The sequence below is a fragment of the Dysgonomonas termitidis genome (genome assembly GCF_042654545.1).
Lineage (GTDB): Bacteria > Bacteroidota > Bacteroidia > Bacteroidales > Dysgonomonadaceae > Dysgonomonas > Dysgonomonas termitidis.
Window position 1 is genome coordinate 1 of record NZ_JBHSGN010000156.1, and the last position, 57671, is coordinate 57671.

Annotated in this window: 46 protein-coding genes (1 of these 46 running past the window's edge); 24 read left to right on the forward strand and 22 right to left on the reverse strand. The window is 40.7% G+C overall.

Annotation, left to right across the window (positions count from 1 at the left end; translation table 11 throughout):
• Window positions 1-582: 582 nt before the first annotated feature.
• Together ACFO6W_RS23635 and ACFO6W_RS23640 are read right to left on the reverse strand one after the other, a co-directional pair.
• Complete coding sequence (locus ACFO6W_RS23635) at window positions 583-1674, reverse strand: Gfo/Idh/MocA family protein (RefSeq protein WP_380001154.1); 1092 nt, start codon at window positions 1672-1674, stop codon at window positions 583-585.
• 74 nt (window positions 1675-1748) lie between these two features.
• Window positions 1749-2213, reverse strand: coding sequence for a hypothetical protein (locus tag ACFO6W_RS23640; protein ID WP_380001156.1), 465 nt, complete (start codon window positions 2211-2213; stop codon window positions 1749-1751).
• Window positions 2214-2691: 478 nt separating this feature from the next.
• On the opposite strand from ACFO6W_RS23640, the gene ACFO6W_RS23645 reads away from it, so the two are divergent.
• Both ACFO6W_RS23645 and ACFO6W_RS23650 read left to right on the forward strand, forming a co-directional pair.
• Entirely contained in the window at window positions 2692-3831 is a 1140-nt protein-coding gene (locus ACFO6W_RS23645) for an ATP-binding protein (protein ID WP_380001158.1), read from the forward strand.
• Window positions 3831-4544: a DUF4276 family protein gene (locus tag ACFO6W_RS23650; RefSeq protein ID WP_380001159.1), complete on the forward strand. Its 714-nt coding sequence runs from the start codon at window positions 3831-3833 to the stop codon at window positions 4542-4544. The genes ACFO6W_RS23645 and ACFO6W_RS23650 overlap by 1 nt, the downstream gene beginning before the upstream one ends.
• 6 nt (window positions 4545-4550) lie before the next feature.
• On the opposite strand, the gene ACFO6W_RS23655 is transcribed toward ACFO6W_RS23650, so the two are convergent.
• From ACFO6W_RS23655 to ACFO6W_RS23685, 7 genes are all read right to left on the reverse strand, one after another.
• Window positions 4551-6938: an FtsX-like permease family protein gene (locus ACFO6W_RS23655; protein WP_380001160.1), complete on the reverse strand. Its 2388-nt coding sequence runs from the start codon at window positions 6936-6938 to the stop codon at window positions 4551-4553.
• A gap of 135 nt (window positions 6939-7073) precedes the next feature.
• A complete protein-coding gene (locus tag ACFO6W_RS23660; protein WP_380001161.1) occupies window positions 7074-9437 on the reverse strand; it encodes an ABC transporter permease in 2364 nt (787 codons plus the stop codon).
• A gap of 49 nt (window positions 9438-9486) precedes the next feature.
• A complete protein-coding gene (locus ACFO6W_RS23665) occupies window positions 9487-10167 on the reverse strand; it encodes an ABC transporter ATP-binding protein (protein ID WP_380001163.1) in 681 nt (226 codons plus the stop codon).
• Window positions 10168-10195: 28 nt separating this feature from the next.
• Window positions 10196-12589: an ABC transporter permease gene (locus ACFO6W_RS23670; protein WP_380001165.1), complete on the reverse strand. Its 2394-nt coding sequence runs from the start codon at window positions 12587-12589 to the stop codon at window positions 10196-10198.
• Between the two features lie 4 nt (window positions 12590-12593).
• On the reverse strand, window positions 12594-14924 hold the full coding sequence (locus ACFO6W_RS23675; RefSeq protein WP_380001167.1) for an ABC transporter permease: 2331 nt from the start codon (window positions 14922-14924) through the stop codon (window positions 12594-12596).
• A gap of 7 nt (window positions 14925-14931) precedes the next feature.
• Window positions 14932-16182: an efflux RND transporter periplasmic adaptor subunit gene (locus tag ACFO6W_RS23680; RefSeq protein ID WP_380001169.1), complete on the reverse strand. Its 1251-nt coding sequence runs from the start codon at window positions 16180-16182 to the stop codon at window positions 14932-14934.
• 78 nt (window positions 16183-16260) lie between these two features.
• Window positions 16261-17586 (reverse strand): TolC family protein, encoded by a 1326-nt coding sequence (locus ACFO6W_RS23685; protein ID WP_380001171.1) that lies wholly within the window; start codon window positions 17584-17586, stop codon window positions 16261-16263.
• A 405-nt stretch (window positions 17587-17991) separates the two neighbouring features.
• Here ACFO6W_RS23685 and trhO point away from each other — a divergent pair, with 405 nt between their 5' ends.
• Together trhO and ACFO6W_RS23695 are read left to right on the forward strand one after the other, a co-directional pair.
• Window positions 17992-19023 (forward strand): oxygen-dependent tRNA uridine(34) hydroxylase TrhO, encoded by a 1032-nt coding sequence (trhO, locus tag ACFO6W_RS23690; protein ID WP_380001173.1) that lies wholly within the window; start codon window positions 17992-17994, stop codon window positions 19021-19023.
• A gap of 7 nt (window positions 19024-19030) precedes the next feature.
• Window positions 19031-19552, forward strand: coding sequence for an NUDIX hydrolase (locus ACFO6W_RS23695; protein WP_380001175.1), 522 nt, complete (start codon window positions 19031-19033; stop codon window positions 19550-19552).
• On the opposite strand, the gene ACFO6W_RS23700 is transcribed toward ACFO6W_RS23695, so the two are convergent.
• The 5 genes from ACFO6W_RS23700 to ACFO6W_RS23720 form a co-directional block, all read right to left on the reverse strand.
• Window positions 19536-20174, reverse strand: a complete 639-nt coding sequence (locus tag ACFO6W_RS23700) for an HAD family hydrolase (RefSeq protein WP_380001177.1) — start codon at window positions 20172-20174, stop codon at window positions 19536-19538. The two genes, ACFO6W_RS23695 and ACFO6W_RS23700, sit on opposite strands and share 17 nt — an antisense overlap.
• A gap of 144 nt (window positions 20175-20318) precedes the next feature.
• A complete protein-coding gene (locus ACFO6W_RS23705; RefSeq protein WP_380001179.1) occupies window positions 20319-21083 on the reverse strand; it encodes a porin family protein in 765 nt (254 codons plus the stop codon).
• 11 nt (window positions 21084-21094) lie between these two features.
• On the reverse strand, window positions 21095-22198 hold the full coding sequence (locus ACFO6W_RS23710) for a PCMD domain-containing protein (RefSeq protein WP_380001181.1): 1104 nt from the start codon (window positions 22196-22198) through the stop codon (window positions 21095-21097).
• Window positions 22199-22363: 165 nt separating this feature from the next.
• Window positions 22364-22801: a hypothetical protein gene (locus ACFO6W_RS23715; RefSeq protein WP_380001183.1), complete on the reverse strand. Its 438-nt coding sequence runs from the start codon at window positions 22799-22801 to the stop codon at window positions 22364-22366.
• A 325-nt stretch (window positions 22802-23126) separates the two neighbouring features.
• Window positions 23127-23474: a DUF3836 domain-containing protein gene (locus ACFO6W_RS23720; RefSeq protein WP_380001185.1), complete on the reverse strand. Its 348-nt coding sequence runs from the start codon at window positions 23472-23474 to the stop codon at window positions 23127-23129.
• 366 nt (window positions 23475-23840) lie between these two features.
• On the opposite strand from ACFO6W_RS23720, the gene ACFO6W_RS23725 reads away from it, so the two are divergent.
• From ACFO6W_RS23725 to ACFO6W_RS23735, 3 genes are all read left to right on the forward strand, one after another.
• Window positions 23841-25487, forward strand: a complete 1647-nt coding sequence (locus tag ACFO6W_RS23725) for a diphosphate--fructose-6-phosphate 1-phosphotransferase (protein ID WP_380001187.1) — start codon at window positions 23841-23843, stop codon at window positions 25485-25487.
• 683 nt (window positions 25488-26170) lie between these two features.
• On the forward strand, window positions 26171-27535 hold the full coding sequence (locus tag ACFO6W_RS23730) for a sigma-54-dependent transcriptional regulator (RefSeq protein WP_380001189.1): 1365 nt from the start codon (window positions 26171-26173) through the stop codon (window positions 27533-27535).
• A gap of 240 nt (window positions 27536-27775) precedes the next feature.
• Complete coding sequence (locus tag ACFO6W_RS23735) at window positions 27776-29104, forward strand: sensor histidine kinase (RefSeq protein WP_380001191.1); 1329 nt, start codon at window positions 27776-27778, stop codon at window positions 29102-29104.
• Window positions 29105-29448: 344 nt separating this feature from the next.
• On the opposite strand, the gene ACFO6W_RS23740 is transcribed toward ACFO6W_RS23735, so the two are convergent.
• Window positions 29449-30507 carry a class I fructose-bisphosphate aldolase gene (locus ACFO6W_RS23740; protein ID WP_380001193.1) on the reverse strand — a complete coding sequence of 353 codons (1059 nt, stop codon included), beginning with the start codon at window positions 30505-30507 and terminating at the stop codon, window positions 29449-29451.
• A 255-nt stretch (window positions 30508-30762) separates the two neighbouring features.
• Between ACFO6W_RS23740 and ACFO6W_RS23745 the strand changes: the two genes are divergently transcribed.
• From ACFO6W_RS23745 to ACFO6W_RS23810, 14 genes are all read left to right on the forward strand, one after another.
• Window positions 30763-32496, forward strand: coding sequence for a phosphoenolpyruvate carboxykinase (locus tag ACFO6W_RS23745; RefSeq protein WP_380001195.1), 1734 nt, complete (start codon window positions 30763-30765; stop codon window positions 32494-32496).
• Between the two features lie 472 nt (window positions 32497-32968).
• Window positions 32969-33232, forward strand: coding sequence for a DUF2089 family protein (locus tag ACFO6W_RS23750; RefSeq protein WP_380001419.1), 264 nt, complete (start codon window positions 32969-32971; stop codon window positions 33230-33232).
• Window positions 33222-33830 (forward strand): hypothetical protein, encoded by a 609-nt coding sequence (locus ACFO6W_RS23755; RefSeq protein WP_380001197.1) that lies wholly within the window; start codon window positions 33222-33224, stop codon window positions 33828-33830. Before ACFO6W_RS23750 ends, ACFO6W_RS23755 begins: the two co-directional genes overlap by 11 nt.
• A gap of 13 nt (window positions 33831-33843) precedes the next feature.
• Window positions 33844-34806: an alpha/beta hydrolase family protein gene (locus tag ACFO6W_RS23760; RefSeq protein WP_380001199.1), complete on the forward strand. Its 963-nt coding sequence runs from the start codon at window positions 33844-33846 to the stop codon at window positions 34804-34806.
• Between the two features lie 184 nt (window positions 34807-34990).
• Window positions 34991-35506 carry an SWIM zinc finger family protein gene (locus ACFO6W_RS23765; RefSeq protein WP_380001201.1) on the forward strand — a complete coding sequence of 172 codons (516 nt, stop codon included), beginning with the start codon at window positions 34991-34993 and terminating at the stop codon, window positions 35504-35506.
• Window positions 35507-35525: 19 nt separating this feature from the next.
• Window positions 35526-36437: a hypothetical protein gene (locus tag ACFO6W_RS23770; protein ID WP_380001203.1), complete on the forward strand. Its 912-nt coding sequence runs from the start codon at window positions 35526-35528 to the stop codon at window positions 36435-36437.
• A 21-nt stretch (window positions 36438-36458) separates the two neighbouring features.
• Window positions 36459-38303 (forward strand): HEAT repeat domain-containing protein, encoded by a 1845-nt coding sequence (locus ACFO6W_RS23775; RefSeq protein ID WP_380001205.1) that lies wholly within the window; start codon window positions 36459-36461, stop codon window positions 38301-38303.
• A gap of 26 nt (window positions 38304-38329) precedes the next feature.
• Entirely contained in the window at window positions 38330-39427 is a 1098-nt protein-coding gene (locus ACFO6W_RS23780) for an ATP-binding protein (RefSeq protein ID WP_380001207.1), read from the forward strand.
• Window positions 39428-39469: 42 nt separating this feature from the next.
• Window positions 39470-39754, forward strand: coding sequence for a hypothetical protein (locus tag ACFO6W_RS23785; protein ID WP_380001209.1), 285 nt, complete (start codon window positions 39470-39472; stop codon window positions 39752-39754).
• Window positions 39738-42029, forward strand: coding sequence for a DUF5682 family protein (locus tag ACFO6W_RS23790; protein ID WP_380001211.1), 2292 nt, complete (start codon window positions 39738-39740; stop codon window positions 42027-42029). The genes ACFO6W_RS23785 and ACFO6W_RS23790 overlap by 17 nt, the downstream gene beginning before the upstream one ends.
• A gap of 12 nt (window positions 42030-42041) precedes the next feature.
• Window positions 42042-42227 (forward strand): hypothetical protein, encoded by a 186-nt coding sequence (locus tag ACFO6W_RS23795; RefSeq protein ID WP_380001213.1) that lies wholly within the window; start codon window positions 42042-42044, stop codon window positions 42225-42227.
• Entirely contained in the window at window positions 42224-43387 is a 1164-nt protein-coding gene (locus tag ACFO6W_RS23800; RefSeq protein ID WP_380001215.1) for a VWA domain-containing protein, read from the forward strand. The genes ACFO6W_RS23795 and ACFO6W_RS23800 overlap by 4 nt, the downstream gene beginning before the upstream one ends.
• A gap of 15 nt (window positions 43388-43402) precedes the next feature.
• Window positions 43403-44512, forward strand: a complete 1110-nt coding sequence (locus ACFO6W_RS23805; protein WP_194224535.1) for a metallophosphoesterase — start codon at window positions 43403-43405, stop codon at window positions 44510-44512.
• 22 nt (window positions 44513-44534) lie between these two features.
• On the forward strand, window positions 44535-44903 hold the full coding sequence (locus ACFO6W_RS23810) for a hypothetical protein (RefSeq protein WP_006798208.1): 369 nt from the start codon (window positions 44535-44537) through the stop codon (window positions 44901-44903).
• A 1-nt stretch (window position 44904) separates the two neighbouring features.
• Here ACFO6W_RS23810 and hemN read toward each other — a convergent pair whose 3' ends face one another.
• From hemN to ACFO6W_RS23825, 3 genes are read right to left on the reverse strand one after another with little or no spacing between them, the layout of a single operon-like run.
• Window positions 44905-46272, reverse strand: a complete 1368-nt coding sequence (hemN, locus tag ACFO6W_RS23815) for an oxygen-independent coproporphyrinogen III oxidase (protein ID WP_380001217.1) — start codon at window positions 46270-46272, stop codon at window positions 44905-44907.
• Window positions 46250-47494: an MFS transporter gene (locus tag ACFO6W_RS23820; protein ID WP_380001219.1), complete on the reverse strand. Its 1245-nt coding sequence runs from the start codon at window positions 47492-47494 to the stop codon at window positions 46250-46252. Before ACFO6W_RS23820 ends, hemN begins: the two co-directional genes overlap by 23 nt.
• A gap of 9 nt (window positions 47495-47503) precedes the next feature.
• Window positions 47504-49612 carry a TonB-dependent receptor gene (locus tag ACFO6W_RS23825; protein ID WP_380001221.1) on the reverse strand — a complete coding sequence of 703 codons (2109 nt, stop codon included), beginning with the start codon at window positions 49610-49612 and terminating at the stop codon, window positions 47504-47506.
• 612 nt (window positions 49613-50224) lie between these two features.
• On the opposite strand from ACFO6W_RS23825, the gene sucC reads away from it, so the two are divergent.
• From sucC to ACFO6W_RS23840, 3 genes are all read left to right on the forward strand, one after another.
• Complete coding sequence (sucC, locus tag ACFO6W_RS23830; protein ID WP_380001223.1) at window positions 50225-51352, forward strand: ADP-forming succinate--CoA ligase subunit beta; 1128 nt, start codon at window positions 50225-50227, stop codon at window positions 51350-51352.
• 63 nt (window positions 51353-51415) lie between these two features.
• The gene (gene sucD / locus ACFO6W_RS23835) at window positions 51416-52288 is read left to right on the forward strand and encodes a succinate--CoA ligase subunit alpha (RefSeq protein ID WP_380001225.1); all 873 of its coding nucleotides are present in this window, start codon (window positions 51416-51418) and stop codon (window positions 52286-52288) included.
• A 274-nt stretch (window positions 52289-52562) separates the two neighbouring features.
• On the forward strand, window positions 52563-53114 hold the full coding sequence (locus tag ACFO6W_RS23840; RefSeq protein WP_380001227.1) for a cysteine hydrolase family protein: 552 nt from the start codon (window positions 52563-52565) through the stop codon (window positions 53112-53114).
• A gap of 135 nt (window positions 53115-53249) precedes the next feature.
• Here the strand turns inward: ACFO6W_RS23840 and ACFO6W_RS23845 are convergent, their stop codons facing one another.
• The 4 genes in view from ACFO6W_RS23845 to ACFO6W_RS23860 are tightly spaced (at most 34 nt apart) and all read right to left on the reverse strand, a layout consistent with a single transcriptional unit that may run on beyond the window.
• On the reverse strand, window positions 53250-54404 hold the full coding sequence (locus ACFO6W_RS23845) for a DUF1735 and LamG domain-containing protein (protein WP_380001229.1): 1155 nt from the start codon (window positions 54402-54404) through the stop codon (window positions 53250-53252).
• Between the two features lie 16 nt (window positions 54405-54420).
• Window positions 54421-55428, reverse strand: coding sequence for a BT_3987 domain-containing protein (locus ACFO6W_RS23850; protein WP_380001231.1), 1008 nt, complete (start codon window positions 55426-55428; stop codon window positions 54421-54423).
• A gap of 34 nt (window positions 55429-55462) precedes the next feature.
• On the reverse strand, window positions 55463-56464 hold the full coding sequence (locus tag ACFO6W_RS23855; protein ID WP_380001233.1) for a glycoside hydrolase family 18: 1002 nt from the start codon (window positions 56462-56464) through the stop codon (window positions 55463-55465).
• A gap of 25 nt (window positions 56465-56489) precedes the next feature.
• A protein-coding gene (locus ACFO6W_RS23860) for a RagB/SusD family nutrient uptake outer membrane protein (protein WP_380001235.1) crosses the window boundary here: on the reverse strand, window positions 56490-57671 show its 3' portion. It continues 435 nt past the right edge of the window; the window shows 1182 of its 1617 coding nt (coding positions 436-1617); its start codon lies off the right edge, out of view; the stop codon is at window positions 56490-56492.

The window sequence follows — 57671 nt, forward strand, 5'->3', positions numbered from 1 at the left end:
GATATAAAACTGAAATTAATTAAAAATAATCATCCAATTTGTTTGGATTTTAACTGGAATATACAATTATGAAAGAATATCTATTATTAGAGATAAGTGGTGTGGTTATTTTTGCAATCTATGTTCTTGTTGTTATTTGGTTGATAAAAAGGATACTTAATAATAAATATATATCTTCTAACAGGAAAATAGTGTATATAGTCCTTACATGCATTAATCTTTTTCTGGGACTTCTATTTTACTACTTGGAAGCGAATAAAAGGTTGAGAGAAAGATATTCCGCCAAAGAGTAGAGAGTAGTTTTATATATACCGTACCCAAAAATGCTGTTTATAAAATCTAAGGATGATAAAAATATATCGCCGAAAAGAAAAAAAATCTATAAAATCCTTTTCTGCGTATTTCCTTTTTGCAGTGTTTTAATCTATGATATAGAAAAGAGAAAGAATGAAAATACTCCCGCTATTGCGCGATTTTAAAATTTAGATACAGGAAATTTAAAATTACCAACTGTAATAATATAAATGGAGTTATCTCTCCGGCTTTTGAGACAACTCCATTTTATTATTTTGGTTGGATGATCTACAATTTCACACTCCTGCCTGTCTTACTGCTTTCTATGGCCGCATTGAGTATCTCTACGACTATAAGGTTATTTTCCAGCGATGACAAATCGGTAGGCTTCACCTCTATTTCGCCACGTACGGCAGCTTTGAGGTAATAGAAAGAATCGTTGTACGGTGCAGCCAGTTTCTCGGCTACCATCTTATTTTCTTTCTTATCCGAATATACACGCATATCATTCGCGTTATCCTGGTATATATAGCCTTTATCGCCATAAATATGCATATCCTTGCGGCTCATCGGCCAGTTCCACGAAGCCATGATAACGACTGTGGCATCAGGATACTCAAGCATAATAGTGGCATCATCGTCCACTTTGGGATAAACCTGCGGTTTCAGATGCTGCAAGGTAGCGGATACGCTGACAGGCTTCCGGCCTCCCATCAACCATGTGCTCAGGTTTGCCCCATAGCAGCCGAAGTCAACAACAGCCCCGCCTCCATTGAGCACAGGATCGGTAAGCCAGCGGAGAAATTCAGGACCGCAACCTATTTCTACGGGTCCCTGATGTCCGTCATATACATTTATACGCGATATCCGGCCAATCAAATTTTCATTCTTAATCAGGTAGTAAGCTTTATGATTGGCGGCATACCATGTCGTTTCATAATTGGTCAGCACCATTATATTATGCCTGCGGGCCAGTTCGGCTATGCGTTTAGCCTGTTTAGTCGTGGTAGCGAGCGGTTTCTCTACCATTACATGTATGCCGCGCGGAGCACAGGCTTCTATTACACGCAGGTGGTCGTATATGCTTTCATATACGATAACGGCTTCGGGCTTGGTTTTATCCAGCATTTCGTCCAGATTCTCAAAGAATTTGCTTTTATCTACTTTTGCCCGTAATGTCTTATTGTTCCATAGGGAGGTGTCTTTTTCGGCAATGCCTACCACTTCGAAGTCACCCCTGTCGAGGCGGGAAAGGACTTCCCATAGGTGTCCGTGCGAAAGGCCTGCCACAGCAAGCCGGAGAGGTTTGTCATTTTGTGCCGATGCAACGGCAGATATAGCTGACAGAGCCATTATCAGAAGGATTTTAATTTTTCTCATGTGTATTTCCTTGTTAAATTAACGTTGTTCAAAGGTAAAAAAAATAATAAGTTCCGATCCTTCTCCCGTAGCTTTTATTCCGAAGAAAATGCATCTTTTTCACCGTTCATATACCTTTCATACCTCTTCTGCCACTCACTTAATGGATAATCCTGCCCGGACGGCTGATGCAGAACCGATATATCTCCCGATCTCTTATCCACATAGAAGATATAAACCGTATCGAAACGACCTTCACTGCTAAGACCTACGTTTACCGTATAGCGCTGTTCCGTATTATTTGCGGGGTCTATGAATGCCGTCGCACCCTGTTTGCCGGACGTTTCTTTTTCCAGATATTCCGAATATTTCTTCACTTCCGGAATATCGAGTATCCTGCTCAACAGCGAATCTCTCAGCTCTACAGGAACAGAGTCTGTTTTCACTTTGAGACTATCATGGGTATAGTCGAATACAGCACTTCTTTCAGGCTGTTTATTTGTGCAGGAAGATGCAAGCAGGAAGGAAACGATAAATGACAAGGCGATAATATTTTTCATTTTATTGTTTTGAAAAAAATATAATAAATATTATGAAGTGTTCAGTGTTCATCCCGACACTCAATTATATCTGTTTTTCTGTAGAATGAATGTAAAAGCAAACCCTTCTTGTTCTTATAAAACAAAGCAGGTATGTATCTTGTTTTGTACCTGCCTGTTATTTATGTCAGTCAGTAGTTTCCTGCCATGCGCGATCAAATGTTGCTTGTAATTCTCCAAAGGAACCAAAAACGCTTCAGTACCCCCGTTTCAAAGACCGGCCCTTAACGGACAAAAAGACAAAACGCAGGCAGGGAAAAAGCTCTCTCCACAGATTGTGTAAGCCGGATCACCGGCTAAGTTAAAACTCCTTCCTGTTTTTTTTCGTCTTTTCATCCTACGTCGTAATAAGATTTACCGATTACTGAAAAAAAGCGTATATTTGAGTCTGTAACAGCAAATATATACTTATTCGTAATACCCTAAACTTATTACTTGAATGATACTAAGTGCTTTAAAATATACCCGCTATGTAGGAGAACCCCGCGAATGGAGCATTGTGGGGAATGACGGCGATTATGCTTATTTCAACAATATAAACTTACTGGTAGGCAAAAATGCTTCGGGCAAGAGCCGCACATTGAATGTCATTCGTGAAATTGCGGACTTACTATCGGGCAGGATAGATTTGAAATATGCAATCAGTCCGTCCGAATTGTTCGAACTGGTATTTACCAATGGCAATAATGATAAATACAAATATTCTTTGACCTTTAAGGACAGAATAGTTTCGGATGAGGTATTGACAATCAATAATAAAGTATTACTGAACAGGTCAAAAAAGATACTGTTAAACCCTCAGGGAGAAAATATTCCGTTCGAAGTTGCCGGTTTCGAAATCGCCATAGCGCAGTGCGATGCCGAAGGCAAACCCTATTTCGCGAACCTTGTATCATGGGGTGAATCATTAAAGAATTATCTGTTTGCCAATCAGTTGGAAAAGAATCGCCTGGTAAAAGATTATACCCAAATAGACGGGGACGACCATGACATAGACGACCCGGATGTACTCATATACACATTCTACAAGGGGCGGGAGCTTTTTGGTGAAACGTTTATATCGGAAGTTAAAGCCGGTATGCAGGAATTGGGTTATTCAATCACAAATATAGATATAAAGGAAACCCGTGGCGGCTTTGGTATCTTTATTGAAGAAGACGGGGAATATACCATCTCGCAGCGCGAGATGTCGCAGGGAATGTTCCGTGCCTTATCTTTATTTATTATGTTGAGTTATGCCCGGCTGAGCGATATTTCCCTTTGCCTGCTTATCGATGATATGGGCGAAGGCCTTGACTTCGAAAGTTCGAAGAAGATGATGGATCTGGTTATAAAGAAAGTCAACAAATCGAATATGCAGTTCTTTATGACATCCAACGACAGGCAGGTTATGAACCAGATACCCCTTCGCTACTGGTCTGTGATAGGGCGGGAGAGTAGTAAATCTATATTTTACGATTATACCAATTCGAAAGATACGTTCGACGATTTTAAATACACAGGACTGAATAACTTTGATTTTCTTGCCACGGACTTTTTCAAAAAAGGCTTTGGTGTTATAGATGAAGATAACGATTGATGAAACGGATTGCTTTTTTTGTTGAAGGACAGACCGAGCAGATTTTCGTGAATCGCTTGATAAAGGAAATTCTGGGAACTCAACAGATAAATATTATACAGAAACAGTTTCGCGGAGGAGTGAATATACCGAAAGTAGAGATTGTGCGGAACTCTTCATTTTCGCGTAATCCGAAATATGAAGTACTCATTTTCGACTGTGGCTCGGACAACCGTGTGAAATCTGAAATACTGGACAATATAGAGACTTTACGAAAAAACGGTTATGAAATGATCATTGGCCTACGCGACCTGTACCCGTTGCCGATAGACGATCTGGAAAAACTGGAAAAAGGGTTGCGGTTTCTTCCCAATAAATTGAAAAATGATGCTCAGTATTTTGACGTCATTATAGCCGTACACGAAATAGAAGCGTGGTTCCTGGCCGAGACGAACCATTTCAGGAAAATAGACAAACGGCTGACAGGGCGCTTTATAAAAGATAAGCTGGGATTCGATCCCTATGCTTCCGATCCGCAAGCAAGGGAGCATCCGGCCAAAGACCTTGATAATATCTATCGCCTTGTAGGCAAGTCGTATACCAAGAAATACAATGCTACTACACGTGTGGTCAACAAGCTGGATTTTAATAATATACGATTCAATCTCCGCTATGATGTCAGTCCTTTGGACCGCCTGTTGAAAGCGATAGAGAATTTCAAAGGGAAGAAGTGATTATTATTAATCCCCTTTTAATGATTTTGCAGGATTGATACGGGCTGCCCTAAGGCTTTGCCAGCTGATAGCGAGGAAAGAAACCAGAAAAACCGATACTCCCGCAAGGACAAACATCCACCAGTAGATGGTTGTCTTATATGCGAAGTTTTCGAGCCACTTGTCCATGACATACCATGCAACGGGCATCGCTATGATAAAGGATAAAAATATCCAGCGCAACAGTCCCAAATTGAGCATAAAGACGATCTCGCTGTTGGTAGCGCCATTTACTTTGCGGATACTGATTTCCTTCATACGGTTCTTTATCATAAAGGCCATGAATATAATCAGTCCGAGGATAGTGATAATGAAAGATAGTATGGAGAAGAACAGAACGACCTTCTCAGCGTTCAGTTCGTTCTCATATAGGGATTTGTAAGAGTCGGACAAGAATTTGTAGTTGATCGGATAATCAGGATTTAATGTGGCCCATACAGAGTTCAGGGTAGATAAAGCCTGTTCGTTCCTGCCGGGAGCAATGCGGATGATGAAGCAATTCATAAACATATTGCGTTGGAGTATAACCATAGGGATGGCATCTTCATAGACATTGGTATATGTGAAGTCTTCAACTACTCCGCAGATTATTCCTGTAGGGAAATAGTCGAGAGAGTTGTGGACTATGCCGACCTCTTTTCCGATAGCTTCTTCAAAAGATGAGAAACCTAATTGGCCAAGTGCTTTTCTGTTGACGATAATATTGTCTTTGTGGGATGATTTAAAGCCTTCTTCATACATCTTCCTTTGCTGAAGGTTTTCTTCTTCCGCATATGATAACCGGAGAGGAGGAAACAGTGTTCCGGCCGCAGGTTTTATATCGAGAGTCTGCATAAAGTCTTCACCGACTACCAGTACGGGTATATATACCGGTTCTTTCCCTTGTGTGGTTATGGCAATCATATCGCGGACAGCGATTCCCGGTAGTTGCATAGCGGCTGTAACCGATTCTATTTCGCTATGTTTGAGGAGCTCGTCCCGAAAGGCTGTATAGTTTTTTATGACCTCGTACGGTTGTTCTTCAAATACAAGTATACTGTCATTGTTGCCTGCAACCTGAGTGTTGCGGATAAGGGCCATCTGGTTATTGATACCGATACCTACAATGATAATGAACAGGACGATACTATACTGCACTATAAGCATGTATTTTACATTGGATATAGAAAAACGGGATTGCTGCAAGTCTGTCTGTTCATTCAGAAAGATGGTTGCCGACATATTGATAAGTATAGGCAATAGAGATACAAAGATGGTGAAAAGGATAAAAAGAAGGGCTATGATGATTGTTTCGCTCAAAGATAATGCGGAGAATGAGATGGAAAAATAGCTGCCGATGAATACCGACAGTAATTTCCCTGCTAATATGGAGATAACGCCTAAGAGTAGCGAAACCCATATCTCGTCTTTTATTACAGCCGAAGAGGAGGCTCCGTTCATTCTCAGCAACTGGTAATACCGCTTATTGTAAGAGAAGATTACACTGGAATTGAGCCACAGATTGAACAGGACGATTATAAGAAGAAGAAGGTTTACGCCTGCTATCAGGTAAACATAGTATATGTTGCCGTTGGTTTCCATTTCGCGCAGTAAATGGCTATGCAAATGGATGTCGGTCATCGGCATCAGACTGATTACGGCATTCTCGTTATCCGGGTTTTGTGATTTGAAATTGGCAGTCAGCCTGCTTTGAATGTCAGTGAGGTCATAACCGTCTTTCAACAACAGGTATGTATAGTAGAAAGAATTGTCGAAATCGTCTTTATGGATAATAATATCACTATGGAAGTGGGTATTTTCGGGCATGTTCTTAAATACTCCACTTATAAAGCGGACAGTAGATTCGATTCGTCTGCTGCTCAATTCTATTTTTTCGCCGATTACATCCGTCCTGCCAAAGAGTTGGTGTGCGAGGCATTCGCTGATGATGACACTTTCGGGGGAACTGAATGCTTCTTTGCTGTTGCCCTCTATTAACGGGATGTCGAGGATATTCAATAAGTTCTCACTGGCGAAGAAGAGGTTGTTTAATACTTGTTTGTTGCCATTATGGTTTAGTATTGCCGTGTTTACCAGCTCCAATTTGAACTCGTCTTCTATCTCGGGTATGTTTTGCCATATTTGTTTTGCAGAAATACCATAAATACGCCCGTCGGCTGTATTGTTGTCATATGAAAGAGTCATGCGGGCTATCCGGTGAGCATTGCTGTAAAACTTATCGTAGCTAAGTTCGCGCTTGATGTATGTATAGGAAACCAGTATACAGGCAAATATGAGGGTTAGTCCCAGCAGATTTATAATACGGAGACTTTTACTTTTCAGGAAGCGGCGGAGTATAAACGGTATATGGTACATAAAGAGTTCTTTAACTTATTGATTTAACATGAATTGCAGAAGGAGCAAAAGGCTAAAAACATGGAAAGAAAGAAAAAGAGTGTGCCTGCTTCTAAATCCTTAATACTCCTCCACAATTATTTATGGAAACTAATGCTATTCATTTTGTATGGCGTCTACAGGGTTCATATTGGCTGCTTTCCATGTCTGATAACAGACTGTAAGCATTGCGATGATGAAAGACAAAGCTCCGGCTCCCAGAAATACCCATATGCTCAATGATGTTTTTACTACAAAGCCATCCAGCCAACGGGCTACAAAGTAATACGAGACAGGGCAGGCTATCAGGAACGAGATGATTATCCATATTATAGTGTCCTTGTTTAATAATGCAAGAAGGTCGAGAACCGTAGCCCCGTTTATTTTGCGGATGCCTATTTCCTTTATCCTTCTCTGTGTAGAGTAGAATATCATCGCGTATAGCCCCATGACTGTAATTATCAGCGTGATAACCAAAGCATAGCTTAATACATTACGGGCGCTCATCTCAGAAGCATACTGAGCCTCATATGTTGTGTCCAGATAATGATATTCGAAAGGTACATTCGGTAACATTTGCTTCCATTTCTTTTCTATGGTTCTTATTGCTCTTTGAGGGTCTCCGGCGATCTTGAAGAATATCGGGTTGTGGTCGTCCCTCGATAAATTGAGATACATCTGAGCATCAGGTTCCTGATATAACGATTTTACATATGAATCGCGTATTACACCTTTCACAACATACTCCTTCCCTTCGTTTTCACTAAGTTTTCCTCCTATGGATATTATCTGGAACGATTTACCGACAGGATCTTTAAGCCCCAGTAACTGAACAGCCCGTTCATTTAGCACACAGAACCGCGAACTCGCCGCACTTTCCTGATATAAAGGATTTTCACCGGCTATAAATTCCATCCTGAAGAAGTCGAAATAATTGGGCGATACTTCCGACAGGTCAAGTAATATCTGTTCTCCGTTCTCTACATTCTTACCACCGATTCCGTTGCCCATTTCGAGAGGCAGATCATATTGTTTCATCGCCACATCCATGATAGACGGGTCTTGTACCAGTTCTTCACGCAGGGCTTTATAATCGCGGCCAAAGTCTCTCCAGCCATTCATGTAAACGATGTTTTTGTTGTCGAAGCCCAAGTCCTGATCCAGTATCTGATCTATTTGCTTAGCAAAGAAAAGGACTATGATGAGCAGACAGATAGATGTGGTGAACTGGATGATTATAAGTATCTTTTGGAACACAGACATCCTCTTGCCACGGAATTTTCCTCTGAGGGTTTCTATAACTCCGAATTTAGTCATTTGGAATGCGGGAAATGAACCGGCCATAAGGATTGTTATAATGAACAGGGAAACAGTAAAGATATATAATCCGGGTGAGAAGAAATCCAGAACCACATTGGACCGTGTATAATTATTGAAAACGGGAAGAGCCACCGTTGTAAGTAATATACCCAAAAAGATGGCAATCAGGATATATATGGCAGTCTCTTTATAAAAATCCACTATAAGAAGCTTTTTGCCGGCGCCAAGGGATTTTTTGATTCCAATGGTTTTTGCCCTGATAAAAGAAGTGGAGATGAAAAGGTTTGTAAAATTGATGCAGGCTATAATAAGGATTGCTATCGCCACGCCTATAAAAGTATTTAACAGCCCCTTATTCCCTTTTACTGCACTGTCGAAGCCTGCACTCGTTTTGCTGAAATGTATTTCTTTGAGAGGCTCCAGGTCTACCGAAAAATTTGCATCACGAATGAATGTTGATATTCCGCGCTTATTAATCTGCGTCACCTTATTCTCGATTGAGTGAATATCTGTACCGGGCAAAAGGATAAAATAGGTATCGTAATTGAAACTGCTCTCCCATTGCCAATCCTTGAAAAAGGAGAATAACGGAAAAACAACATCTGCCTGTATATGCGAATTCTTAGGCATATCGTACATGATTGCCGATACTGTAAACGTCCATCCGTGAAACCGTACCGTTTTACCCATAGGATTTTCGTTCGGAAAATATTTCCTTGCTGCAGATTCTGTGAAAATAACATTGTCCGGAGCTGAAAAGGCAGTCTTTATATCCCCTTCTTTCAACGGAAAGGTAAAGAATGAAAAGAAGTTGTGGTCGGTAATAATATTTCTTACATTAAAATATGTAATTTGATCTATCTCTATTCCGTTATTTTCGATCACCACACGGCACATCTGTTCTATTTCAGGAATTTCAGCTGCCGCCAGTTCCCCGAGTGGCTTAAATGCTGTAGCTGCTCTGACCGGCTTACTGCTATACCGAAAGTTTTGCACTACCCGGTACATTCTTTCTCCGTTCTTATGGAAATTGTCGAAGGACAATTCATTGATAGCCCAAAGACCGACTGTGACGGAAACCATGATGCCGAGGCTTAATCCGCAAATATTAAGTGTACCCACGGTTTTCTGTTTCCTGAAATTCCTGAAAAATTGTTTCATAAGTATATTACTTCATTAATTCATAGGGGAGCAAGTCCATATGGGGATATTACATTATGCTTTCCACCTCGGTGACGATCTGCCCGTCAAAGAGGTTCACTATACGGTGAGCAAATGACGCATCGTGCTGGGAGTGAGTTACCATGACGATAGTTGCACCTTCCCTGTTAAGTTCTGTGAGCAGGTCCATCACATCCTTTCCGTTTTTAGAATCCAGATTTCCGGTCGGCTCATCGGCCAGTATCAGCTTAGGATTAGCTATTACGGCACGTGCTATGGCAACACGTTGTTGCTGACCTCCTGATAGCTGGTTGGGGAAATGGCCTGCCCTGTGGCTGATGCTCATCCTGCGGAGAGTGTCTTCTACCCGTTTTTTGCGTTCCGATGCTTTTACTTTCAGATAGGTGAGGGGGAGCTCCACATTTTCGAAGACGGTCATTTCTTCAATCAGGTTGAAACTCTGGAATACAAACCCGATATTTCCTTTGCGGGTCTGTGTGCGTTCTTTTTCTTTCAGGTTACCGACTTCGTTGGTGTCGAGCAGGTAATGACCGGATGTAGGATTATCCAGCAGTCCCAGAATATTCAGCAGGGTAGATTTACCGCAGCCCGAAGGTCCCATAATAGCAATAAACTCGCCTTTGTTGACATGCATGGATATACCGTTCAGAGCGATTGTCTCCACTTCTTCGGTACGGAATACTTTCTTTAAATCATTGATCTGTATCATAACTTTAAATATTAAATTATTTTTTATTTTATTCGTTTTTTAATGAATCGACAGGATTAACCGTTGCTGCCCGCCAGCTTTGCCAGCTGACTGTCAGTATAATGATAAGTAGTATAGGGATACCGGCTAAAACAAATCCCCACCATTCTAAAGGAGTTTTGTAAGTGAAATTTTCCAGCCAGCGATTTAAAATGCAATGACTGACAGGAATGGATATGATAAAGCATATAATGAAAATCAAAAGGTAATTCTTATTGAAAAGAATCAGTATCTCGAATTCATCGGAGCCCAGGATCTTTCGCACACCTATTTCCTTACGCTTGTATTCACATTCAAACATGGCTATACCAAATACCCCGACAATGGATATGATAACAGCCAGCATGCTGAATATGCTTATGGTGGCTTCCGTACTTATTTCCTGTTTATACAAATTATTGAATACCTGGTCATAAAATTCTATTTTGACCGGGTATGCCGGATCGAATTCCGAAATGGTTTTCTCAATATATGATACAGCCTGCCTTATATCCGCGCCGGCTTTTATACGTATATACGAATATGGTTGTAAATTGCCGTCATTGAAAACAAAAGCCATATCTTCCGACCGGTTGCGCAGCGACCTGAATTTTACGTCGTCTATCACACCCAGTACCCGTCCGTCGTTATTTTGTCTGTGAGTCCTGCTCCATTCCACATCTATAATTTCACCCGGTTTTATATCATATTTTTTTTGCAGGTTGCTGTTTATAATATACGACACAACAGAATCATTTTTCACTGATTCATCCGGCATACGTCCTTCTTTGACTTTTATATTCATTACATCAAGGAAATTCCATGATACGGACAGTGAATAAAAACCAATACTTTCATCTTTATATTTCGCGCCCCATGAACGGTAATTATCCGAAGCTCCGAACTTCTGATGGGAGAAAGCCACGTCTATTATAACGGGATTGTCTTTCAACGCGGCCGTAAAAGAGTTTTTATCTTTCCATGCAATGCTTTGTGGCAGTTCGACAACAGCTATATTTTCTGTGTTATAACCGAGTGCATATTTTTGCATAAATAGATTTTGTTTATAGACAAAGAATGAAGTTATGATGAGTACAATAGATGCCAGGAACTGAAATCCGATCAATATAGTCCGCAGTTTCCTGCCCGAAGGCGATAGACCGAAATTTCCTTTCAGGGCTAATGCCGGGGAATAGGATGTCATATAATAAGCGGGACGTATGCCCGCAATGATTCCGGCTACAACAGCAATCAGTCCTGTCATAACAGTCGGAAAAATATTCTTTGCGGGATTTATACCGGCATGAATAAAAGGTAACGCATTGCTTTTATCCAGGATGACAATAACAACTATAGCCAGAAGAAATGAGATGAAACTCATGATGATACCCTCCGAAATAATACCCAACCGGAGGTATGTATTGGTACTTCCCAGTATTTTCCTCGTGTTTATACTACGCATACGCATCGGGGACAACGCCATATTGAAGTTCGTATAATTAATAATGGCTATGACTATAATGATGATGCCAATAGTAATCAGCAACAGGGGTGTGGTTTCACTCCCGCTTTTCACGAACTTGCCTGAAGGATCACTGTTTTGAAAATAAACAGCCGGGAGTGGAGTCAGCTTTATCCCTGTTTCATTATCTTCATTGAAAGTCTTGGTAAAATCGAAATTCTTATTGAAATTATCAGCTATTTCCTGCGGGGATACATTATTGTCGAGCAGGATGTAGCAGAAATAGTTAGAACTGCCCCAGTCGCTTATTGCATAATTTTCTGCTATTGCTGTATAAATACAATTTTTCAGTTGAGTATTATCGGGGAAATCTTCGAATACACCGCCTATAATCAGGAATCCTTTATCCTGTTTCGACCATAAACTTCCGGTCAGGTTGAGTTGTTTACCTACCGCCTGTTTATCACCAAACATTTTACGGGCTATGCTCTTCGGAATCATTACATTTTCGGGGTTTTTCAGGCAATCGGCCTGCCCTTCGAGCATCTTGAAGTCGAACATCTTTACTATACCTGTATTGCAGGTAGTAAAAGCTTCTTTAAATCCTCTCTGTATATTCCCTTCATCGACAGTAACGTAGAATTCGTCTATATAAGGATTAATAAGCGTACCGGCGATAATATGCGGTGAAGACGCTATTACGGCAGCCGTAAATGGGCGTGAATGAATCGGCCAGTCTTCGCCTGTCCTGAAGTTGGTACCTTCCACCCTGTATATCCTGCCCGCATTGGAATGGCACTTCTCGAAACTATACTCGAAATCTACCTGAATGGCAATGATAAGGAATGCGGCAAAGGCGGCGGTCAGTCCGAGTATATTAAGGATACCCGACACTCTGAATTTCTTGATTGTGTAAATAAAATTACTGAATATGGCTTTCATCTTTTCATTCTGTCTTTAATGCTTCTATGGGATTCCTGGATAATACCCTGATACTAACCAACGATGTGACTGAAATAGCTATAATATATTGAATCAGTATGGGAAATAGAAAAATACTCCAACCGAGAGTTGTACGGTTCGTGTAATTATTGAGCCACTCGGTAGTGAAATAGTACACTATAGGCATAGCTATCGCTCCGGCGATACAAATCCATATTATAATATCACGTGTAAGCAGTGTGAAAATGTTTTCTACACTGGCTCCGTTCACTCTCCTTATACCGATCTCTTTTATACGGCGCATAGTGCTGTAGAGATGCATGGCCACCAATCCCAACATAGCAATAAATATAGATAAGAATGAGCTTATCATTATAACTTTTCCCTGAGTCTTGATGGTATCGAATTTAGCCTTATATATATCTTCGCTCCACATCGGGTTAAGATAAAAATCGGGATCAAATTTTCTGAGAGTATTTACTGTTACTTCCTGAGCAGTTCTTCTGCTCACATGCTCATCATACTTTATATAAAGAAGTCCTGCTCCTCTTACACGGGTCAGCACTATAGGTGCTATACTATTGGCCGGACTGTCATAATAAAAATCTTTCACGACACCTATAATTTCACTGGTACCTTTGTAGTAAACTTGTTTTCCAACAACGGGATAAGTAAGTCCCAGCATTTTTATAGCGGCTTCGTTTAATACGATCTGGCGGATGCTGTCAGGGGTTTCTTCTTTATAAAACTCCCCTTCCTGCAGCTTAAATTCCATTAATTCGCACAATCCGCTCATAATTCTGTATTCGTTTATTGAAAGCCCTTTTTCTTTGCTTTCCAATAATGCGATCAGTTGCCCGCTACATCCTTCGCCAATGATATGATGGCCTCCGCTTACCATTTTTATTTCAGGTAAACTGAGTAATTCCTGTTTTACTGCATCATAACTCTTGGATATATCCTTTGTAACCAGTGCGCACATTACGCCATCCGGATTATAGCCTAACGGTATATTTTGGAGGTAAGCAGTCTGTTTATTGATAATCAGAATGAACGAAATAAGTACAATTGTTATAACAGACTGGAAGATTACAACAATAGTATTCAATCTGCGTTTCGAAAATTTAATACGTTTACCCAGAATGTCCAGTGGATTGTAACGGCTCAAATAAAATGCAGGATAAAATGCAGACAGTACGACAGTAATAATAAAGAGAGCTATAATACATACTATAAATGCAGGATTCAGCAACTGCATCAGGTCTATATCCTTTTTTATCAGATCGGCAAAGTAAGGCGTGCAGACGACAGCCAGAATGAATCCGGCGGCAAACGCAACGAAGACAATAAGCGATACTTCCCTGAAAAATTGCCCGATAATATCCTGTACACGTGCACCATTCGTCTTGCGTATTCCGATTTCATTCATACGTGTTTCTCCTTGTGCCATAAACAGGTTTATAAAGTTTGTTATAGCCAAAACCAGTATAAAGAGGGTCAATCCCGATAACAACCACATAAAAGTCGTACTGCTGCGTTTCCAAAGACGGCTATCGGCCAGAGAATGCATGTATATATCAGTGACATTCTGTGTCATGCCATAGGCTTTTGCTCCGAAGTTAGCAGCCCAGGGTTTCATCAGGGTAGCATATTCCTTTTCAATGGATGCCGTAACATTTGCCATCGGAATATCAGCTTTTATAAGATAATATGTATTGAATTCCAGTCCTTTATAATAATCTTCCATGTATTGAGGAATTTTTCCCATTACATCAAAGGTGAAATGAGTGTTTTTTGGAAATTCTTCGACTACTGCCGAAATGGTAACATCTTCTCCGTCGATCTTCAAGGTTTTCCCCATGGCATTGCTTGCGCTCCCAAATATAACTTCGGCTTTTTGACGGGTGATGACAAATGAGTTCATATCGTTTAGGGCAGTCTGAGGCGTACCTTCTACAAACTTTAAAGAAAATACCTTGAAAAAATCAGGATCAGCAAAAATAAGCCTTAAATTCTGGAAATGTTCGAGGTTATTTATAGCTTCAGTATTCCCGGCATCATATATTTGAGTGGCGGCTTCTATTCCCGGAACTTTTGCCGGAAGTTCAGTATAAGCAGTGCGTAGTGTTATGCCGTTTTTACGTATATTGCCATTATCGTCTACTATGGTTACCAGATTCACTATCCGCTCATTATTTACAAGATGTTTATCATAACTCCATTCATTTATAATAAAAAGAATCAGCATGATGGAAGTAGCCAGCCCGATAGCCAGTCCTGTTATATTCACCCACAGAAAAAGCCGGGTACGCTTGTAAGACCTTAATATATTCATAGTATTTCTATTTTAGTATCAGTTCCTGTATATCTCCATAGCTATCGTATGCAGACGTAATCACTTTTTCGCCCGGCTCCAGTCCGCTGGTTACCTCGTAATAGTTCGGGTTCTGGCGGCCTATCGTTATTTTACGCCTTACGGCCTTGCTTCCGTCCGGTACAACAACGAATATCCATTGCCCACCGGTAGTCTGATAAAACGGGCCGCGCGGTATTAATATAGCTTCGGCAGGTTGCCCCAATTGGAGATTTATATAGTATGTCTGTCCGGCGCGGATATTATCGGGGCGCTCTCCTTCGAATACAAAATCGGTTTTAAATTGTTTATCCCGTACTTCCGGATATACTTTCCTTACACGCAGGGCAAAGTCTTTATTCTGACGTTCGAATGTGGCGTCCAATCCGGCTTTTACCCTATCTATATAGTGCTCGTCGATCATCGCTTCTACCTTATAATCGGATAATACGCTGATTTGGCCTATACGTTCACCGGAAGCGACTGTTTGTCCTATCTCGACATCCAGTACACCCAATTGTCCGTCGACAGGGGCTTTCACATTCAGATTATCCACCCGTTGACGTACCAGTACCAGATTCTTACGGATATTGTGCAAACTTTCTTCCATCTGGTCTACCTGGATACCCCGGTATAAGGAATCCTGTTTCTGGCGCTCAACAACCAATACCCGTCCGTCTACTGCAAATTCGTAATCTTCTTTGGCCTGCAGGTATTCTTCTTTAGAAGTCAGCTTTTCAGAATATAGTTGCTTATACTGTTCATATTTTCTCTTCTTGCGTTCCACGTCCACATCCAGTTGCAGTTTCTCTTTTTTCAGGCTGAGTCTTTCCTGCTCCATAGACACCTGCGTATTACGAAGAAAGTTTTGCTTTTCGGCCAGTTGTGCTTCGCTATCGAGTATGTTGAGGCTTAACATCGGGTTCGTCAGCCGGATTATAATATCTCCTTTGCGTACTTCCGAACCCTCTTCTATCAGCTTCTCTGCTACCATACCGCCTTCTATTGCGCTGAGGAAGATTGTATTGATGGGCTGTACCTGTCCGGGAATGCGGACATAATCGTTGAACATGCCTTTCGTCGATTCCTGTATGGTAACCTTGTCTTTTTCGATATTCAGCTTTGAGGCATGATTACCGAATATATACCAACCGGTAAGCCCAAGTAAAAAGATACCTCCGGCAATGAAAGGGATATGCTTTTTCTGTATTCCTTTTTTCTTTTCTATTTTAATATCCATATGATTTATTATTTCAAGATTTCAAGATTTGGCTCCGTTTATAATTTAATTCAAAATACACATATTCAATTATTTACATTATTCTGTGATGAATGGAGCGCCTTTGTAATAATCTACCAAACGATGCTTTATTTCGTATTTCAGACGTGCGTTCAGTTCATCTACTTTTGCCTGTAGCAGACGATTGGAACTGGTATGCAGTTCTATTGCATTTATCAATCCTTCGGTAAATTTCCGTTGATTTACATTGTGTGCGACAGTCATGGCATCAGTTTGTTTTTTTGCCTGATAAAACTCGTCGGCCAGCCCGTTCATATCGGCAACCGCCTGCTCTACCTCGCTATATAGTGTACGCAACGTTTCGTCCCGTTCGTTACGTGCTATGACGGTTTGAGCCTTGCTTCTTTTTACTTGTGCAGAACGTGAGAATCCTGAGAATATAGGGATAGAAAGGGAAAATCCTATGTAATGCCCGCGCTTGTCTCTTATCTGGTCTTTGAATGAAGAGTATTCACTGCCGTCCATATAACGGGAAAAGTTAGTAGAAATGCCGGCTTCCATAGACAGAGTGGGAGAGAAGCTCCCTTTCGCCGACTTGTATGCCAGTTGCTGTGCCTGAAACGCGGATTCGGCCGCCATCGCTTTCGGATTGACTGACTTTGCATTTTCAAAAATGGAGACTGCTGTTTCCTGAGTCTTCGTTATCAATTCGTCCGAGACGATATTGCTTATCTCGATATCGTCTTCGATGGGGAAATTCATTTTTTCCTTTAATACGATAATGCCTATTACCAAAAGATTTTTCTGGCGTGTAAGGTTATAATTATCGGCTGCTTCTTTGGCTACAAGTTCGGCTACATCTGCCGCGCCTTTCATTCCCAGTTCTTCCATCCGTTTGATTTGCCCCACATTAGCAGCACTTTCTTCAAGCTGTTGTTCAGCCAGTTTTACCATATCCATATAATATGCTACATTGATAAATGCTTCCATGGTTTCGTAAGCTATTACATCTTTAGTCTGCTGTAATTGCTGTTTACCCATCAGTTTGTTCACCTTCTGCATTTTCATCTTATTAATATTCGAAAAACCATCGAATAAAACAAGTGACGAGTAAAGACTATAATTGTTACTGAAAGAGTTGATATCGGTGTATGTGTTTGTTTCAGAATCCAGCCCACGTCCGAAATTGAATGAAGCATTGGTATTTGCGCTCAGAGATGGTATAAGTTTGCCTACAGCTTCCAGGAAGTTCTGGTGGTAGATGCTGTTTTGAGCGTCTTGCTTATTTTTCTTCGGGCTGTTCTCTATTGCATAGCGCATACACTCTTCCAGTGTCCACTTTTTTTTCTGGGCATTGGCTGTAAAGCCGATCAGGAATGCGATAATAAAGATTATATATTTCATAGTTTTATTTACATTTTTAATATTTAAAGAGCGAAAGTCGTGCCAGAATGTATAATAAACTGTTGTATAGGTGTTTATGTATTTTGGTGAATGGTAAAAGTGTAAAATAATTTTACAGTGTTTGTCAAATTTTATTACAATAGATCAATATTCCTTCATCTATGTTGTATAAATACTATTGATATAGAAAATTGGTACTGTTAGCTGTATCCTGTATATCTTTGTCTTTTTATTTGTAATTATTCTAAATTAAGTAAATGATGATAATTGTTGTCGCCTTTGTCATTTTGAACGAAGTGAAAAATCTCTTGTATAAAAGGAATGAGATGCTTCGTTACCTCAGCATGACAAACGAGAATATATGACATTATATTCTTTTATTATTTACTCAATACTTTATATAAAATGCAATTATATAATACATTAAGCGCAGAAGAAAGAGCCAGACTTATTGATGATGCCGGACTTCAACGATTGACTTTGTCTTTCTATGCATACGCGCATATACAAAATCCGCAAGAGTTCAGAGACGAATTGTTTGTCCGTTGGAATGAATTAGATGTCCTCGGGCGTATCTATGTGGCTAAGGAAGGTATCAATGCCCAGTTGTCATTACCGGCAGCTAATATGGAAGCCTTTAAAGATTTTCTGGATACATATCCATTTATGAAAGGAATACGGCTGAATGTAGCTGTGGAACATGATAACAAATCTTTTCTGAAACTCAAGATAAAAGTAAGGGATAAAATTGTGGCCGACGGATTGAATGATGAGACTTTCGACCCCACTGATATAGGCATACACTTAAAGGCAAAAGATTTTAACAGCATGATGGATGATCCGGATACTATAGTAATAGATATGCGAAACCATTATGAAAGCGAAATAGGACATTTCACGGGAGCCATAACTCCGGATGTGGATACGTTCCGCGATTCACTGCCCATTATACACGAGCAGTTGAAAGACTATAAAGACAATAAAAAGCTGTTGATGTATTGTACAGGCGGTATTCGTTGCGAGAAAGCCAGTGCGTACTTCAAACATCAGGGATTCAGGAACGTTTATCAGCTCGAAGGCGGTATTATCGAATATACCCGTCAGATAAAAGCAGAAGGGCTGGAATCTAAGTTTACAGGCAAGAACTTTGTATTCGATAACCGTCTGGGGGAACGTATCACAGAAGATATAATCGCTCATTGCCATCAGTGTGGAAGACCGTGCGATACACATACCAACTGTAAGAATGACGGATGCCATCTGCTGTTCATACAATGTGATGAATGTGCGGAAAAAATGAAAGGCTGCTGCTCTGATGATTGTAAGGATATTGTATCTTTGCCAGATGAACAGCAAAAGGTGATACGAAAGGGTGTCAGGAACGGCACAATGATTTTCAAGAAAGGACGTTCGGAAAGCCTTTTGTTTAAAGACTGATATGATTATGCCGGAAGAAATTTTTCCGCTTGTTGACGAAACAGGCAATATAATCGGACAGGCGCCACGCAGTGTTTGTCACGATGGTTCGAAACTTTTACACCCTGTTATTCATTTGCATATATTCAATTCGGAAGGGGATTTGTATCTGCAAAAGCGTTCCGCGACAAAAGACGTACAGCCCGACAAGTGGGATTCGTCCGTTGCCGGACATATCGATCTGGATGAAATGCCGGAGCTGGCAGCCTGCCGCGAAGCCGGAGAAGAATTAGGCCTTTCGGGTATAGAGCCGCATTTTATCACAAAATATATTATAGAAACAGATCGGGAGCGCGAATTAAGTTATTGTTTCTATGCGGTATATAATGGTGGCTTTGTATTAAACAGGGATGAACTGGCGGACGGACGCTTCTGGAAGATAGAAGAAATCCAGTCCAATCTGGGTAAAGATGTTTTTACGACAAATTTTGAACTGGATTTTATTAAGTTTCTGAACAAGGGGCTGGCCGGAATCAGTTCAGATATTTGATAATTTGCTGCATATCAGTAAAATCCGGTATCACATTCTCGGTTCTTTCTACCAGGACTTCGCGCGGTATGGTGGTCGACAGGCCGATTACTTTCATTCCCGCATCCTGACCTGCCCGTATGCCATGCAGTGAGTCCTCAAAGACAATACATTCAGCCGGAGAAGAATTCAGGTCTTGAGCAGCTAGTTTGTAGCACATCGGATTAGGCTTGCCTTCGGTAATACGCGCGGCAGTGACTACCACATCGAAAGTATCGGATAATTGAAGAATATCAAGCGCCCTTTTCATTTTGAAGTCCTGGGAGCTGGTTACTATACCTGTTTTATAGTTATTATCTTTCAGGTACCTGATAAAGTCCATCACACCATCGACCAGCGGAAAATCCATATTGAGTTCAAAATCTTCCAGTTCTTTGGCTATTTTGGTTTGTTCTTCCCCGGGCAAATGGCTGAAATACTTTTTCAGTATATCCGGTGAGGTCGTACCTTTCACCTGTAAGGCAAAATTTTCTATACCCAGATTATATCTTTCTCCCAGGTCTTCAATATGGATATCATATTGAGGTTCGGTATCAGCAATAACTCCGTCGAAATCGAAAAGAACCGTTGAAATTTTAGTCATGTCTATATTGTTATTTTTACGCTGCAAAGGTAAGACTTTATATTTTGATAAGCAACCTGAGTGAAGTCAGGTGTATGCGTCATAATATAAAAGATATGGCTTCGGCTGGAAGTCATATCTCTGTATATCAATATTATAACGTTATTATTTCAATCTGTATGTGATGCCTATTGTCCCATAGATATTGTGCATCTTGAATTCGATAGGATTTGTTCCCGAATAAAAATAAGGAACCAGCCCCCATGTAAGGCTTCCGTAAAATCCCACACGGTTTGTTAGCCGGAATTCACCTCCGCCTAATATACCGAAATCATAGTCGCGGGTGTCGTCGCTAAAGTCGAATGTGGCTCCCTCTCCATCTATTTCCTGTCTTTGTCCCACGGGTGTATCTATGCGCATATATCCGTCGTAGACTTTCCCGTTGAACCTGGAAGAGAGTGTCCTCGCGGCATATATACCCAGGCGTGCTTGCCATCTGTTGTTGAAATTATATGTCCCATAGATAGGTATGGTAAGGTAGGTCATATCTACGTTTGTCATATTCTTTCCTACAAAATAGCCGCTAAGGCGACTGCCATCTTCCGTAAGGACAACGCTTGTTTTCATGTATTTCACTTCGTCCCTTACTCTCATCCCTTTCCAGTCGAGAGTTGCTCCTGTTCCTACACCCCATTTGTCATCGAGGCTGTATACAACGTTGAAGCCCAATTGCGGATTAAATTTCGGATTATAACTTTCAATTTTCCTCACTTCGGCCGGTAGAGGGAGCGGGGCTGTACCTCCGATATTAAAACCGAGCAGGAATGATAAGTCGAGAGGCTTCTTGTCCTGTATCTGTGCGGACAAACTTGCCGAAAACAAAGAGACAACGACCAATGTTAATACAATATTATAAAAATTCGGTTTCATACTCTTCCAATTTAAAAACTTTCGGTTAATATTTCCAGTTCATCAACAATCAATGTACTGCCTATCGCTCCCTCATATAGATTTCCATCCTGACTCGAAGATAAGACGATCGTCAGCTTATAATTGTTCTTCGTGAAATCGAAATTTTCTTTATATACGAACGGGATGGTGAATTTGTAGAAACCTTTATTTACTTCTTCATCGGTAATAGAGCTCGTTTCTCTACTCCATTCGGCCCTGGCTATAACTTTATCCGAGGTCGAGACCGTTTCACCATTCAGATATTCAGTGTGTCCGGAAGAGTTCTTGCTAACTTTAAATATAACAGCATATATACTGCATTCATCTACCCTTCCGGCGACAGGATTACCGTCTTTATCAGTAAATACGTCTCCCGGAGTGTATTTATAATATCCGGTGAAGGTGACGGGTTTACCGTTTGTTTCCGAATACATACGCCCCAGTTTAAGTGATAGCAGAGGATTAGTGATGTTTGCGCTAAATTCGCCTAAGAACAGCGATCCGGCAAAGATAGGTATATTCTGACCGGTTATGGAAATATACAGGCCCTTAATGGTTTGCAATCTGGCTGCATAGGTCCCCGCATAAGAGTCTGTTGTTTTCTCTGTCGGATAAGGGTTTGCATTCACAACTATAGCAACGCCGGAGTTGCCGGTACTCCATGCATTATGATTGGACAACAATATGGGGTATTTACGTCCGCTTACCCCCGCTTCTCCCCAGTCTTCAAAGTCATATTTCAGATCAATATTAGATGTCACTGTAATGGTATATTCTTTCGAATAATTACCGTCTTCCGATGTAACCTTATATTTTTGTCCTTCTGTGAAGTCCATAGCTACTCCCGATGCGGGGGAAACTGTCGCACCCGGGGAAAGTTCTATTACCGGAGCTAGATTAGTTATATCGGCTTTGCCGGTCACAAATATATTGATTTCGTTGTTCGCTTCGGATATGATACTCGAAATAAAAGTATCTCCTTCTACTTTTATATCTGTGATGTCGGCTTCTCTGTTCAGAGGTTCATCCTGGATACAGGAATTCAAAGTCAGGGCAATGACGATGCAGAGGGCTAATAACGATTTAGATCTCATATATTTCGATTAAATAATAGAATGTAAAGGTAAAGAATTCCTTTAACATTTTGCCTAATATCTGAATTATAAGCTGTAATCGTCTCTCTTTTCTGCAAAAAAACAAGAGCTTTCCTGATATTTTATCAGGAAAGCTCTTGTTTTCCGGAATAAAATCTCCTGCACCTATTTGTTCATTGTAAGCAGATTAAAGTCCTTGGTGTCGATAGTTATCTGCCTTACTATTACACCTTTATTTCCATACGAATGCGCTATGCACTGCGATTTTCCGGCCCACACATTCTGTCCCTGAATCCATTTTGTACAGATTATATTGGCAATTTTCCCATCGGCGGTATATTCATATTTGTATTTTTGGACAGGAATCCATTTTGCACCATACTCTGAAATGTAGCTCATTCTTTCTATCAGCCTGTCGGCCGGATCGTATAGATATACAATCTTTGAGACTGCTTTTGTCCGTTGATACTGAATGGACTCTTTAGTCGTGTATCCATTGCCATCTTTACTGATTTTTGTATCTCTTCCGGCATTACTTTGGGAAAAAAGGCTTGCCGATAGAAATAAGAATGCTATTATTAAAGTTAAAACTTTTGCCTTCATAATCGTTTTTTATTAAACTAAATTTATACTGATTGAAAATCTTTATAAGCGCTTTCTATGTATATGACGAGAATGGCAGAAAAAAGTTACAGAAATTCAGATATAAAAAACAATTTTCCACTTATTATTCTGGTTGACAAGCTATTTATTGCATTTTAGAAAAAGATATCCCTTATTGAATCGTGTATAACAAAAAAAACCGCCCTTTTCTATAAAAAGAGCGGCGTCATATAATTCACTTTAGCTATTCGGGAATAATTCTAAACTTTAAATTATTCAAAGAGTCTTTGTCTTAAGTATTTATATATGTAGTGTGTAAAGTTTTTTATTTTTCAGCCCAATCGTTAGACTTCTTGTCCCACTTGATCATTGTCGGCGCCTGAGCCTGATTCTCCGCATTGTAGGTATATTCATACTTTTGGATACCGGTCCATCCTTTTTCGCCCATCCATTCATAAGTGGCTTTCTCTATCATGCGGTTAGCGGCATCATAGACATAAGTAGTCTTCGTCAGTGGAGCATTTGTATTTTTGTCACAAAAAATAAATTCTTTTACACAACCTTCTTCTGTTTGTTCAACATTAGTAAATTTAATAGTTTCCGGTGTGCCTGCATAAATATTTGCAGAGAAGAACAAAATAGCTAATAACGAAAATAAAGTTTTTGCTTTCATGATTCAAAATTAATTTAGTACTGCAAAGATATATTGTTTTCTGATATATTGGAAAGAAAAACTATCAAATAGTCATCAACTTATAGTTAAATATAGTTAATACAACATAAATAGCGCTCAAAATACCGACATATAACGCATATAATCTATCATAATGATATATTATACTGAAGCAATATTACTAAAAATGATAAAAGGATAAATAAAACCATCAAAAGAGAAGATTATATCAAAAAAACAATGCTTATTGTACAAAAACGGAACAGATATGGCTCACAAATCCTTTCATATTTGAAAAAAAATAACGAAATTTGCGAGCCTTAAAAGAGCTGAATAAATTTAACTATATAAACCAATAAAAAAACGATGGTAAAAAGTGCTTTACAAGTAGCCAGGGCTGCTTATAAACCAAAAATGCCGAAAGCATTGTATGGTTCTGTGAAAATTGAAGAAGGTGCGGCGACTCAATCGGTAGCTGACCAGGAGGAAGTGAATAAATTATTTCCCAATACATACGGAATGCCAACCCTCAAGTTTGTAGAAGCTTCTGAAAAAACAAACTATCCGGCTATCAATGTCGGGGTTATCCTTTCGGGTGGACAAGCTCCCGGTGGCCACAATGTAATCGCAGGCCTCTTCGACGGAATTAAGAACTTAAACTCAGGCAGTCGCCTCTATGGTTTCCTTATGGGCCCCGGAGGATTGGTCGACCACGATTATAAAGAACTTACAGGCGAAATTATTGATGAATACCGTAATACAGGTGGTTTTGATATCATAGGTTCGGGACGTACCAAACTGGAATCGAAAGAACAGTTTGACAAAGGACTTGAAATTCTTAAAAAGCTGGATATCAAAGCGCTGGTTATTATTGGCGGTGATGACTCAAATACAAATGCCTGTGTATTAGCTGAATATTACAAAGCTATCAATGCAGGCGTACAGGTGATCGGCTGTCCTAAAACAATCGATGGTGACCTGAAAAACGAAATGATAGAAACTTCGTTCGGTTTCGATACAGCATGTAAAGTATATGCGGAAGTTATCGGCAACATTCAACGTGACTGTAACTCAGCCCGTAAATACTGGCACTTCATCAAGCTGATGGGACGTTCAGCTTCTCATATCGCTCTCGAATGTGCGTTGCAGGTACAACCTAATATCTGTATCATTTCGGAAGAAGTGGAAGCGAAGAAATTATCGCTCGATGATATTGTAACCGATATAGCAAATGCTGTGGCACGCCGTGCTGCCGATGGCAACAACTTCGGTACCGTACTTATCCCTGAAGGCCTTATCGAATTTATCCCTGCAATGAAACTGCTTATCTCGGAATTGAACGATTTCCTTGCACATCATCAGGACGAATTCAATGCAGTGCCTAAAGATGAGCAACTGGCTTATATCAGAAAAAGCCTGTCTGCCGACAATTCAAAAGTATTCGCAAGCCTTCCTGATGGAGTTGCACGCCAGTTGACACTCGACCGCGACCCTCATGGTAATGTACAGGTTTCTCTTATCGAAACAGAAAAATTATTAGCTGAAATGGTAGGCAATAAACTTGCCGCAATGAAAGCTGAAGGAAAATACAGCGGAAAATTTGCTTCACAGGTACATTTCTTCGGATATGAAGGCCGTTGCGCTGCTCCGTCAAACTACGATGCCGACTATTGCTATTCATTGGGTTATACTGCCGCCGCTCTTATCGGTGCCGGCAAAACAGGATATATGTCATCGATACGTAATACAACTGCTCCTGCCGACCAATGGATCGCGGGCGGAGTACCTGTAACAATGATGATGAATATGGAACGCCGTCACGGTGAAATGAAACCTGTTATCCGCAAAGCTCTGGTAGAACTTGATGGCGCCCCGTTTAAATATCTGGCGGCAAACCGTGAAGCCTGGGCTGTAGGTACAGAGTTTGTTTACCCTGGTCCGATCCAATACTTCGGTCCTACTGAAGTTTGTGACCAGCCTACAATTACACTGAAACTGGAGCAAGGTAAATAATTTACCCCGGAATATAAAACAGAAGAGGCATGGAACAAATTCCGTGCCTCTTTGTTTTTTCGCAATTTTATATCTGTAGCTATATGAGATGTGGATCTCCCGCAAAGATGCAAAGAAGGGCCCTGCTATATTAATCACAACTAATACGGATCAGTAGTTGAGTTTTAACGTTCCTTTTTCATTGACTACACTTCGTTTTGTCTGAATGTTCATTTTGACATTGCCCAAAACGAACCAAAAGGCTAGCGCTCCATTCGACCTCTCCAAAGGGCAGGGCTGTTAAGTCCTCCGCTTTGTTCAGTTATTTTCTGCTGTCATCCTGAGTGGAACGAAGGATCTCTTTCGATTTAAGAGATGTTTCACTTCGTTCAACATGGCAAAGAGGATATAAGAATTCAGAACTTAACAGCCCTGCCCCAAAGGGAGAGGGAGTCAAAACCGCAGCTCTATTCAGAGCGAGTTTTTTCGTTTCGTCTTTTTGTCCGTTACGGGTCGGCCTTTGAAGCGGGGTGCTAAAGCATTTTTGGTTCCTTTTGGGGATTTGGCCAAAAGGAACACAAGCAATCTTTGATTGCGCGTAGTAGAAAAAATCCAATGTTTTCACGCAACAACAATTATTTCAGCTACTAATTGGCATAACTAATAAATTTCTATATTTGTACCATTGACCAATAAAGCCCGGAATGAAAAAAGGTAGCATCCTGATTGTAGATGATAATAAAAATGTATTGAGCGCACTGCGAATCTTACTTGATAATTACTTCGAAGAAGTCACTTTGTTGCCATCGCCCAATATGCTCCTCTCTACGCTCAGAGAAAAAAATCCGGATATTGTTTTGCTGGATATGAATTATTCGGCCGGAATAAATACCGGAAACGAAGGGTTGTTCTGGCTGTCGGAAGTAAAGAAGACCGACCCGGAACTTCCGGTTGTTTTATTCACGGCGTATGCCGATATAGAACTGGCTGTGAAGGCTCTGAAAGAAGGTGCGAGCGACTTTGTAGTGAAACCCTGGGATAATACCAAATTGCTGGCAACATTGCAATCTGCCTTCGCGCTCCGTCAATCGAGAAAAGAAGTTAAGAAACTCAGGGAAAAACAGGATGTACTGAATTCCGAACTAGCTAAAGACTCTGATGTATGCTGGGGGAAATCCGAAGCCATGCAAAATTTACTTTCGATGATAGAGAAGGTCGCTAAAACGGATGCGAATGTACTTATCACAGGTGAGAATGGTACAGGAAAAGAATTGATTGCCCGAAAAATACATCAGTTATCCCTGCGGGCAGGTGAAACGCTGGTCAGTGTAGATATGGGCGCTATTACCGAAACTTTATTCGAAAGCGAGCTTTTCGGCCATACAAAAGGTGCGTTTACCGACGCAAGAACCGACCGTGCCGGAAAATTTGAGGCAGCGGATAAAGGTACACTTTTTCTGGACGAGATAGGGAACCTTAGTTATATATTGCAGGCAAAGCTGCTTACGGCATTACAATCGCGACAAATAGTAAGGGTAGGGAGTAACAAGCCTGTCGTAGTGGATATACGGCTGATAAGTGCCACAAACCGTAATCTGTTCGAATCTGTAAAAAACGGTGAGTTCAGGGAAGATCTGCTATACCGTCTCGATACTATCCAGATCGAAGTACCTGCATTACGCAACCGCAGGGAAGATATTTCCGTTCTGGCCACCTTTTTCCTATCCCGTTTTGCAAAAAAATACAATAAAAAAGGGCTTGTCTTTAATGATAAAACCATTGCGAAACTGGAGAATTATTCATGGCCGGGGAATGTTCGGGAACTGGAGCATGCTGTAGAAAAAGCTGTCATCCTGTGTGACGGAACAGAACTGCAACCATCTGATTTTTATATGCGGGCTACCGAAGCCAAGGCTGCTATTATCGACTCCATCACACTGGACGAAATGGAAAAGATACTCATAGAAAAAGCGTTGAGCAAATATCAGAAGAATATATCCGCTATTGCCGCCGAACTGGGAATTACGCGTCCGACACTTTATAATAAAATGAAAAAATATGGATTATAATCAGGTTTCTTTATCTATATAGAAAACATAAGTAATAAGAGAGTAGTGAAAAACAGGACGTGGAAAATATGTTATTTGTGTTACTTTTTAACAGTCATGAGTTACAAGTAAACAAGATACAAGTTGTTAACTGCTAACTGTTAACTGTTAACTGAAAAAGCTGTTACTTTTGTTACCTTTTAACTATATATGGTTAATAAATGTAAAAAATGAGAACAGGAAAGTAAATTATTGAGTAATATGTTTAAATCGATAGAATATAAATTGTTGATATACATAAGTTTGCTGATACTTTCGGTAGCTGCCGCCACCTATTGTTTTCTGGAAAAAGAATATGTATACGGGCCATTGTGTATCCTGATAGCCGTATTTTCCATCAACAGGTTACATAAACACTACAGGAAATTCAATCAGAATATTTTGTTTTTGCTTAATGCCCTTGATAATGGCGATTATTCCTTCAATTTTGCGGTAACCAAAATATCGAAGCGCGAACAGGAACTGAACCAGATGATGAACCGCATCAAGGAAATCCTGTCCAAGGCCCGGAAAGAAGTGATAGAAAACGAAAAGTTCCTGAGCCTGATAGTCGAAAGCGTTTCTACCGGTATCATTATACTGGATGAACATAACAATGTGCTGATAACGAACCGGGCAACGAATGAATTGCTGGGATTACCGGTCTTTACCCATTTAAATCAGTTGAAAGTAATTGACGAATCATTTCCATCTATATTTCTCCATCTGGAAACAAATGACAATAAGTATCTGAGAATAGCCAATGAACGAGAAGAAACTCTGATAAGCTTGCGTGTATCCAAAATAACACTGAAAAGGGGTACAATGAAAATCTTTACGCTTAATAGTATCGGGAACGAGCTGGAGGCGAAAGAGATGGAATCATGGGTGCGCCTTATACGAGTGATGACTCACGAAATAATGAACTCGATAGCGCCTATCACATCGCTGACGGATACATTGTTGTTCTCTTATAAAATATCCCGGGATAACCAATCGGATGATAATCTCCGGCAAAATACAGTGGAGGCATTGGAAACCATCAGTTCCACAGCTAAAGGACTTATGGTATTTGTGGAATCGTACCGTAAATTTACAGGAGTTCCAAAGCCTCAATTGATAGAATTCGACCTGATCCCTCTGGTAGAAAAGGTGGTTAGCCTGGAGTCGGCAATGATGCAGGAAAAAGGAATATCACTGGAACTGCAGTACATCGCGCCATCCCTGGTTGTAAATGCTGACGAGTCACAGATTACACAGGTATTGGTCAATTTAGTAAAAAATGCGGTTGAAGCATTAGATCCCGTTGAAGGGAGAAGTATCAAAATAAAGATCAGCCATGCCGATAATAAAACGAATATAGAGGTATGCAATAATGGCGAACCGATTCCGCAGGAGGTAATACCGAATATATTCATCCCGTTTTTTACAACTAAAAATACAGGTACGGGAATAGGCCTGAGTATATCCCGTTATATTATGCGCATGCATGGCGGAAACCTGAAACATTATGCCAAAGATGGGTGGACTATTTTTAGTATGTCATTTTAACCGGATGTATTGACTTCTTTTTCAGTAAATTTATCAAAATATAACTATAAGAACAGACATAAAATCATAATGGATCGAAAATTAATATAAAGAAAATCAATAGAATAAACGAATGACAAGATACGTAGTCTAAGGTATAGAGACAACAGATTATTCACAGACAATTACAATCATGACTTTAGGTATCGTTCTTATATCATTTTATCTTATTTATTCTATCTCATTGTTTTTAAGTTGCAGAAATGCACCTTTGGATAACGAATGACAACGAGAACAAAAAAAGAAGCCCCGCACATAGTACAGGGGCATCTTCAGCAACTATAATAAAAAACACTAGACTTAGCTCACGCTAATTTTATATCTTTATCCAAATATACATCTTGTATCGTGTTAATCAACTCTACACCTTCTATCATCGGACGCTGGAACGCTTTACGTCCACAGATCAGGCCCATGCCTCCGGCGCGTTTATTTACCACGGCTGTATATACAGCATCTTTAAGGTCGGAAGCGCCATGTGATTCGCCTCCCGAATTGATCAGGCCTACACGTCCCATATATCCGTTGGCTACCTGATAGCGGCAGAGATCTATCGGATGGTCCGATGCCAGTTCGGTATACATACGTTCGTCCCATTTGGAGAAGTTTATAGCCTTGAATCCTCCGTTACTAGTAGGCAGCTTTTGCTTCACTATATCAGCTTTTATGGTTACTCCAATATGATTGGCCTGACTTGTCAGGTCGGCTGCGCTATGGTAATCCACACCGTCCTTTTTGAAATCACTGTTTCGGAGGTAACACCAAAGGATCGTCGCCATTCCCAACTCGTGCGCATACTCGAATGCTTTAGCTATATCAACAATCTGCCGGCGACTTTGTTCGGAGCCGAAGTAAATTGTTGCACCGACGGCAGCCGCCCCCATATTCCAGGCCTCTTTTATTGTACCGAACAATACCTGGTCATAAGCCGTAGGATAGGTCAGAAGCTCATTATGATTAATCTTCACCACGAATGGTATTTTATGCGCATACTTGCGGGCTACTGAACCCAATACGCCATAGGTAGATGCGACGGCACTACATCCGGCTTCTATTGCTAATTTTACAATATTCTCCGAATCAAAATAAATGGGGTTCGGCGCAAAAGAAGCACCTGCAGTATGCTCGATATCCTGATCTACAGGCAGGATTGATAAATATCCCGTATTGGCAAGCCGGCCATGACTGAATAAGCGCTGAAGACTATTCAACGTGGGAATGTTGCGATCCGAATCTGTCCAGATATTATCTATGAAATTTGGTTCGGGGGCATGGATTAGTGACTTGTCGATCGTTTTACTTACGTGCCCGAGCAGATATTCACTTTGATCGCCCAGAATACTTGTAATCTTAGAATTTGCCATACTATTATTGTTTTAACGGATACACTGCTATTGGCATCCATTGTATTTACTTACCCTTTATTATAAAACAAAGTTGATACATATAAGTTTTATAACGGGTTGATAATTTATATGGCTCTAAAAGAATATTTAACATACACGTCTTATTTATAACGTGTCAAAATAACCGAAAAGTTAAATAAAACTGTTATCTTTGCTTAGATAGTTCTAAGGAAATTAATCTTTTTGTATTTATTTAACCATATATAAAACATTATGTTACACGAATTTACGCTTTCGAGAGGAAGAGCAATGATTAACTTTACGCTCAAATATTGCGATACGAAGCAAAAGCTGCTTAATAGTTACGGATTCAGACGTGTTGTCGAATCTTTTATTAAACAGGTTTTGAAGAAAGACGAGGGAGTCATTTACGACTATTATACCTCTCACTTCGGCAATGAAGACGAAACGGTCGATTCCCTCATAGAAGTCTTTAAATTACTGACAGTATTTGAAATAGATGAAGTAATAGCAGTCGATAATAAATATTCGAAATTCTTTGAAGATAAACACCTGTTTATAGAGGTTACCGAATTGCTTTTCGCTTACTGGAAGCGGCTCGAGCGCTATACTATCGTAAGAAATTCGCGGGTAGGGGAAGGCTTACAGAATGTACGTTTTATCCAGGCCAATGATATGTTTAATGACCTTGTGTTATCAACAGGCCGCAGGATACAGACAACAGTCAACGGGCACGAAACACGTGTTTATCGCCAGTCTGTAGCCGGAGCTAATGCCGGACTTACCCTGAATGATGTAAACTGGAATTGTCCGGTAGAATACAAAGGACTTACATCTATTCCATTTATCAGTACAGTTGTTTTCCAGCCGCCATATATATCATACACAAAAAGGAATACGCGTGACGGAATATTCCAGGAGCACCAGCAAAATCCACTGGTAAATGTTGTGCTTAATGAAGATGATTGGTTTGTCTTTCCGGCTAAGGTAGGTAATATGCTTACCTTTGTTTATTTTCATAAGGATTTTATGGTTCATGGCATTGGACTGGCAAATCTGTTTGAACTGGCGACAGAAACCGAATATATCGGAAAGAAACCGGACATGATATATGTATTCGGATATCCTGACGGATATGAAGAAAAACGTACATTCTATTATAAAGATAAAAAGAATGATATTCTTATCGGCTACGCTAATTATTGCGACGATATCGATTATTTCGGCTACATGAAGAAAATGCTTCTTACATTGCATAATGTAAAGCAGATAGACACAGGGAGCCTGCCTATTCACGGAGCAATGGTAAACATTGTGCTTCGCAACGGTAAAGAATCCAACATTATCATTATGGGAGACAGCGGGGCCGGAAAATCGGAAAGCCTCGAAGCATTCCGTACCCTGAACGAAAATTACATTCGGCACATGCGTGTAATCTTCGATGATATGGGGTATCTGAAAAAAGAGAAAGACGGTACTATCAAAGCATACGGAACCGAGATCGGAGCATTTGTCCGTGTAGACGACCTTGACCCGGCTTATGCCTTCGAGCAATTGGATAAAGGGGTATATACCAATATGGACAAAGTAAATGCCCGTGTTACAATACCGATCTCCACCTACGAGATTATATCCAAAGGCTATCCGATAGATTATTTCCTTTATGCAAATAACTACAATGAGGCGGATAAGAAAATCCTCATTTATGACAATCTGGACCATGCCATTCAGGTATTTGAAGATGGTGCCCGCAAAGCAAAAGGAACTACAACCGAAAAAGGGCTGGTGAAATCATATTTTGCAAATCCGTTCGGTCCTGTTCAGGAACGCAAAGAAACAGAGGTCTTAGTCCGTGCTTACTTTAAAGATATGAAGGCCGCCGGAGTAAAGATAGGAGAGATACATACATCTCTTGCTATCGATGGTAAGACAAAAGACGGTCCGCGTGAAGCTGCTGAAGAGTTGTTCACACTGATAAATGAATGATAACTCTTATTATATGAAAAAAGACTCCGGATGTTACCGGAGTCTTTTTTATTTGGGGGAAACAGATCCGGCCTTTTATTAGGTATTCTCCTCACTGCTTTCTGTTTTGAGCCATTTAATTAGCAATGGAAAACCCGTAACATCAATACAAGAAGTAATACGATAAGAAATATAATGCTATTGCACTGGGGAAAAATAGTTCCAACCCAATGCTACAGGCAGGACAATCGCCGTAGCGACACAATGCCCCGCATGCCCGACCAGCCAATAAGCAATGCATCCTTCCAATTACAGTAGAAACAATAGTAAAAGGGCAATGGTTTCCAAAAGATAAAAATTTAATAATAGCGATTATACAATTAATAAAAACGTGAGATGAGTAAATTTTTATTTAAAAAAATTGAATATTATTTATATTATATTTGATATTATTAAAATAATATTTAGTTTTGTAAAAAAAAACAATGATAATATGTTACCTTGTAATTGCCCGAGCTGTCAGGCTCAACTGAAAGTAAAAAGTTTACTGTGCGAAAATTGTGGTACAGAAGTGCACGGATTATACGCACTCCCGGTATTGGCGCGATTGCCTTTTGATGAACAAGGGTTTATCCTCAAGTTTGTAAAGAATAGCGGAAGCCTTAAGGATATGGCCAAAGACTTGGGCTTAAGCTATCCTACGGTGAGAAATTTACTAGATGATATAATTGAAAAAATAAAAAACTATGAAAAATAACAAATCGATCAGTACATGGATATTCAAACCTTTTAAATTCATAGCAGGGCTAAAGGCCCTGATTATTGGCCTTGCAGTCATGACGCTTTTATCCGTACTGGGATATCTGAGCAATACCCATTTCGACGGAGTACTAGATATTCATTATGGATGCCCGGCCATACTAACGCCATATATCAATCATGTTCTATACCAATTGGTAGGATGGTGCTTATCAACATTGGTATTTTATATTACAGCGCGCATTGTCACCAAATCATCCATACGGTTTATAGATATTGCCGGAACAATGGCATTATCGCAGGCTCCGTTGATATTTGCTGCGTTATTAGGTTTTGTTTCTTCTTTTCATATCTGCATAGGCGATATTAATACAACAAACATAGGCAAAATGATGGCTATACTTAGAGAAAATGCAGTAATGATGACCGTAGCCGGATTAACCGCAATATTATTTGCCATTTGGTCTGTTATTCTCAAATATAATGCCTATACGGTATCGGCCAATATAAAGGGGATAGTAGGGGGAATATCATTTGCAATTGCATTGATTGTTGCGGAAATCCTTTCCAAAATAGTTCTGTATATTATTTTATAAACGCCATAATATCATGAAGAAAGTATATATTTCATTGTTATTCTGCATGTTATCTGTTTCAATATCAGCACAGTTACTGGTTACTGAGGAACCCGCAATCTTAAAAACGGGTACAGGAGATATTTATGGAACATTAAAAGTTCCTGTGAATAATAGACCAATCCCGGTAGCCCTGATTATTGCCGGTTCCGGCCCGACAGACCGAAACGGCAATCAGCCCCAAATGAAGAATAATTCACTGAAAATGTTATCCGATGGATTATATTATAACAACATAGCTACGCTTTGTTTCGATAAACGTGGTATTGCGGAAAGTAAGGATGCCGGGCAAAATGAATCAGACCTGCGTTTCGACGACTATATTAAAGACGTACAGGACTGGATCGATTATCTGGCAAAAGATAAACGCTTTTCGGACATTGTCATTATCGGGCACAGTGAAGGTTCGCTGCTAGGTATGATTGCAGCGCGAAATAATAAGAAAGCCTCCAAATATATATCTGTTGCAGGGGTAGGGGAGCCGGCAGCAAATATATTGAAGGAGCAGTTGAGTAAACAAATGGTTGCGCAGCCACAGGTAGTAAAGGATATGATATTTTCATATATCGATAAATTAGATAAAGGCGAAATCATCGCAGATGTTCCCGCCTCGCTCAATATGTTGTTCCGCCCAAGTGTACAACCTTATATGATCTCCTGGTTTAAGTACAATCCGCAGGCAGAAATTTCGGGATTAGAGATTCCGGTTCTAATACTGCAAGGGACAACCGACATTCAGGTAACAGTAAAGCAGGCCGAACTGCTGGCCGAGGCAAACAAAAAAGCCAGGAAAGTAATTATCGATAAGATGGATCATGTAATGAAAAACAGTGAAACTACAGATCAGCAAACTCAGATAAAAGATTCATATACAAATCCTGACAAGCCTGTTATACCAGAGGTTATAAAGCGTATAGCCGACTTTATCAAAGAATAAGAAACCCTTAAAAAAAGTGAAATATAAAGATGGAGAGCCGCTATATAGCGGCTTTTTTATTGAGATAAAGATAATTATATGACTTTGTGCACATCTTTAAATAGTTTATTGCAATTGGACTATTCCTCAAATAATCTTATAAATTTGTATTCAGCTACACATAAGTATAAACTGGACACTAAATATGATGGAAATTACGCAGAAAAAAATCGAAGAATTGGCACCTAATGCCGATGCGGCTAAAAATGGCCGTGATCTGGTGAAAAAAAATAAATTTGCAAATCTCAGAATCTCATCCGAAAAAAATCTTATATGGGGCGAATGTGCCGGAAGCGGCAAAAATCCGTACTATTGCTCTGCAGATTATATTGAGGTGAGCAATCCTGTTTTCAGATGCAACTGCCCCAGCAGACAATTTCCCTGCAAACATGCCATAGGATTACTTTATGCTTACGAAGCCAATAACGGAGCCTTCTCCATAGCGGATATTCCCGATGATATAATATCTAAACGGGAAAAAATAGAGAAAAAGCAGGAGAAAAAAGAGCAGGAAAAAGAATCTATAAAAGAGAAGGCGGAGAAACCCAAAAAAGTTAATAGAGCTGTCTTACTTAAAAAAAACAGACGCCCAGCTTACAGGTATAGATATAGCCGGAAAGATACTGAAAGATATTGTACAGACAGGACTTTCATCTATTGATGCAAAAATATCGAGGACTTTGCAGGCACAGGTAAAGGAATTGGGGAACTACTATATTGGCGGCATACAAACCGCTTTCAACAATCTCTTATTGGAACTGGGGGAAGTGGAAAACGAAGAATACACACACGTTATAGACCAGATCAATTTCATCTCTGCTCTGTTGAAAAAAAGTACAGAATATCTGAACAGGCGCAAGGTAGACCCGGAAGGTGATCCTGAACTGGACTCTGCCATCGAAGAGCAAATAGGATATGTCTGGAAATTGATAGAACTTATGCAATATGGCCTGTATGAAGAAAACGGAGAACTCATTCAACTTTCTTTCAATAGCTATGATAATCAGGCTCGCAAAGAATATGTGGATGAAGGACTTTGGTTAAATATGAGAACAGGCAGGATATATAAAACGAAAAATTACCGCCCCTACCGTGCTGCCAAGTATATAAAGGAGGATAACAGTTCTTTTGACGTGCTGCAACTTAAAGAAATGTACATCTATCCGGGCGACCAGAACCCACGCGTGCGCTGGGAAACCGAAGCCGTGAAAGGACGTAAGTTAACAGCTAAAGATTTAGCTGCTATACTTGCTTTTGCTTCCCGAAATTACGCTGATACTATAAAGACCATAAAGAATACAATTAAGAATCCGCTGATGGATAAACATCCGGTCGTATTGATTTCATTGCATAAAGCATATCTGTGCGGCGATAACCTTGTGGTGGAAGATCAGCTGGGAAATAAACTGACATTGAAAGATATCGAAGAACAGAATGTTTCTTCTGCAACCAATCTGAAAGCAATCCTGCCATCTGCTCCTGAAGGCTTAGCCCTTACGGTGATGATGAATAATGATATGCAAACGGGATTGTTATCTGCTCAGCCAATGTCACTTATCACTCCCGAAAAGATAATAAGGTTACTATATTAACAATCTTGAAATTATTTTACAATGAGACTACAACCATTATACGACCTTCAACAAGAAATAAACCGCCTGTTTATAGCCGGAAGTAAATTCGCCAAAGGCGATCCTCGCTTGCAAAAACATATTCCGGTATTCCAAAAATTAGGAGAGAAAGCCCCTGTTTTCAGTAAATTGGCAAAAGATATAGAAGATCTGGTTAATACCGAAGTACAGCAATCACCTGAAAAACTGATGGCTATATCCACTTTGCTTTATTCTGTCCTATATACTCAGGGTGAACCGGCAGAATCCGGAGCCAAAGAAGCTTTGCAGATACCCAATATCCCTTTGAATGAAGTGAACACCGAATACTCATACCTGCAACTGAAACCTGTGATGCAGGCCCTGACAACCAGCAATTCAGGCCGGTTGGAAATATTGAAAGATGCACTGGAGCGGAATGTATTCAGCGACTCACGCACCTATCAGTACCTTGATTTAGCTTTGGCTGATAAATATGCCGAATTATGTGACTATGTGGAAAAAACGATTATACCGGAGGTTGGTAAGCCGATTGTGCCATTCCTGATTCAGAACTTTAAATATGAGGATAAAACGGAAAATGTAAGACGGCTGCGCCTGCTGAATAAATTTAATTATCCGCAATTGCCGGAAATGGTAGACAAGATATTATCGGGCCCCCTGCCGGCTCTTCAGGCGGAAGCAATTCACATATTAAGCGCCGATACTAAGAATGAAGAACTGATAATAAAACTGGCTGACGATAAGAACAAACTGGTTCGTGAAGCCGCCTACATGGGGCTTGTAGAACTGGGAACACCTACCAGTTTCGAAAAGCTGAAAGATGTATATATAAATAACAAAAACAGGACAAATCTCCCGGCAATAGTTACAGCATTAGCTTCTTCGAAGCTTCCATTTTTTTTTCAAGAAGTTTTTAATCAGGTGGTCAAAACCTTCGAAGAGTTCATAACATTAGAAAAGGATGAAAAGGAAAAGGTCTTGGTTAATAAATTGGAACAATTCAAATATAACCTTGCAACATTGGCAAATAAAGATAATAACGAGGTTATCGACTTCTATGCGAAAGTATTGAGAAATGAAGAATATAACAATTTGATTTCAGCAAAGAAGAACCTGCTTGAAAATTTAGCATCCGACATAACCGTCAGCATAACGGATGGACTTAAATCGTTCTCAAAAGCGCGGATAATAAAGTTTTACGAATCAAACATAGATGATATTCCTAAAACCAACTGGAAACGTCCGCTATGGTGGAATTATTTCTATGCAGCCATAGACGCAAATTATCCCAAAGAGAAGGTATTCGATGTATTTAGTGATCAGTTCAAAAGGAATACTATAAGTATCGATCACCTGCATACGGCATATTCCAACAATAATAATTACCATTATGGCAATCAATCCAAAAGAGAAATATTTGCAGATAAAATAGACAAGCGCTGGTTGGACTTATTGTACGATATCTTTAAAGGTGAAAAATATAAATGGAGATATGACCATGATCGTGCTCTTCGCCTTTTGGATGCCTGCGAATCCGATAAAAAGAAGTTCGATGAGTTATTGGTGAGGTTAACCGGATGGACAATGCCAAACGAACAGGCGACCTTGTTCATGCTTATAATAGACAGGAAAATTGAAAACTGTTTCGAAGTTGTCTATTCCGCTATGTCGAAATATGCTTCCAAAACTTATTTTTATGGCTTAAACTGGCTCAAGAACATAGGATTATGGAAACAATTCCCAAAAGAATATGCAGCTAAATACGAGGAATTGTATAAGAAAAATCCCCTACAGGTGTATAAAGATATAGCAGACGAAATAGAATCTTCCTATAAAAATTCATAACTTATAATTTATAACTACATATACTTATGTCAGAAAAGAAACAAGACGTACTCCGGTTACCCGCCGAGTCATTATATGCGCATGAACTGGAAGTGCTGAAAGAAGAAGATAAAAAAGAAGAAAAGCCAATTGGATGGCAACTCTCGCCAAAGGCAGTATTGAAATTCGTAGTAGGAGGCAAAGCCAACGGCATAGACATTACACCAAAATATATAGGTCACAACCGGCTTGTAGAGATTGCCATCGCTACACTACTTACCGACCGTTCGCTGCTGCTTATCGGGGAACCGGGAACAGCAAAATCATGGTTGTCGGAGAATCTTACGGCTGCTATTTGCGGCGATTCGGCTAAGGTAATACAAGGTACAGCCGGGACAAGTGAGGAAGCTATCCGCTATTCGTGGAATTATGCCATGCTTCTGGCTAATGGCCCTTCTAATGAAGCACTGATAAAAAGTCCGATATACCGTGCAATGGAAACGGGTAGTGTCGCCCGCTTCGAAGAAATATCGCGTTGTGCGTCTGAAGTTCAGGACGCATTGATTTCCATAATGTCGGAAAAGACAATCGCCATACCCGAACTGGGCAGGGAACTTCCCGCGCAGCGTGGTTTCTCCATTATCGCAACGGCGAATACACGCGACAGGGGTGTTAATGATATGTCTTCGGCGCTGAAACGCCGTTTTAATATCATCGTATTGCCTGCTCCGGCCAATCTGGAAACGGAAGTATCGATTGTAACCAGACGTGTGGCTGAAATTTCCGGTAATTACCGCCTGAAAGCTAGTCTGCCTACAAACGAATCCATCGAAAAGATAGTTACTATCTTCCGAGAACTTCGTCAGGGACTTACACTCGATGAAAAACAAAAACTAAAATCGCCGAGTGGTGTAATTTCGACTGCGGAAGCCATATCCCTTATTACAAACAGCATGGCTCTTGCAGCCAGTTTCGGCAATGGGACTATTACCGATGAAGATTTGGCTGCAGGATTACAGGGAGCTGTTGTAAAAGACGAAGATAAAGACAAGCTGGTGTGGAAAGAATACCTGGAGAACGTAATGAAAAAACGGGGGGCATCGTGGCGTGGATTGTACAATACATGTAGCGATATGAACGGATAATGGCTTTTATTGTCCCTGCTGCTCATAGTAAAAGATAAAAGAATGGCCTGTCAAAACCTATCTCAACGCCGCAGTATTCGCCTTTATGAATATGATTATTCACAAGGGGGATTATATTTTGTGACCATTTGCACGAAAGATAAGGTATGCTTATTTGGAAATATTGTTGACGGTGAAATGATTTTGAATGACGCAGGAAAAATAGCACGAGAATGCTGGTTGGCCATACCTGAACATTACAGAAAATGGCGGAATACATCTGGGAAAACTCTAAATACTGGCAAACAGACGATTATTACAATTAGAATAAATGACAAACCAATATAATATTTTCGGTGTACGCCACTTATCACCCGGTGCTTCCTATCACCTGATACAATACCTGGAGGAAAAGAAACCCAGATGTATCCTGATAGAAGGGCCCGCCGACGCTACAGATATGCTGTATAATGTTGCGAACGAGGAAGTGAAACCACCTATTGCGATATTAGCATACACCACCGAATTACCTATCGAAACCGTATTGTACCCATTTGCTTCCTATTCTCCCGAATATCAGGCGATATGCTGGGGTGCGAAGAAAAAGCTGGATGTGCGGTTTATTGACCTTCCCTCCGATATAATGCTGAAAATAAGGCAGGAAAGGAACCGTGAAGCCAACGAAGCAGCCGATGAATTCTATATGTTCCATAACGGGCTTTATGATAAAGTAGCCGGGCTCTATGAAGAAGATGACTATGAAAGCTACTGGGAAAGGAATTTCGAACATAATCTCAATGCCGGTACATTCAGAGATGGCCTGAGTTACCAATCGGGACAGATACGGGATATGGTAGTGGATAAGGAATACGAAAGCGTGCCTTACGATTACTCGTATAATCTTATCCGTGAGGCTTATATGCGAAGGGAAATACAACGTGCTGTATCAGAAGGTTTCAAGCCGGAAGAAATTGTTATCATTGTCGGCGCATACCACGTATCGGGCATCCTTTCAGATCTGCCGCCTGTCTCGGACAGTGAATTGAAGAATATACCCCGCGCTGCTTCCCGGATTACGCTGATGCCTTATTCATATCTTCGCTTAAGTAGCCGTACAGGATATGGCGCAGGAAATCGTGCTCCATACTATTTCGAACTGATGTGGAAAGCCGTCCAACAGGACAGGATGGGTGATCTGCCGGCAGTTTACCTCTCTAAAATAGCAAAAGCCTTGCGCGATAAAGGAGATAATGCATCATCAGCAAGTGTGATTGAAGCGGTCCGGTTGGCCAACGCTTTGACGTCGATGCGTGGAGGTTCACTGCCAGTATTGAAAGACTTGCATGATGCTGTCGTTACCTGCTTTGGTGGAGGCGATTTACCTTCCGTTGCCGAAGCTATCAACAAAGTGGATATAGGAACGGCCATCGGTAGTTTGCCCGAAGGCGTGAGCCAGACTCCCGTACAGGAAGATATGAATCAGGAACTGAAACGCCTGAAACTGACAAACTATAAATCAGCAGTAGCGCAGGAACTTACTCTTGACCTCCGCGAAAACCTGAAAGTAAAGACAAAAGAGGCTGCCTTTATCGACCTGAACCGTTCTACCTTTTTACATCGGTTAAGAACATTGGGCATTCATTTTGCCGAACAGGTACGCGTATCCCAGGATAGTGCCACATGGGCTGAAAAATGGATATTACGTTGGACACCTGAGGTAGAGATTGAGATAGTAGAAGCTAATCTGAAAGGTGAAACGCTCGAAATAGCGGCTGCCTACCAGTTGAAAGAACAATTGAATGAATGTACGGATGTTTCGCTTACTGCCAAAATTATCCGGCAGGCTTGCGAATGCCATCTGACAAATATATTCGATAATGCGTTAAGCACATTGCAACGTTTACTGGTCGACTCGGACGATTTCAGAGAAACTGCATATGCTGCGCACGAACTATCCATATTGATACAATATGGTGATTTACGGCAGTTTAACCTTGAGCCGTTAATTCCTATTTTACAACAGTTATTCCTGCGTTCATCCCTGTTGCTTGTAGATGCTTCATCCTGTGACGACAAGGCTGCCGGAGGAATCGCTCAGGCTATCAATGTGATGGAACTGATATCGCAGCAGCAATACGAAACGGTCGATGTGGAAACATGGCAGAAAGAATTGCTGAAACTGGCTTGGCGCGACGACTTGAATACCAGGCTTTCGGGTACAGCGTTTTCGATCCTGCTGGAACACAATCTTGCAAGTGAAGATGACTGTGCCAAGGAGGTTTCGCGCCGGCTATCGCCCGGTGCCCCTGCCGATTTGGGTGCGGGATGGTTCGAAGGCCTGTCGGGGAGGAACCGCTATGCACTGTTATCCCGTGTTTCGCTTTGGAAAGAGTTGGATAAGTATGTTGAACAGTTAGACGATGAAGAATTTTTCCGCTCGGTTGTTTTCCTGCGGCGTGCATTCGGGGAATTCGAGCCAAATCAGAAAAACAGTATTGCAGAATTGCTGGGCGACATCTGGGGAACAGGTGCGGAAACTACGGCTGAGATATTGCAATCTGAATTGACAGAGACAGAAACAGAGAAACTGGACGAATTGAATGATTTTGATTTTGACTTTTAAGAGTCTGAAAATATGAACAGACAGCGTTATCCTCACCATCGGAGTATTCGCCTTTATGGATACGATTATTCACAAGAAGGATTATATTTTATAACCATTTGTGAAGATAAGGCGTGTTTGTCCGGGGATATTGTCGATGCAGGGAGGATAGTACGTGAGGAATGGAAAGACACAGAAGTTTTAAAACATAATAGATGACAAAAGAAAATAACAAAAATACAACCCGCTGGCGACTCATACTCGGCTCCGATACCCGTGCTTTGGACAATGTAGGACTGAACGAACAACAATCGGTGATGGACGCCGCCCTTGCAGCCATCTATGACGGGAATACATCGCAGAATGGGGCAGGAGGCAAGAAAGGCGGGCTTGGCCCATCGGCTCCGAATCTGGCAAAATGGCTTACCGATGTCCGTACACTCTTCCCGCAGGACGTCGTAAGTGTAATACAATCGGACGCCATTGAACGAAAAGGACTCACTAAATTATTATTTGAACCTGAAACGCTTAAAAATGTAAAGCCGGATATCTCGATGGTCAGTACGCTGATGGCCCTGAAAGGGCAGATACCTGAGAAATCGAAAGAGACCGCCCGCCAACTGGTAAAAGAAGTTGTGGACGAGATAATGAAGCGCATGGAACAGAACCTGCGCCGTGCTGTTACAGGTGCATTGAATAAAAAAGCACATTCACCTATCAGCAATTATGCTTCCACAGACTGGAAACGGACAATAAACCGTAACCTCAGGAATTATGATACAAATTCGAAACGTCTTATCCCCGAAAAATTCTACTTTTTCGAACGCAGCCAAAAGCAAAAGAACTGGACAGTAATACTTGATATAGATCAGAGTGGTTCGATGGCCGATTCCATTATTTATTCATCAGTAATGGGTTCTATCTTTGCCAGTATGCCCGCACTGGATACGCATGTGGTCGCGTTTGATACACAGGTTACAGACCTGACGGAGCTTTGCCGGAACGACCCCGTGGATATGCTTTTCGGTGTACAATTGGGAGGTGGTACAGATATCAACAAGTCGGTGGCTTACTGTCAGGAACTGATAACCAATCCACGCAAGACGATGTTTATCCTCATTTCCGACCTCTATGAAGGCGGTGTGCGTGCGGGATTGCTACGAAGATTGTCGCAAATGCACGAAGATGGCGTAAAAGTTATAACTTTGCTGGCGTTATCCGATAGCGGACGTCCCGATTATGATGCAAATCTGGGTAAAGAAATCAGTAAACTGGAAATCGCCTGTTTTGCCTGCTCACCGGATAAGTTGCCTGAATTAGTTGAAGCAGCTTTGAAAGGTATGGATTTGACAAAGTTTGGGCAAAAGGATAAGGTTTGATTATAGATTGGTATTATGAGATACTTTGTAACTTCTGTTTTATTAATACTAATAATTATATTTACTAATTCATGTGTAACAGATACCCGTCATGCTATTACATCATGTGGCGATGGTCCTTATCTCTTTATGAAAGGGGACTCGGCAATGGTCATAACACAAAAGCGAGATGGTATATTTGATTCGTTGTATTTTTCGAATTCCGAATTGCAGAATTTAACTTTCAGATATGAATTTGATGGTATTCCATATCCCGCGCTGTCTTTTAATATTGATTCTCAATCTGTAAATATCCACAAAAAAGGAATATTTCCTATGCCAGATAAAGTATTGGCGGTATCGGATATTGAAGGAAATTACGAGAAATATTATGATTTACTACTAGCAAATAATGTAATAGACTCATTATATAAATGGACATTCGGAAAAGGGCATTTGGTTATCATTGGCGACCTGGTAGACAGAGGTAATTATGTTACACAATGCTTATGGCTGACTTACTATTTAGAGAAGGAAGCAAAAAGAAATGGTGGTGAAGTACATTATCTATTAGGAAACCACGAACAGCTTCTATTATCGGGATATGATAATTATTGTGCTCAGAAATATAAGGATATTTTTAAAAGTCTACATACAAATGTTTCGCATATGTATTCTAAGCAGACTAAACTAGGTGAATGGATAAGGAGTAAAAGCTCAATTATAAAAATAGGAGATTATATTTTTGTTCATGCCGGTATAAGCCCATCTGTCTTAAAATATAACCTGACTATGGAAAAAATTAATTTTGAGGTTTCGAGAGCTATAGATACAAATGATTTTAAGACAGATGAATCATTGGAATTACTTACACAAGAGGGAATTCTCTGGTATCGAGGTCTCATTGAAGATGATGACAATAAACAGTATAAAAAAGCGACAGAAGCTCAGGTAAACGATATTTTAATGTATTTTGAAGGTAAGTCAATTGTGATCGGGCATACACCAATAGACAGCATATCGAAAGATTATGGCGGAAAAGTTATTCGTATAGATGTAGATCATTATGAAAACAGCTCAGCCTTATATATCGAAAATGGTATTCAATATATAGTTGATAACAAAGGGCAAAAAAGAAATTTTTAATTTAAGGAAAACGATAAATCCCATGAACGAAAATTATAATAACTATAAGCAGCATACCAATGTCGGTTTCCGTATAATATCCATCTTCACCATATTACTGAGTGGATATATGATGTGTACATACTTTTATTCATTTGGAAATGCCACTTTTTTCGAAACGGTATCGAAACTACCTACAGGAGAAGTACCGCTTGCGGAATCCTATTATATAGAAACGGTAAAATATCCGGTCAGGGATTTTATTTATGGAACTTTGTTTTTTATCACCCTGATCTGGGCAATAGCATCGACAGCGAAACGAAACGTCAGGTCATTGTCTATATGTCTTGTTACTGCGATAATGTTATGTGTCGCCGTATTCCTTATAAATGAAATATTGATTTATAGCTGAATCAGATAGATTTAGAATATCTGTTCTCTTTTGTATCTATCAGTTTGTCGAAAGACGCAGCTACATTGCGGACAAAAGGAGCAGCATCGGGAAGGATGCTTATATAATCCTCATTATATTCTATAATCCCATCGGCAGCAAATGCCTGTAATGCTGTTTCGTTATAATTAACAGCAGATTTTATCTTCGCCATAGGAATATCCAATGTATTGGATAGCTCCGGCCAATTTACCGTATAATTACACATTAGTTGAGAAATAACCTCGCGTGTAATCTGTTCCTCTTCATTCAATATATAGCCTTTTGCAATAGGAAAAACGCCTTCGTTTATTTGCCTGATATAAGTATTCAGGTCTTTAGTATTCTGGCTGTAGGCTGTTGCCAACTGGCTGATACCTGTTATGCCGAATGCGTAAACCTGCCCTGTAGTCCTGCGGGTACAATATCCCTGAAAATTACGGTGCAGCGCTTTCGATTGTTGAGCTGCAAATAATTCATCGTCAGGAAGTACGAAGTGGTCGAGGCCGATAGTCTTGTATCCGGCATCGGTCAACAGTTTCTTCGCTGTTGCATATAGCTGGCTTTTTACCTCCACCGATGGTAAACCCACCTTTTCCAGATTCTTTTGTAATTCGTTTACCCAGGGCACATGCGCATAGGAGAAAGTAACTATCCTGTCGGGGCGTAGCGCGATGGCTCTGTTTATAGTTTTTGCGAACGATTCAGGTGTTTGAAGCGGCAGCCCGTAGATAAAATCCATATTCAGCGACACATTCCTATTGCGGAGTATGCGGACTACATCTTCCATGGCCATTCCCGGTGCTTTACGGTTCGATGCTTTCAATACCTCCTCGTCAAAGTCCTGTACTCCGAGGCTGATGCGGTTGAATCCGGCATTTACAAGCTCATTCCAATACGCTTCATCGGCATAGCCGGGATGGCATTCAATGGCTATCTCGGGATTCTCTATACAATCGAATTCGGATAATACCAGTTCATTCAGCTCTTTAAGTACAGATACCGGTTGCGATGTCGGCGTGCCCCCGCCGTAATGTATCTGCGATATCTTACGATTGCGGTCGAGTAGGGGAAGTACCATTTTAATCTCCTTCTTCAGGGCGTCTATGTATTTCAGGACAACAGCGTTATCTCTTAGCAACTGTGAGTTACACCCGCAGTAGAAGCACATATGATAACAAAAAGGAATATGGATATACACAGAAATATGCTGCGGATTTTCCTTATTCGATTCTATAACGATCTGACGGAATTTTCCGGCTGTAAACGATTCGTTGAAGAAGTTTGCAGGTGGATAGCTCGTATATCGTGGTACAGGTATGCTGTATTTATTCAGTAATTCTTGTTTCATCTTTTTCCTCCGGCGCTTTTAATTTGAATGCAAAGAGTATGAATGTAAGTGAAATGGCTGCAATACACATTTCCACGACAAACAAACCTTTATAAGTAATCATTGCGGCTATCTTACCCGAACTGACGCCCATTATGATGCCGCTAAGGTGCGTGATAACCGTTTGTATAGTAAAATCCGTGCCTTCGTATCCCTTGCGCACACAGTCCATAGCAGTGGTATATACCACAATGACAGACAGGCCGTAGCTTCCCCACAACAGGGAGATACCTAAATGTAATGTCGCTATATTGACAGGCAGTACAGTTACCAGCAGACAGAAATATATAGTGGTAATTAACGTGAATACGGCAAATATAAGACGTGCGGCGTGCCGCCCTATTTTACGCACGACGAAACCGCCTCCGAAGGAAGCAAGGCATCCGATGGAAGTACCTACAATACCCGACATAACGCCTATTTCTTTCATATCATACCCATAGTCCACAAGCATAGGCTTCAACATGGCCAAAATACCGATCAACCCGGCATAATAGAAAAACAGGAAAACGATTTGCTTCCATATACCCCGTTGCCTGAAAAATCCCAGTATATCATTTGCCGTAGCTTTTTCGGCTTGCTTTTCTTTTATGATTTCATGTCCCCTGTTACCCTTGAAGAAAAAGAGGGGGATAATCGCTATGATGACAAACAGGGCAAGAAAGGGCAGGAGGTTGCCCCATCCGAATTTGTGGTAAAGCAACAGCAAAAATCCTCCACCGACCATTGCCCCGGCAAAGCTGCCCATCGATTGCATGCTGTTGGCCAGGCTCTTGTCTTTTTTACTGAATGACAATACGGCCAGCGAATCGGTTGCTATGTCCTGTGTGGCGGATGCGATGAATGAGAATATGACAAGGCCTATTATCAGGTAAGGGGTGGTTTTGAAATCGAGGAACGAAACGGCAAGGATAATACTTGCATAGATAAGTTCGGATGAGAATATCCAGCGCTTAAAATCGTTCAGCTTATAGGTTGAGCGGTCTACCATCGGCGACCACAGGAATTTGAGTATCCAGGGCAGTTTGAGCAACTGAAGCATACCTATTGTCTCCAGGGAGAAATTCTGTTGCCGCATAATAACAGGAAGCACCGTAGAGAAAAAGCTCATCGGGATCGACTGTGCAATATACAGGCAAAAAAATGTAAATAAGTGTCCCCCTTTTTGATAGTTTAGCTTCATCCCGATAGTTTAAAATTTCAGGTTCATATTTACTCCGCAGGTAAACGGCCTGCCTCTTTGCACATAATGTTGACTCGATGTGGAGAAGTAATAAGAATTATATTTCTCCCCCCCAATATTTTTCGACCACAAATCTATGGAAAAATCTTTCTTTACGAAAGAAATTTTGCCATTGAACAGGCTATAATAATCCTGTGATATATCATTCTTGTCGGTCCAGTATAATTTGCCTGCTCCAATATACTGAGCGTTCAATACGATATTATCCAGCCATTTCCGGTTTATGGCTAATGTATAGTTCGCCGATATGGAAACTGTATTCTGCGGTACCATCGGCAGGTAATTATCATCATATGCAGTTGTTACCCCGGTAGCGGCATTATAGTCCTTATAGTCTTTATACTTTGCGTTTGTATAACCATACACCAGTTGAAAGCTAAGATTTTTCACAGGGTTCACCTGTGCCGACAGCTCAACTCCTTTGCTGGCCGATTTGCCTGCATTCTTGATTATAAAGCCTTTTCCACTGGTCTTTGTCTGTGATATCTGCTGGTTTTCCCAGTTGATATAGAACAAACTCAAGTCGAGGAATAAAAGATTGTTGAAAAATCCGGAGCGTGAACCAATCTCGTAACTCCAGCTATATTCGGGGTTGAATATCAGGTCTTCTTCCTTTTCGGCTGTATTGTTAAAGCCTCCTGTCTTATATCCTTTAGTTACTGAAAAGTAAGCCAATCCGTCTTGTTTGAAAGTATATTGGATAGCGGCTTTCGGAGTTAATTGCGAAAAAGAAGTCTTGTCGGTAATGGATTCGCCAGCCTTTGTCAACGGGGTACCTATCATAGTGGATTTAGTTTTCTCCCGGTCGTAACGAACGCCCAACACAAGGGATAAACCGGGTGTTATAATATCGTTAATCGTAGACTGGTGATAGGCAGCAAAGCCGTCGGTCGGATTTTTTGCACTTTGGATTGTATGTGCTCCTGTTAAAAGATTATTGACATCGTTTGTCTGGAAATAACTCTGATGAAAACCAAACAGGCCGAACTGCCATACATAACGGCTGTCGTCTTTCAGTGACCCGATATTAAATTCCTGTGAGTACATCTGTTGACGCTGATAAAAATCTACATAATAGGAATCCTTAGGCGTAAAGTCCTGATCCAGTCCCTGCTTGCCATTATAAAACTGAAAAGACGATTGAGAACTAAGTTTAAACAGGTCGGTTATATATTCTATGTTCAATCCGTTTGTAGACATATTCCGGAGGTAATAGCTGCGGGCATTGTAATTCACCTCGTCTATTTCTCCGGTGTCTTTATGTAGTACCCTGTAAGGATAGCCATCCTGATCGGAATATTCATACGCCATTATCAGATGCATCAGCAATTGGGGCTGCACACGCCAGCTGATGCGCGCACGGGTGGAAACGGCATCTATAGGATCGGCCTTCTTTCCGGTTGTCGTATTCTTGAAATATCCTCCCGAGTGCAGGTAATTTCCCGATATGGCATAACCTATTTTGTTATCCACATTGCCGTAATGAGACAAGCTTGTTTGATAATTGTTATAATTCCCTGCTGTCAGATTCAGGTTTGTACCCTTGTATTTAAATGGCGATTTGGTGAAAACATTGATTATCCCTCCCATCGTATTACGGCCGTAGATAGTACCCTGTGGCCCCCGCAATACTTCAATGCGGTCGATGTCGTTGATATTAATATCAAATGTGGAACGGTCGAAATACGGTACGCCATCCACATAAAGCCCTACAGACGGAGCATTGCGGTGTGAGCCTATTCCCCTGATATATGCAGGCGATGTCATTTTGGAACCATAGTCGGGAATAAACAGGTTTGGAACAAGGGAAGTAATTTCCTTTATGTTTATGATATTGAAATCCTTCACCTCCCTGCCTGTCAGTAATGAAGCGGATACAGGCTGTATAAAGAGGTTGTTGTTCTGCTTAAATGATTCTATGACCACTTCGTTTGCAGTGAATTTCATTTTCACGGAATCGTTCTCTCCCTGTATATCCTCTGCTTTTACATATGTGTAAGTAGCTGTAAATAAAAATATTAATAAGATAATATTTTTGATGTCCGGTTTCTTTTTCAAGGTGCTTCGATTGTATTTTAGTTGATACGCAAATTTAAGTAAAAGCCTTAATAAAAGTCAATCACTAGATGTAGTGATATTTTTAATTAATTTATAAATTAAAGATAGTGAGAGAGAGTGTTTTTAAGTGTAATATTTATTACTAAGTTCTGAATAATACGAATTGAGAATCAAAAACTTTATCTATATAGCAGGCTATAAGCCGATAGTTCTTTGATGTATTGAACAAGCTCTCTTGCTTGCGATGAGACAACAGAAAAAATGTAAAATGTGTCAACTTTGTCAAGTTTTCTATGGAAATCATAAGTTATAAGGAAAAGTACAACAGATAAAAAAAGTGTAAAAAGTGTCAAGTTTGTCAGGTTTTAGTTTCTTCCAGGAGATCCTGCCGGTGCAGTCAAAATCTCTTTTTGCTTACCAGGCGCCGGTTCCTGCTACTTTTCCGGATCAGGCGAGTGTAATTCTTGTGGTAGAGTATCCGTCTTATAAACATCATCTATTTCCTCTTAAATTAAAATTATCTATAAAATACACTTTATTAAAAAACTTACCTGTAAATTTAGCTGTTTAAGAAAAGGTATCAATTTATAACATTTAAATTTTTTTATACCTATGAAGATACACGAATATCAGGCAAAAAATCTATTCTCGTCTTATGGCATTCCCGTTGAAAAGTATATCCTGTGCAATGTAGCAGAAGAAGCTGCAGTGGCATACGACGGGTTGAACATGGAACGTGTGGTAGTAAAGGCACAGGTGCTAACCGGAGGCCGCGGTAAAGCAGGAGGAGTAAAACTGGCAAAAAACAGGGAAGATGTAAAACGATATGCATCAGACATTCTGGGTATGACTATCAAAGAATTTCCCGTTACAAAAATTATCGTCAGCGAAGCCGTCAACATCGGGTCGGAATATTATGTGAGCTTCGTTATCGACCGCAACACCAAGTCGGTGATACTGATGATGAGTGCCGAAGGAGGAATGGATATTGAAGACGTAGCATCCCATTCGCCGGAGAAGATACACAAATTTGCCATCGACCCGTTTATCGGGGTTCCTGATTATCTGGCGCGCCGATTCGCATTCTCCATATTCGAAGAAATAAATCAGGTGAACCAAATGGCAGCAATATTGCAAAAGCTGTACAAACTCTTTATCGACAAAGACGCTTCATTAGCGGAAATAAATCCGCTGGTACTCACCAAAGAAGGCAATCTTATAGCGATTGACGCTAAAATGACCTTCGATGACAATGCCCTTTACCGCCAACCACAAATACATGCCCTCTTTGAACCTACCGAGGAAGAAAAAACGGAAGCATATGCCAAGGAGAAAGGATTCAGTTATGTACATCTCGACGGTGAAATAGGTTGTATGGTAAATGGCGCAGGCCTTGCTATGGCAACTATGGACATGATAAAGTTATATGGCGGCACTCCTGCCAATTTCCTTGATATAGGCGGCAGTTCCAACCCTAATAAGGTAATAGATGCCATGACCCTATTGCTCAAAGATCCGAAAGTGAAAGTAGTATTGATAAATATATTTGGCGGTATAACCCGTTGCGACGATGTAGCATCGGGATTGCTCACCGCTTTCGAACAGTTGGAAACCGATATTCCCGTTATCGTCCGCCTTACAGGTACCAACGAAAAGCAGGGGCGGGATATGCTTTCAGGGACACGATTCAAAGTAGCGGAAACCATGGGAGAAGCTGTAAGGTTAGCTGTTGGCCTGTAGCTGATAGCTCTTAACTTAAAAAAATAATATCAATCGAAAACAAAAAGCTAATAGCTAAACAATATGAGCATACTAATAAACGAATCCACACGACTGATAGTACAGGGGATCACCGGACGCGACGGCAGTTTCCATACAAAAAAAATGAAAGAATACGGAACTAATGTGGTAGGCGGCACATCGCCCGGAAAAGGCGGTACCGAAATACTCGGCGTACCCGTATTCAATACCGTATACGAGGCAGTGCAACAGACCCAGGCAGATACTTCCATTATATTCGTACCCGCACGGTTTGCTGCCGATGCAATTATGGAAGCTGCCGATGCAGGTATAAGGCTAATTATCTGCATATCCGAGGGGCTTCCAACACTGGACGCAGTAAAGGCATACCGCTATACTCAACTGAAAGGGGCTATGCTGATAGGGCCTAATTGTCCGGGACTGATGTCACCAGACAAATGCCTTGCAGGAATATTGCCCGGACAGATTTTCAAAAAAGGGAATGTAGGTGTAATCAGCCGAAGCGGTACATTAACATATGAGGTTGTATATCATCTTACGGCAAACGGCATGGGCCAATCTACGGCCGTAGGTATGGGGGGTGATCCCGTTGTAGGCCTTTATTACCGCGAATTACTGGAAATGCTGCAAAACGATCCCGATACTGATGCAATAGTCATGATAGGTGAAATAGGCGGAAATGCGGAAGAGCAGGCTGCCGAATATATCCGCAAGCATGTAACGAAACCGGTTGTAGGATTCATTGCCGGACAGGCGGCGCCTCAAGGTAAGCAAATGGGACATGCCGGCGCTATCATAGCAGGCGGCTCAGGTACGGCTGCCGATAAAATCGCCGCTTTGGAAGCTGCAGGTGTACGCGTGGCCAAAGAACCCTCGGAGATACCGGAACTACTCCGAAAGCAACTCGGTAATTAAGGGAAATCATACCTGAATAAAAATAAAGTGCCCTCAAAAGTCAGAGATGATTTTGAAAGGGCACTTTTTATGGAAAGTAAGGACCGGACTGTTCGATGAACAAGTGCCGGCAGGAGTGATGTATGATAAAAAGAAACAGGGAAAAGCATAACTGTTAAATAATGAATCGTATCTTTACATACAAATAAGAAATATGAAAACAGGATTTATAATCACTATGTTATTCTTCTGCGTAAACACCTTCTGCCAGCAGGATAATACAACAAAGTCTTATATGGAAACAAAGAAAGCTCTATTGATCATTGACATGCAAAACGATTACTTCGAATATGGAGCAAACCCATTGACCGGAAGTCTGGAAGCCAGTTTAAAAGCAAAGGAGATTTTAGAAGCATTTCGCAAGGACTCACTTCCCGTAATTCATATTCAACACCTTTCTGTGCGTCCCGGCTCTACGTTCTTTGTACCTAATACGGCCGGCGCAGAAATACATAAAAATGTATTTCCTGTTGACGGGGAAAGAGTAATTACCAAGAATTATCCCAATAGCTTTCGTGAAACACCATTATTGGATTACTTAATATCTAATGGCATCACCGATTTGGTTATTTGTGGCATGATGACCCACATGTGTGTCGATGCAACCACAAGAGCAGCTAAAGATTTCGGGTTTAACTGTATTGTTATCAGCGATGCCTGCGCTACAAAGGATTTAGAAATTCAAGCCCAGACGGTTTCTGCTAAAGACGTCCAATATGCTTTTCTTGCTGCCCTCGATTATTTTTATTCAACGGTAAAAACAACGAGAGAGTATTTAGCTCAATAAGCATAGTGTCAGTGATCAGAAATTACAGAGGCTTTTGCTATTCCTATATCGGATGATACTGAATAAAAAAGGCCGGAAGAAGACTCTTCCGGCCATAAACCAAACATTAATGTATCCTTTTGATTTAATGCTTGTTTAAGGACATCTTACTCCTTCAACCCAGCTTACATTTCTTATACCCTTTGCATGATAACCGTTCCCTGTAAGGTCAGGCACAACATTTAACTCAGTGTCACTCTTTGCCGAGTTAAATTTCCAGTATGCCAGCAACCCTTCAGATGCCGGAGATACAGCACATATACCATTCTGTATTTCTTCTTTAGTCAAAGCTTTTGTCCAGACGCGTACTTCACTGATTTTTCCGTACAGATACCTTCCATACAAAGCAGTTTGTCCTATATAGAACTTACGGTCACCGTCCAGACCAGCGAGATTGACAGGCCCTCGGGGTGCTTCGACATATGATTCCAGTTCTCCGTTGACATAAAGTTTTATAAGTTTTCCATCATATGTTACAGCCACATGAGTCCAGGCATTTGCGGACAATCCGTTTACTGATGTTACCGGATATCCTCCTCCTGCTAATTGCAACTGATTATTATCTATAGTAACATCACCTATCCTGAGCAGGAAATTTTCCTCCAATCCCATTATGGTACTAATAAACGGATTCGTTGTCTGGAACCTGTCCACATAAATTCTGGCTTCCATAGTCAATTCATTCACTGCCGACAGATCACCTTTACCCAGGTCTTTATTCTCGAAGTCTACCTTAAAGTAGTTTCCGCTCAGATTGGCAGCTTTTGTTATAATCGTCTTGTTTATTACCAGGTATATAATCCTTGAAGCATCTAAAACAGGGAAGTCGCCTCCCTGCACATTCTTTATTTCCATAGGGACACAATAGATATCTTCATCCGTAAATTCATTTAATGATTTAATGGACAATTTCAGCGGCTCCGAGATATACTTTCCTGCCTTAATTTGAAGGTTTGTATTGCTGATATCATATATATCCGTAGATAAAGTCTTATAATTTGTTCCGTTCTCTTTATTGTATTTATCTACCAGCGCCTCATTTACAGCCACAGTAACGTTAATATCGTTTTTTGTTATGGCAGAGGCTCTGACACTTATACCTAAATCCGTCGGTTCCTCGATAGACATCTTCAGTACCGGGCTGTTTTCAGTGCCTGTAAAATAAATTACGTTCTGAAATTCATCGGCGTCTTTGCACGAGTACAAAACACTCAGCAAAGCGGCTATAAATAGTATTATTCTTGTTTTCATATTTCACTCTTTTCTGTTATTCATAAAAGTAGACTTCGGCAATACTGGTCAGATTGTAACTGTTTGAAAATTTATCCGGAAGAATGCGTACATATCTGCTCTCTAAAGGCTCTGCAAATTGATAAATAGCATCTACCTTTTCGTTATTCTCAATAACAGGCTCCACACTGCCTAAATCGGTCCAGTTCACACCATCGGCACTTACTCCAATACTGAATCCGGCCAATACACAATTATAGTATCCGTATAAAATATATGAAGAAACCAAACTGAAACCTTTCACCTTATGAACTTCACTCATATCATAATATATGCCATGGGATGAATTACCTGATTGAATAACCCATGAGGTAGAAAGATCTCCGTCATATGAATTCTGCGCCGGACCGTAAGCATAACTGTGCCTGGACTCGGATGTCCATGCCGAACGGTCGATAGATGCGCCTGGTTTTACAGCCGTTTCTGATACGAAGCCGGTCAGGGAAAAATCTACAATAGCATAGACTACATTGAAGTTAGTACTCACCCTTACATTTTTATCACCTGTCTGCACAGAGGATATTTTTATTGGGAGTATAAATGTCGTGTTTATAAATCCGGTAAAATGTTCTTCTATAAATGCCTTATTAAAAACAATTTGTACAGAATCGGCAGAAATATTACTTCCTGAAGCGATACTTATATGATTCTTGTCCATCGAATAGGCCGAAGACGGAAGGATCTCATATTCTGTTCCTTTTGCATCGTTGTAACTCTTCACTAAAGATTCATCCGTCTCCAGGATAACTTTTGTTTCCTGATTGACTCTTCCCGTAGCTTTTACAGGTAATAATATATAGTTCAGATCAGACGACTCTTTTAGCCGTTTATAGTTTATATTCACGGCCACCTGAGGATCTCCCTGCTTGGTGTTCAGGTAAATTATCGGGTCTAATGTCTCCGTATCGTCGTCCGAGCTACAGCTTGTCCAGAACAGGCAAGCTATGAAGAGATAATGAAATATATGTATTTTATATGTTTTCATATATGATCAGTTATTAGAGAATATATAATGATATTCATTTTACTCCAGGATTCATTATTTGAACCGCCTGACGGAGGTATTTGTACTCCATCTCTGTATTCCTGTATTCGTATTCCATATGATAAGTACCACATCCCCCCTTTACCCCTTGGGTTGGGTTCCATTTGGCCATGCCTAAAATAGATGGTACTTTGTTTCCATTCGTTTCGGTATAGCTGACCCCGCCGGTCCTCCAGTGGGCTTCAAAGTCTTCCGTAACAATGAATTGTTCGGGTTTGAATATGGACCTGATTCTATTATACCTGCTTTGCAGGTTACTGCCGCTGGTTGTCGAATATGCCTGGGCTATCGCATAATTGAAATAGGGGCCAGTCTCTTCAGGCAGTACATCCAATTCTCCGTCGACTACTAATAATTTACCGGAATTGGACTTCGGCCCTAAATATTTTCCAAGCTCCTGAACAAAAACAATCATGTCCTCGCCTCTGGGGCAATCCCTTACATCTGTCTGGCCTCCCACATTCGGTTCATAGTCGATATCCAGTCCGTCAAAACCGAGGTCGATAATTTCTTCAGCGAGTGCCTTTGCATATTTGCGTAATCCTTCCTGGCGGTCGGTTCCCCAATTTTCTTCGGGTATGTTTGGCAACTCTTTTCCGGTCCAGCCTAAAAGGGTTGTCACCAGTATCTTCGTTCCTTTTACTTCCCGGGTAAGTCGCAAATCATCAATTTTTTCAGGAGTCATTTTATCCCTATGCCACATATTTCCCCATAAGCCTATCATATCTACACTATCGGGTATGGAGTAGAGACGGGTAACCATCGACGGGCCGGCAGCTGTCCAGCCTCCAAACCAACCAAACGCAATCTGATGGTCAGACTGTTTATAATCTCTCAGATTGGCAAAATAAGCGTCTGAGCCAATTTCAGGCTGATCCACATCTATTGTTTTCGGCTCCGTCCATTCATTGTCACACGAAGTGGCAAATGCAATTGCAGCAAATAAAAAGATAGATATGTATATATATTTTTTCATACTTTTCGTATTTTGTTATTCTACATTATTTTTTATCCCACCAAACTTTGGTGCCGCCATTATCCGGCCCTCCGAGAAGAGTGCTTACAGCTTCTGTGACATTGGTCAGATTCGATGTATATTCAGTCTTAGGATAAGGGACTCTTCTTACCTGAATATCGGTATTTATTTTCCCGGAACTATTATTAGTTACTACGGGGAATATCTTAGGATAACCGGTTCTTCTGAATTCACTCCAGGCCTCTTGTCCTTCAGGATACATAGCCAGCCATTTTTGAGTAATAATACGCTCCAGTTTCTTTTCAAATGATGCCGAGTTGTCCCATTTTATAGTAATCGTTGAAAGAGGATTGATACTATTGGAAGCTACTGCATCGCTAAACCGGGCAGGGACAGATGTGTTATTACCAACGTATGAAGTATATGAGGACGAGACTCCATGCTGAGCGAATGAGGCCTCTATTCCCTTATTATATAGATCTTCAGCCGAAGATAAATTATCTGTGCCTGCCATATTCCATCCCCGCAGCACTCCTTCTGCTCTAAGGAAATAGGCTTCGGCTGCGCACATCCATTGTATAGGAGCTGAAGCTTCTACATTCGGGTTTGAAAGATCCTCATATCTTGATTTATTCGATATCACTACCCCGTTGCGAACCCCGTTGTAAGATCCTGAAACAGCTGGCCTAAAGTATTTACTTAACCGGGGATCTTCGTATCCTTTCAGGAAGGATTCTATACTCGCCCCCATTTTAGTATCTTTATATGAACTCCATATGACAGTTAACGGATGGGATATTGTATAGCCTTTACCTGACTTCACGGTGACATTTTCCATATTGTCGGTAAGGACGCCATAGCTGTTATTCACAGCTTTTTCCGCATTTTCTTTTGCCAAATCCGGATTTACATAAGCTACCCGTATAGCAAGACGAAGCCTTAATGTATTTGCAAATTTTATCCAACTGCGGATATTACCGTTATATACTAAGTCGTATTTTGCTAATGGCCCGGAATCACTATTAGCCGTCACGAATTTGTCTAATTCAGCAATAGCTTCGTCCAGTTCTTCAAAAAAAGATTTATAAATAGCCTCTTGGGAATCGTACGCTGCCCCCATAGCTCCTTTACCAAATTGAGAGTAGGGGATAGGTCCGTGATTATCAGTTATACGGTGCATACCGGCAATTTTGATTATCTGTGCCAG

Excerpts from the sequence above, each read along its gene's own strand:
- ACFO6W_RS23635 (WP_380001154.1), bottom strand. The coding sequence starts at position 1,674 with ATGAGAAAAATTAAAATCCTTCTGATAATGGCTCTGTCAGCTATATCT.
- ACFO6W_RS23640 (WP_380001156.1), bottom strand. The coding sequence starts at position 2,213 with ATGAAAAATATTATCGCCTTGTCATTTATCGTTTCCTTCCTGCTTGCA.
- ACFO6W_RS23645 (WP_380001158.1), top strand. The coding sequence starts at position 2,692 with ATGATACTAAGTGCTTTAAAATATACCCGCTATGTAGGAGAACCCCGC.
- ACFO6W_RS23650 (WP_380001159.1), top strand. The coding sequence starts at position 3,831 with ATGAAACGGATTGCTTTTTTTGTTGAAGGACAGACCGAGCAGATTTTC.
- ACFO6W_RS23655 (WP_380001160.1), bottom strand. The coding sequence starts at position 6,938 with ATGTACCATATACCGTTTATACTCCGCCGCTTCCTGAAAAGTAAAAGT.
- ACFO6W_RS23660 (WP_380001161.1), bottom strand. The coding sequence starts at position 9,437 with ATGAAACAATTTTTCAGGAATTTCAGGAAACAGAAAACCGTGGGTACA.
- ACFO6W_RS23665 (WP_380001163.1), bottom strand. The coding sequence starts at position 10,167 with ATGATACAGATCAATGATTTAAAGAAAGTATTCCGTACCGAAGAAGTG.
- ACFO6W_RS23670 (WP_380001165.1), bottom strand. The coding sequence starts at position 12,589 with ATGAAAGCCATATTCAGTAATTTTATTTACACAATCAAGAAATTCAGA.
- ACFO6W_RS23675 (WP_380001167.1), bottom strand. The coding sequence starts at position 14,924 with ATGAATATATTAAGGTCTTACAAGCGTACCCGGCTTTTTCTGTGGGTG.
- ACFO6W_RS23680 (WP_380001169.1), bottom strand. The coding sequence starts at position 16,182 with ATGGATATTAAAATAGAAAAGAAAAAAGGAATACAGAAAAAGCATATC.
- ACFO6W_RS23685 (WP_380001171.1), bottom strand. The coding sequence starts at position 17,586 with ATGAAATATATAATCTTTATTATCGCATTCCTGATCGGCTTTACAGCC.
- trhO (WP_380001173.1), top strand. The coding sequence starts at position 17,992 with ATGCAATTATATAATACATTAAGCGCAGAAGAAAGAGCCAGACTTATT.
- ACFO6W_RS23695 (WP_380001175.1), top strand. The coding sequence starts at position 19,031 with ATGCCGGAAGAAATTTTTCCGCTTGTTGACGAAACAGGCAATATAATC.
- ACFO6W_RS23700 (WP_380001177.1), bottom strand. The coding sequence starts at position 20,174 with ATGACTAAAATTTCAACGGTTCTTTTCGATTTCGACGGAGTTATTGCT.
- ACFO6W_RS23705 (WP_380001179.1), bottom strand. The coding sequence starts at position 21,083 with ATGAAACCGAATTTTTATAATATTGTATTAACATTGGTCGTTGTCTCT.
- ACFO6W_RS23710 (WP_380001181.1), bottom strand. The coding sequence starts at position 22,198 with ATGAGATCTAAATCGTTATTAGCCCTCTGCATCGTCATTGCCCTGACT.
- ACFO6W_RS23715 (WP_380001183.1), bottom strand. The coding sequence starts at position 22,801 with ATGAAGGCAAAAGTTTTAACTTTAATAATAGCATTCTTATTTCTATCG.
- ACFO6W_RS23720 (WP_380001185.1), bottom strand. The coding sequence starts at position 23,474 with ATGAAAGCAAAAACTTTATTTTCGTTATTAGCTATTTTGTTCTTCTCT.
- ACFO6W_RS23725 (WP_380001187.1), top strand. The coding sequence starts at position 23,841 with ATGGTAAAAAGTGCTTTACAAGTAGCCAGGGCTGCTTATAAACCAAAA.
- ACFO6W_RS23730 (WP_380001189.1), top strand. The coding sequence starts at position 26,171 with ATGAAAAAAGGTAGCATCCTGATTGTAGATGATAATAAAAATGTATTG.
- ACFO6W_RS23735 (WP_380001191.1), top strand. The coding sequence starts at position 27,776 with ATGTTTAAATCGATAGAATATAAATTGTTGATATACATAAGTTTGCTG.
- ACFO6W_RS23740 (WP_380001193.1), bottom strand. The coding sequence starts at position 30,507 with ATGGCAAATTCTAAGATTACAAGTATTCTGGGCGATCAAAGTGAATAT.
- ACFO6W_RS23745 (WP_380001195.1), top strand. The coding sequence starts at position 30,763 with ATGTTACACGAATTTACGCTTTCGAGAGGAAGAGCAATGATTAACTTT.
- ACFO6W_RS23750 (WP_380001419.1), top strand. The coding sequence starts at position 32,969 with ATGTTACCTTGTAATTGCCCGAGCTGTCAGGCTCAACTGAAAGTAAAA.
- ACFO6W_RS23755 (WP_380001197.1), top strand. The coding sequence starts at position 33,222 with ATGAAAAATAACAAATCGATCAGTACATGGATATTCAAACCTTTTAAA.
- ACFO6W_RS23760 (WP_380001199.1), top strand. The coding sequence starts at position 33,844 with ATGAAGAAAGTATATATTTCATTGTTATTCTGCATGTTATCTGTTTCA.
- ACFO6W_RS23765 (WP_380001201.1), top strand. The coding sequence starts at position 34,991 with ATGATGGAAATTACGCAGAAAAAAATCGAAGAATTGGCACCTAATGCC.
- ACFO6W_RS23775 (WP_380001205.1), top strand. The coding sequence starts at position 36,459 with ATGAGACTACAACCATTATACGACCTTCAACAAGAAATAAACCGCCTG.
- ACFO6W_RS23780 (WP_380001207.1), top strand. The coding sequence starts at position 38,330 with ATGTCAGAAAAGAAACAAGACGTACTCCGGTTACCCGCCGAGTCATTA.
- ACFO6W_RS23785 (WP_380001209.1), top strand. The coding sequence starts at position 39,470 with ATGGCCTGTCAAAACCTATCTCAACGCCGCAGTATTCGCCTTTATGAA.
- ACFO6W_RS23790 (WP_380001211.1), top strand. The coding sequence starts at position 39,738 with ATGACAAACCAATATAATATTTTCGGTGTACGCCACTTATCACCCGGT.
- ACFO6W_RS23795 (WP_380001213.1), top strand. The coding sequence starts at position 42,042 with ATGAACAGACAGCGTTATCCTCACCATCGGAGTATTCGCCTTTATGGA.
- ACFO6W_RS23800 (WP_380001215.1), top strand. The coding sequence starts at position 42,224 with ATGACAAAAGAAAATAACAAAAATACAACCCGCTGGCGACTCATACTC.
- ACFO6W_RS23805 (WP_194224535.1), top strand. The coding sequence starts at position 43,403 with ATGAGATACTTTGTAACTTCTGTTTTATTAATACTAATAATTATATTT.
- ACFO6W_RS23810 (WP_006798208.1), top strand. The coding sequence starts at position 44,535 with ATGAACGAAAATTATAATAACTATAAGCAGCATACCAATGTCGGTTTC.
- hemN (WP_380001217.1), bottom strand. The coding sequence starts at position 46,272 with ATGAAACAAGAATTACTGAATAAATACAGCATACCTGTACCACGATAT.
- ACFO6W_RS23820 (WP_380001219.1), bottom strand. The coding sequence starts at position 47,494 with ATGAAGCTAAACTATCAAAAAGGGGGACACTTATTTACATTTTTTTGC.
- sucC (WP_380001223.1), top strand. The coding sequence starts at position 50,225 with ATGAAGATACACGAATATCAGGCAAAAAATCTATTCTCGTCTTATGGC.
- sucD (WP_380001225.1), top strand. The coding sequence starts at position 51,416 with ATGAGCATACTAATAAACGAATCCACACGACTGATAGTACAGGGGATC.
- ACFO6W_RS23840 (WP_380001227.1), top strand. The coding sequence starts at position 52,563 with ATGGAAACAAAGAAAGCTCTATTGATCATTGACATGCAAAACGATTAC.
- ACFO6W_RS23845 (WP_380001229.1), bottom strand. The coding sequence starts at position 54,404 with ATGAAAACAAGAATAATACTATTTATAGCCGCTTTGCTGAGTGTTTTG.
- ACFO6W_RS23850 (WP_380001231.1), bottom strand. The coding sequence starts at position 55,428 with ATGAAAACATATAAAATACATATATTTCATTATCTCTTCATAGCTTGC.
- ACFO6W_RS23855 (WP_380001233.1), bottom strand. The coding sequence starts at position 56,464 with ATGAAAAAATATATATACATATCTATCTTTTTATTTGCTGCAATTGCA.